Genomic DNA, 56233 nt, shown 5'->3' with positions numbered 1-56233 from the left:
ATGACGAAGTCGTCCCGCCCGGCCGCCGCCCCCTCGCGGTGCTCGGCCAGCGCGGCCAGGTTGACCTCGTTCTCCAGCACGACCGGCGCGGCCAGCCGTGCGCGCAGGTCGCCCAGCAGGCCGGGCCGCCAGCCGGGGAGCATGCTCGCCTCCAGCATGTCGCCGGTCCGCGGGTCCACCACGCCGGGCACGCCGACGGCCACCGCGTCGACGGCCCGGCCGGCCGCCGCCTCGGTGACCGCCGCGGCGACCTGCTCGGCCAGGTCGCCGCCCGCCTCGCGGGTGCGGGTGCCGACGGTCGTGCCCGCCAGGTCAGTGACGACCGCGTGGATGGCGTCGCGGCGCACGCCGACGCCCGCCACGTGCGCGCGTCCGGCGACGATCCGGTAGAGCTTGGCGTTCGGGCCGCGCCGGTCGCCGCCGGTCATGCCGTGCGCCTCGACCAGCCCGCCGGCCTGGAGCCGCTCGATGAGGTCCGACACGGTGGGCCGCGACAGCCCGGTCAGCGTCTTGAGCTGCGGCGCCGTCAGCGGGCCCTGCTCCAGCAGGAGGTCCAGGGCCAGCCGGTCGTTGATCGCGCGAGCGGTGCTCGGGGTCGCCGTACGCATCTTTCCTCTTTTCATCAGGAACCCTACCTGATAATTTACTACCCATGAGACATCCCCATCATCGCGCCATCGCCGCGGCCTTCGCCTTGCACGGAGCGGTCACGGGCAGCCTGGTCACCCGCACGCCGTGGATCCAGGACAACCTCGGCCTGGAGCCCGCCATGCTCGGGCTGGCCCTGCTCTGCCCACCGGTCGGGGCGTTCCTGACGATGCCCACGACCGGCCGGTTAGCCCACCACTTCGGCGCGCGGACCGTGTTGCGGGTGTTGCTCCCGCTCAACTGCGCGGCGCTGGTGCTGCCCGCTTTCGCGCCCGGGTTCGGCTGGCTGTGCCTGGTGATGTTCCTGCTCGGCGCCACCGCCGGCGCCGTCGACGTGGTCATGAACGCGCAGGGCGTCGAGGTGGAGCGGCGGGTCGGCCGTTCGGTGATGGCGGGCCTGCACGGCATGTGGAGCGTCGGCAACTTCGCCGGGGCCGGCGTCGGCGTGGCGGCCGCGCACGCCGGGCTCGACGCCCGCGCCCACCACGTCATGGTGGCCGCACTGCTGATGGCCGCCACCGTACCGGCGCTCCGGGGGGTTCCCGGCGGGCGGCCCGCCTCGGGCGGGCACACGCCGCCGCACTTCGCCCTCCCGTCGAAGGCCGTGTTCGTCATCGGCCTGGTCGGGGTGTGCGCCGCGGTGGTCGAGCTGTCCAGCATGCAGTGGGCCGCCGTCTACACCATCGCGGTCACCGGTTCGAGCGAGGCCGTGGGCGCCGTCGCGTACGCGGTCTTCGCCGGTTTCATGGTGCTCGCCCGGTTCCGCGCGGACGCGGTCATCGGCAGGTTCGGCCCGGTCCGTACCGTGCGGTGGGCCGCCGTGCTGGCCACACTCGGCACAGTGGTGATCGCGGCCGGACGCGTCCCGGCCGTCACCGTCACGGGGTTCGCGCTGTTCGGCGTGGGCATGGCGGTCGTCATCCCGCTCGTGTTCGCCGCCGCCGGCAACGCGGGCAAGGACACGGCCACCGGCGTGGCCGGGGCCGCCACGATGACGTACCTGGCCGGGCTGGCCGCGCCGGGGGCGACCGGCTGGCTGGCGGGCGCCGCGTCCTTCCCCGCCGTGTTCTGGGTGTTCGCCGCGCTCACCGCCGTGATGGGCCTGCTGGCCGGCGCGTTGCGGCCGGCGGCGGCGTCGCGGCCCGTGCCGGTGCCGGCCGGGAAGCGGTGAGCTATGGGCGGCGTGACCTGGCGGTCTCCAGGCCGTCGAGGACCAGCGCGAGCCCCGTCTCGAACGCCTGGCTCGACTTGCGCTCCAGATAGGCGACGGGCTCCTCGCCCGGCCGCGGCGGCCCGGCCTCGACCCGCGACAGCACCGGATAGCGGCCGGCGAAGCCGGGTGCGACCTCCGCCAGGATCGCGCCCCTGGCCCGCCACCACTCCTCGTCGGACACGCCCGTCTCGGCCCCGGCCCGCCGGGTCTCGGCCACGGTGGCGGCCGACCCGCGGACGAAGTCGGTGAGCAGCGACACGGCGCCGCGCAGCACCTCCGGCGGCAGGCCCGTCTCGTGCAGGATCCCCGCCAGCGACTCCAGCAGCGTGAACTCGTTCGGCCCGAGCACCGGCCGGGCCTGCGAGAGCCGCAACGCCCACGGGTGGCGCAGGTAGAAGGCACGCACCTCGCGGGCCCACGCCGACACCGCCGCCCGCCAGCCGTCCGACAGGTCGTAGGCCGCGGGCAACGCGGCCAGCGCCCGGTCGTACATGAGGTCGACGAGTTCGCCCTTGCCCGGTACGTACGTGTAGAGCGCCATGCCGCTGCGGCCCAGCCGCTCGCCGACCCGCCGCATGGACACCGCGGCCATGCCCTCGGCGTCGGCGATGGCGATGGCGGCGTCGACGATCTCGTCGACGCTCAGGCCGGGCTTGGGGCCGGGACGGGCCTCCTGGGCGGGCCCGGCCCGCCACAGCAGCGCCATCGACCGGCGTGGATCACCTTGCCCGGCGTAGACGACCAACGTGCGGCTCCTCGGGGATCTCTCTACGCGTCGAGGATATCCGCGACAAGCGCCGGCGCCGGCACGGAAGATCCGTGCCGGCGCCGGTCGTCATTATCAGGAGCCCGTATCAGTCCTCGCCGAATGGCTCGAAGCCGTGGTCGTGGTGGAAGCCCCAGAACCGCTTGCACACCTCGACGTCACGCGTGCCGAGCGCGACGTCGTCGCCGTGCGTCTTGATCCAGGCGCCGTCGTACTCCGCGTCGAACGTGCACGGCGGGTACGAGACGGTGGCAGCGGCCGGAACGGCCATGGCGGTAGCGAAGGCGGCCGAAGCGAACAGCAGGCCACCCGCGGCGATGAGCGAAGTTTTCATGATCTCCCCTTGATCACGAAGTGGTATCGATCCGTCACTATACGTAGCCAAGTTGGCTTCGGAGGAAACGCCACGCCAGACATGAGAACTCATTACAGGCCGGGCAGATCCCCGCTCGGCGGCCTGAAGCACGCCACGCCGCCGATTCACGGCGAGTGACGGCACCGGACCCCAGGACGTCGTCTTCGGGATCCGTTCAGGTCGCCGGAGTCAGGTGGCCGGCGACCAGCGTGACGAAGTCGTCGGGGGTGATGACGGTGATGCCGAGGGACTCCGCCTTGGCCCGCTTGGAGCCCGCCTTCTCGCCCGCCACCAGCAGGCTGGTCCTGGCCGAGACGCTCGACGACGACTTGCCGCCCGCCCGTTCGATCAGCTCGTTCATCTGGTTGCGCGTCAGGGCTGCCAGCTCGCCCGTCATGGCGCCCGTGACCACCACGGTCTTGCCCGTGAGGGGAAGCTCGGCAGTCTCGCCGGCCGGGGCCGGCCCGGCGGGGTCCGGAGCCTGGCCCGGCTCGGTCATGTTGACCCCCGCGGCGGCCAGCTTGGCGATCAGCGGGCGCAGCTCGGCCAGCTCGGCGACCAGGAGCGTGGCCTTCTCCGGCCCCATGCCCTCCACCTGCTGCACGGCCTCGGCGTCGGCGGCCAGGATCGCGTCCATCGTGCGGAAGTGGCGGGCGATGCGGCGTGACATCGACCGGCCCGTGCCGCGCACGCCCAGCGCGCAGAACACCCTGCTCAGCGGCCTGGCACGGGCCTGGTCGAGGGCGGCCAGCAGCTTGTCGGCGCTGGTCTCGCCCATCCGGTCGAGCCCGAGTATCTGGTCGCGGGTCAGCGTGAACAGGTCGGCGAAGTCGATGATCAAACCCGCGTCGAGCAGCTGGACGATGCGGTTCTCCGCGAGCGTCTCGATGTCGAGCTGGTCGCGCCCCGCCGCGTAGAGGATGGACGCCAGTGCGCGGCAGGCGCGGCCCCGCACGCAGCGCCAGCGCTCCTGCGACCGGTCGATCTCGCCCGCGCAGTTGGGGCACGACTCGGGGAAGACGATCTCCGTCTCCTCTCCCGTGCGCAGGTGGACCACCGGCGCCTCGATCCGGGGGATGACGTCGCCCGCCTTGTGGACCATGACGTGGTCGCCCAGCCTGAGGCCGCGGCGGGCGATGTCGGCGGGGTTGTGGAGGGTGGCGTAGGTGACGGTGCTGCCGTCGAGCTCGACCGGCTCCAGCACGCCCCGGGGCGCGATGACGCCGGTGCGGCCGACGCCCCACTCGACCCCGACCAGCTTGGTGATCTTCTCGGTGGCGGGCAGCTTGTAGGCGGTCGCCCAGCGCGGCGCACGCGTACCGAAACCCGCCGCCGCCTGGTCGGCGGCGCTGTCGGCCTTGATCACGATGCCGTCGATGCCGAACGGCAGCGTCGCCCGCGCCGCCGCCACCTCGCCGATGCGCTCCTGGATGCGCTCCACCGTCGTCGCCACGATGCCTGCCACCGGGGTCGCCGCCGTCGTGGCCACGCCCAGCTCGGCCACCAGCTCCATGATCTCGCTGTGCGGCAGCTCGCGCAGGCTCGCCGCCAGCTCGGAGTCGTCATCGGGCGGCAGCGGCAGCGCGCTGTAGCCGAAGAACGTCAGCTCGCACACATAGGGCCGGTCCTTGGCGCGCAGCGTGCCGGCGGCGGCGCTGCGCGGGTTGGCGAAGGTCGTGCCGTCGTGCGCCTGCCGCTTGGCGCACGCGGCATCGAACTGCTCGGCCGTCATCAGCACCTCGCCGCGGATCTCCACGGTGACCGGCCTCGACAGCCGCCGCGGCAGCCCGGTGACGGCGCCGATGTTGTGGGAGACGTCCTCACCGGCCGCGCCGTCGCCGCGGGTGACGAGCTGCACGAGCCCGCCCCGGTGGTAGCGCGCCGACACGGCCAGGCCGTCGAGCTTGGGCTCCACGCTGAAGGCCGCCACCGGGCGGCCCAGCCGCCGCTCCAGCCCGGCCACCCACTTGGCGAGCTGCTCGGCGGAGAACACGTTGTCGAGGCTGAGCATCGGCACCGTGTGGGGCACGTCGCCGGTCACCGCGCCGCCGGCCACCTTGCCGGTGGGGGAGTGGGGGAGCACCTCGCCGGGGTGGGCGGCCTCGTAGGCCTGGATGCCGCGGAACAACCGGTCGTAGTCGTCGTCGTCGAGCTCCGACTCGCCGGTGCCGTAATAGGCGGCGTTGGCGTCGAGGGCCCGCCGCACGGCCTCGGCGTAGGCGGCCCGGTCGGCCAGGACGGTGTGGGGCGCGGTGTCGGTCATGAGCTTCATCCTCTCAACCGGCACTGACATTTTCGTGTCTCCGACCAGCGGCTCAGCGGACGCGGCGGCCCCTCCCGCCGGAGCCGGCGAGAGGGGCCGCGTCGCCGCCGCTCGCGCGGCGATCTCATCATGCAGGATGAAACGGCCGGAGTTCCGACCCGAAGGGGGCCGCATGGCGGGTGTCAAGGACGTCGGGGATCTCATGCACCGGACCTTCTTCCGGACGCTGTCCCTGCTGGGCTCCCGCGGTCAGGGAGCCCTCCTGCGCCGCTACTTCGACTGGTGGCACCGCAACCCCGACCCCTGGCACATGGGCACGGACGCGTACGAGCAGGCCAAGTACGCGGCCACCCTCGCGCAGATCCCCGACCGCCCCTACGGGCGGATCCTGGAGGTCGGGTGCAGCGAGGGCGTCTTCACGAAACTGCTGACCGAGGCCTACCCCGACGCCGACATCACCGGGCTCGACATCTCGGAGCGGGCGCTGTCCAGGGCGGCCGAGCGGGTGGAGAAGGCGTCCGGCCGCACCAGGCTGCTGGCCGCCGACATCCTCACCTTCACCTCTGAACACCGCTACGACCTGGTGTTCTGCGCGGAGACGCTCTACTACCTGGGCCGCCGCGACCGGCTGAGGCGGGCCAGCGAGCAGCTGGCCGGGCTGCTCGGTCCCGGCGGCGTGCTGGTGCTGGTGCATCCGTGGCCGGAGGCGAGGCGGCTGCACCGGTTCGTGCACGCGAGCCCGCTGTCCCAGGTGAGCGAGCGGGTGGAGACCACGGCGCGCCGGCCGTTCTCGGTGTGCGTCTATCAGGCGCGGCCGACCGGCTCGACCGGCGCCGCCTGAACCTCCGGCGCCCGCGTCACCCGCGCCAGCGCCACCGTGCCCAGGGCAGCGAGGCCGAGGGCCGCGCCGATCCAGCCGATCGACCCGTACCCGAACCCCGCCTCCAGCGCCAGCCCGCCCAGCCAGGGGCCCACGGTGATGCCGGTGTTGAAGGCCGCCACGTTCACCGCCGCCGCCAGCGCCGGCGCGCCCGCGGCCAGCGCGAACACGCGGGTGTTGAGCGCAGGGTTGACGGCGAAACCGAACCCGCCCAGCAGGAACGCCATCGGCACCACCGCCCACGCCGCCTCCGCGCCCAGCGCGATCCCGGCCGACACCAGCGTCACTCCGGAAAGTCCGGTGAACAGCAGGGCGAACGGCCGGGAGTCGGCCACCCGGCCGCCGAGCGTGATCCCGATCAGCGAGCCCAGCCCGTACAGGGCGAGGACGCCCGCGACCCAGGCCGGCGCCAGGCCCGTGGTGTCGACGAGCAGCGCGGCGAGGTAGGCGAAGACGACCAGCAGGGCGGCGGTGGAGACGGCGGTGGTGGCGCAGGCGAGCCACACCTGCGGCCGGGCGAGCGCGCGCACCTGGGCGCGCAGCGGCAGTTCCCCGCCCGCCGGCGGCTCCGGGCGGGCGGCCGGGACGGTGGCGAGCACGCCGGCCGCGGCGAGCGCCGACAGCGCGGCCACGGCCCAGAAGACGGCACGCCAGCCCAGGCTCTGCCCCACGAGGGTGCCCGCCGGCAGGCCGACCAGGGTCGCCACGGTGAGCCCGCCCGCCACCACGCTCATCGCCCGCCCCCGGGCGCTGACCGGCACCAGGCCGATCGCCGTCACGGCCGCCACCGCCCAGAATCCGGCGTACACGAAGGCCCCCGCCACGCGGGTCGCGAGCAGCACCCCATAGGAGGAGGTCAGCGCCCCCACCACGTGGGTGACGGCGAACACCGCCATGAACGCCAGCAGCGCGTCGCGGCGCGGCCAGCGCAGGGTCAGCACGGCCAGCACCGGGGCGCCCACCAGCATCCCCAGCGCGAACCCGGAGATCAGCAGGCCCGCCTCCGGCACGGAGACGCCCAGGTCGGCGGCCATCTCCGGCAGCAGCCCTGCGAGCATCAGCTCCGACGTCCCCTGGGCGAAGATGGCCACGCCCAGGACGTAGACGGCCAGCGGCACAATGATCACTCCAATTTTAGATAGATCAGTACAAAACAAGGGCGGGAAAAGCTCAAAAGGCCCGCAGCGCGGTCGTGGCGATCGCCTCCAGCGCCGCCCGGTCGCCGCCGCCGCGAGCGGCCACCCGCATGCCGCCGACCGTGGCCATGAGGAAGTGCGCGAGCGCGCAGGGATCCCGGTCGGGGCCCAGCTCGCCCTCGGCGCGCGCCGCCGCGAACGCGTCACGCAGCCTGGCCACCCGCTCCTCCTGGTGGCGCCTGGCCGGCTCGGCCAGCTCGGGGTCGCGCGGCCCCAGCTCCACCAGGGTGTTGACCACCATGCAGCCCGGCGGCTCGCCCTCGGGGCTGTCGACCGCGTACCACAGCAGGGTGCGCACCTTCTCCCTGATCGGCAGCTCGCTGTCCAGCAGCTCCGCCAGCTCGGCGTCCTTGCGCTCCATGTAGCGCCGCAGCGCCTTCAGGAAAAGCTCGCGCTTGCTCTCGAACGCGTTGTAGACGCTGCTGCGGCCCAGCCCGGTGGCCGCGCACAGGTCCTGTGTCGAGGTCGCCTCGTAGCCGGACTCCCAGAACGCCCGCATGGCCGCCTCGACGGCCTGCTCCTCCTCGAACGTCCTCGGTCGTGCCATGTTCCGTACGGTAGCGTTTTGGACTGATCTGTGCAATACGGGAATCCGCCATACGAGTCGGCGGGCGGCCCCATGGTCGCGGCACCCGCGCCCGCCTAGCGTGAGAACACATGATCACCCTTGACCGGCTCACCAAGCGGTACGGCGAGCGCACCGCCGTCGACGGCCTCACCCTCCAGGTGAAGCCCGGCGCCGTCACCGGCTTCCTCGGCCCGAACGGCGCGGGCAAGTCCACCACGATGCGCATGATCCTCGGCCTCGACCGGCCCTCCTCCGGCGCCGCGCTCGTCGGCGGCACCCCGTACCACCGGCTGGACAGGCCGCTGCGCACGGTCGGCGCGCTGCTCGACGCCCGCGCCGCGCACCCCGGGCGCAGCGGCAGGGCCCACCTGCTGGCCCTGGCCCGGGCCAACGGCATCCCCGCCGCGCGCGTCACGCGGGTGCTCGAACGGGTCGGGCTGGCCACGGTGGCCGGCAAGCGGGCCGGCACGTACTCGCTGGGCATGAGCCAGCGTCTGGGGATCGCGGCGGCGCTGCTCGGCGACCCCGAGGTGCTGATGTTCGACGAGCCCGTCAACGGGCTGGACCCGGACGGCGTGCGCTGGGTACGCGAGCTGATGCGGTCGCTCGCCGCCGAGGGCCGCACCGTGTTCGTCTCCAGCCACCTGATGAGCGAGATGCAGCTCACCGCCGACCACCTCGTGGTGATCGGCAAAGGGCGGCTGCTCGCGGACGCGCCGCTGTCGCGGCTCCTGGCGGCCACCGAGGTGGTGGTCCGCAGCCCGCACGCGGGCGACCTGGCGGACCGCCTGGCCGCCGCCGGCCTGACGGCCGTCCGGCGCGGCGAGAACGAGCTGGTCGTGACCGGCGCGACCGTGGAACGGGTCGGCGACCTCGCCCACGAGGCGGGCGTGCGGCTGCACGGGCTGAGCCCTCGCGAACCCTCGCTGGAACAGGCCTTCCAGGAGCTCACGGCCGGCAGCGTTGAGTACGGGGTGACCCGATGAGAGACGCGATGGCGGCCGAATGGGTCAAACTCCGGTCGATCCGCTCCACCTGGCTCTGCCTGGCCGCGGGCGTCGTGGTCAGCGTGCTCGGCGCGGTCACGCTGGGCGGCGCGGCGGCGATGGAGAGCGAGCACGTCCAGGCGACCGAGCCCGTCGTGTCGGTGATCCTGTTCTCCCAGTACGCGGCCATCGCGCTGGCCGTGCTGGCCGTCACCACCGAGTACGCCTCCGGCACCATCAGGCCCACCCTGCAGGCCGTGCCGGTGCGCGGGCGGATGCTCGCGGCCAAGGCGCTCGTGGTGGCGCCCGTGCTGTTCGCCGCCGGAGTGCTGACCGGGGCGGCCGCCGCGCTGGCCACCTACCTGGTGCTGCTCGCGCCGGTGTTCCGCTCGGCGCCCGCGCTCGCGCCCGCCGAGACCGCGGCCGACCTGCTGCGGCTCGGCGTCTTCCACGCGCTGGTCGGGGTGCTGGCGGTGGGGGTGAGCGCGGCGCTGCGCGGCTCGGCGGGGTCGCTGGCGGCGCTGTTCATGGCGACGCTCGGGCTGCCGCTGCTGCTGGTGATGACGGGCGTCCCCGCCGCGGTGGAGGTGTCGCTGCGGCTGCCGACGTTCGCCGGGATGGCGTTCCTGGGAAGCACCGACAACCTCACCGGCGGGCCGCTCCCTTACCCGCCGGGCGAGGGCCTGGCCTGGCTCGCCGCCTGGACGGCGCTGGCCGTGGCCGCGGGCTACGCGGTGCTGCGCCGGCGCGACGCCTAGACTGCGCAGCCGTGGACGTCATGCTGCGCAGGCTCGCCGGGGTGCTGGCCGGGGCGGTCACCGGGGGAGCCGAGCTGCTGCTCCTCGCGCTGGCCTGGCCCTCCCGCGCCCGCTGGGCGCCGCGGCTGGTGGCGCTGGAACGCGCCCGGCTGCGGGCCCTGCTCGGGTACGACGCCGAGGCCGGCGCGGCGGGCACCGGCTACCTCGCGGCCCGCGCGGTCACCGGCCTGGCCGGCGGCTACCTGACACTGGCGCTCGGCTTCGTCGGCGCGCTGTTCCTGGCCGGCGCCGGATGGGCCGTGGTGACCGGGTCGGCCACCCCGGTGGTGCTGCGCTTCCCCGGCATCAACCTCACCACCGACAGCCTGATCATCGGCCTGGACTGCGCCGCCGTCCTGCTGGCCCTGGCCGCGCTCTGCTGCTGGGCGACGGTGGCCGCCGAGCGCCGCCTGGCCGCCCGCTTCCTCGGCCCCGGGGTCCAGGAACAGATGAGGCGGCGCATCGCCGAGCTGACCACGACCCGGTCCGGCATCGTCCGCGCCGTCGACGACGAGCGGCGCCGCATCGAGCGCGACCTGCACGACGGCGTGCAGCAACGCGGCGTCGCCCTGGCCATGCTGCTCGGCCGCGCCCGTCACAGCCCCGCCGACGCTCCCGCCCTGGTCGACCAGGCCTACGCCGAGTCCCGTCGATTGCTCGACGAGCTGCGCAGCGTCGCCTGGCGCGTCTACCCGACCGCGCTCGACGAGCTGGGGCTGCGCGCCGCGCTGGCCGGCGTGGCCGAGCGCTCGCCCGTACCCGTGACCGTGCACTACGGGCTCGGCGACCGGCCGGCGCCGCAGGTGGAGACCGCGCTCTACTTCGTCGCCCGGGAGGCGATCACCAACGCGGTCAAGCACGCCCGCGCCCGTGACATCCTGGTCGTGCTCGGCGAGGACGGGAAGGCGGTGCGCGTGGACATCTCCGACGACGGCCAGGGCGGGGCCGACCCCTCCGGCGGCGGTCTGTCCGGGCTGGCCCGCCGGGTGCTCGCCCTCGACGGCGCGTTCGAGGTGGCGAGCCCCGCGGGCGGCGGCACCCGGGTGACCGCGGTTCTGCCCAAGGAGGGGGCGTGCGGCTGATCCTGGCTGACGACGCCGTGCTGCTGCGCGAAGGGCTGGCCCGCCTGCTCCAGGACGCCGGCCACGAGGTCGTGGCCGCGGTCGGCGACGCGCCCGCCCTGGTCGACGCCGTCGCCGCCGACCGGCCCGACGTGGCCGTGGTCGACGTGCGCATGCCGCCGACCCACACCGACGACGGCCTGCGCGCCGCGCTGCGCATCCGCGAGAGCTGGCCCGAGGTGGGCGTGCTGGTGCTGTCGCAGTACGTCGACAAGACCTACGCCGCCCAGCTGCTCGCCGGGTCCGGCGACCGGCTGGGCTACCTGCTCAAGGACCGGGTGTCGGAGGTGGCCGAGTTCCTCGGCTCGCTGGAACGGGTGCACGCCGGCGGCACCGTCATCGACCCCGAGGTGGTCCGCCAGCTCCTGGCCCGCACCAGCCGCGCCGACCCGCTGCGCCGGCTCACCGGCCGCGAGCGCGAGGTCCTGCACCGCCTGGCGCAGGGTTACGCCAACGGGGCGATCGCCGAAGGCCTGCACGTATCATTGAGCACGGTCGAGAAACACATCCAAGCCATCTTCGACAAGCTGGAGCTGCCGGCCACCCCCGCCTACAGCCGGAGGGTGCTGGCCATCCTGCGCTATCTGGACGACTGACCCGGGGGCGACGACGCGCGTGCACGATCTGAAAGCCGACTGCGCGAGCTGCTCCGGGCTGTGCTGCGTGGCGCTGCCCTTCTCCCGCTCCGCCGACTTCGCCGTCGACAAGGCGGCCGGCGAGCCGTGCCGCAACCTCCGCGACGACTTCCGCTGCGGCATCCACCGCGACCTGCGCCGCGAAGGCTTCCCCGGCTGCGTGGCCTACGACTGCTTCGGCGCCGGCCAGAAGGTCACCCAGGTCGTGTACGCGGGTCGCGACTGGCGGCGGCGGCCCGAGTCCGCCCGCGAGATGTTCGCCGTCTTCCCCGTGGTGCGCCAGCTCCACGAGCTGCTGTGGTACCTCACCGAGGCGCTCGCGCTCCCCGCCGCCCGCCCCCTGCACGCCGACCTGCGCGCGCTCCTGGACGAGACCGGGCGGCTCACCCGCGCCACCCCGGAGGAGATCCTCGCCGCCGACGTGGCCGCCTGCCGCGAGCGGGTCAACCCGCTGCTGCTGCGCGCCAGCGAGCTGGCCCGGGCCGGGCTGCGCGGCAAGAAGCGCAGGGGCGCCGACCTCATGGGCGCCAACCTCAAGGGCGCCGACCTGCGTGGCGCCGACCTGCGCGGCGCCTACCTCATCGGCGCCCAGCTCAAGGGCGCCGACCTGCGGCAGGCCGACCTGATCGGGGCCGACCTGCGCGCCGCCGACCTCAGCGGCGCCGACCTCACCGGCAGCCTCTTCCTCACCCGGTCCCAGATCGGCTCCGCCCAGGGCGACACCGCCACCAGGCTGCCGCCCGCCCTCGACCGTCCCGCCCACTGGAGCGGCCGATAACCGGTTGACCCACCGGGTTCCGGCACCCTGTTCGCCCGGGCGCGGGCGGACGAGGTGGAGGCCGAGTTCCTGGCGCGACGGTCAGGCGTCCAGCCGGTAGAAGCGGAAGAAGTCGTGCTCCACCGGCAGCACGGTGCAGCGGCCGAAGCCGGCGGCGGCCGCGTGCTCCCGCACCGCGCCCGCGCGGATCACCGTGCCGGTCGCGGCCGTCGGCCGGTCCACGAGCTGGGTGGGCAGGCAGTGCGTGACGCTCCACCCGTACATCAGGCGCTCCACCTGGTCGCCCGGCGCGGTGAACGTGTCCGCCACCCGCTCGTCGCCGACCAGGACCGCGCCGCCGCCGGCTAGCGCGTCGCGCATCGCGCGCAGCGCCTCCACCGGCTGCGCCATGTCGTGCAGCGCCTCCAGGATGACGACCAGGTCGTACGGACCGGTCTCGGGCAGCCGTGCCACGTCGGCATGCAGCACTCTGATCCGGCCGTCGAGCCCGGCCTCCGCGGCGTTGGCCCGCGCGTCGGCGACGGAGGCGTCGTCCAGGTCCACGCCGTCCACCCGGGCGTTCGGGAACGCGCGGGCCAGCGCGAGCGTGGACCAGCCCTGGCCGCAGCCGACGTCGGCGATGCGCGGGCGGGGCGCCGCGTGCAGCCGCTCGACCACGTCGGGCATGGCCTGAAGCCACTCGCCGGTCAGGTCGTGGGTGAACGCGGGCCGGTTGATGTGGCCCTGCCCGTGCCGGAACGCGCGCCCGTACGAGGAGTAGGGGACGCCCGTGCCGGTGCGGTACGCGTGCGCGACCAGGTCCAGCACGCCGCCGATGCCGGCCAGCAGATGCCCGAACGGGGCCACGTACGCCGGGTCCTCGGCGTGCACCAGCACGCGGGCGTGCTCGGGCGGCAGGGCGAAACGGCGCTCGCCGCCGGGCGGCTCCTCCACGTCGAGCAGCCCGGCCACGGCCTGCTGCTCCAGCCACTCGCGGGCGTACCTGGGCGTGATGCCGGCGCCGTGGGCGAGCTCGACCGGCGTGAGCGGGCCCTGCTCGTGCAGCACCCGGTACAGGCCCAGTTCGGTGCCCAGATAGACCGAGTAGAGCTCCAGGGCGCCGACGGTGCCCTCGAACAACCGGTCCACCAGCCGGTCGGTGCGGTCGGTGTCCAGGCTCAGGTCGGTGGTCATCGCAGGTCTCGCTTTCTCCAGTGAACGATCGCGAGATCAGGATCGGTTCCTCTGATCTGGGAAAACAGGGAAAAGTACGTGTATCAGGCGAGTTCCTTCCCTGACGGCTCCCGCGTTCTCCAGGTAGGACGAGTGCGTTCAGGACTTGCTCGGGGGCGGGCGCCTGCGTCACCGGCCGCATGGAGCTGTTCATGTCTACGTCGTAGGCGGTCGCTCGCTGGAAGCTATGGGATTTGCCGGAAAGACGGCTGATGCTCCAGGATGCTCCGCTTTTGCGGGAGCGTCTCCCGTTATGCTCCCGGCATGGATGTGCTGTCGGACGCGGTCACGGCCGCGCGGGTGGGCCGCCCGCACTCCAGCCGCCTCGTTGGGAAGGTGCCCTTCGCCGAGGACTTCCCGGCAGGGGAGGGCTGCGCCGGGTTCCACGTCGTGCTGCAGGGCTCGTGCCTGCTGCTGCCCCGCGAAGCGGAGCCGGTGCCGCTCGGGGTGGGCGACGTGGTGTTCCTGCCCACGGCCGCCGCGCACGGGCTGGCCTCGGCTCCCGCCGCGCCGCCCGGCGGGACCGTCGTCCTGCTGTGCGGCGGCTACCCGATGGACCAGGACCGGGCGCACCCGCTGCTCACCGAACTGCCCGAGATCGTCCGCCTGCCCGCGAAGGTGGGCCGCGATCCGTCGCTGCAAGCGGTCGTCGAACTGCTCGGCCAGGAACTCGACCGGGCGCCGACTACCGAGGGCGACGCCCTGCCTCTGCTGTCCGGCCAGGCGCGGGGCGTCGACGGTGACGGCCTGCCGGTGCTGTCCGGCCAGGAGGATGGCCGGGTGCCTGCCCTCGGGGGTGGCGCGCCCGGTGGTGATGCCGCTCTGCCTGCGCTGCTCGACCTGTTGCTGCTCTACATCCTGCGGGCCTGGCTGGCCGAGCAGTCCGGCGGGTGGGCGGCGGCCCTGCGTGATCCCGCCGTGGACGCGGCCCTGCGCGCCGTCCACGCCGAACCGGCCAGGCCGTGGACCGTCGAGGCGCTGGGCAGGCAGGGCGGGCTCTCCAGGGCGGCGTTCGCCAGGAGGTTCGCCGCGCTGGTGGGGCGGCCGCCGCTGGCCTATCTCACCTGGTGGCGCCTCACCAGCGCGGCCCGCCTGCTCCGCGACACCGAAGAGCCGCTCACGGCCATCGCCGCCCAGGTCGGCTACGGCTCCGAGCACGCCCTCGCGCACGCGTTCAAGCGCGAGTACGGCCTCGCCCCCGGCGTCTACCGCCGCACGACCGGGCGGACTCCCCTCCCATCAGATCCTCCCGAGGGGTCCGGCGCCTTGAGGCGGCGGGGGAATCGGGAGCGGGAGGGCCGCCAGGGCCCAAACGTGCCCTGACCTGCCAGGTCCGCGCATCACGGATGTCCTTCCAAGTTTTGTCGGCGTCAGCCGATATCGTGGTGTTGTCGTTACCGAACGTGACAGGGGGTGGGGTGTGCGCAGGTCGTTGAAGTTCCTGCTGCGCCCCACCCGCCACCAGGAGATCGCTCTCACCGCGTGTCTGGAGGATCACCGGCAGCTCTACAACGCCGCCCTGGAGCACCGCCGCACCGCCTACGCCAAAGCGGGCGTGAGCGTCCGCTACGGCGACCAGTCCGCCGAGCTGAAACACATCCGCGCCGACGACACCGGCGGGCAGGGCCGCTGGTCCTTCTCCTCCCAGCAGGCCACCCTGCGACGCCTCGACAAGGCGTTCGCCGCGTTCTTCCGCCGGGTCAAGGCCGGACGAACCCCGGGCTTCCCGCGTTTCAAAGGACGCGGCCGGTTCGACACCGTGGAATGGCCGAAGGACGGCGACGGCTGCCGGTGGGACTCCCAGCCCGGACACCCCTCGGCCACCTATGTCCGGCTTCAGGGCGTCGGGCACGTCCGCGTCCACCGGCACCGGCCCGTGAAAGGCCGGGTCAAGACCATCAGCGTCAAGCGCGAGGGCTCCCGCTGGTATCTGGTCCTGTCGTGCGACAACGTGCCCGCCGAACCTCTGCCCGCCACGGGCGCGATGGCTGGGATCGACCTGGGTGTGGCCTCGCTCGTCACCACCTCCGACGGCGTGCGGGTGGCGAACCCGCGTCACCTCGCCGCCGGTGCCGGCCGTCTCGCGGACGCGCAGCGTGACCTGGCCCGCAAGCGGCGGGGCTCCCGGCGGCGGCGCAAGGCGGTGGCCCGCGTCGCCGCCCTGCACGGCAAGGTCCGCCGTCAGCGGCTGGACTACGCGCACAAGGCCGCGCTCGTCCTGGTCCGTGCCTACGACGTGATCGTGCACGAAGACCTGCGGATCGCGAACATGACCCGCAGCGCGTCCGGCACGGTCGAGGCTCCCGGCCGGAACGTCGCGCAGAAGTCGGGCCTGAACCGGAGCATCCTGGATGCGGGTTGGGGGGTGTTCCTGACGACCCTGTCGCACAAGGCTGAAAGCGCCGGTCGAGAGCTGATCGCGGTGAACCCCGCCGGCACCTCCCGCACATGCTCACGTTGCGGGCACTGCGCGAAGGCGAACCGCGTCACCCAGGCCGAGTTCCGGTGCGTGTCGTGCGGGCATGCCGCGCACGCCGACGTGAACGCGGCGGTCAACATCGTGAGGGCAGGGCTTGCCCTTCGCCAGGCTGCGGAAGCGGCTTAGCGAGAAGCCGCTCCCTTCAGGGAGCGGAGGAGTCACAACCTTCCAGGACGGAACGGCCGGTCAGAGCTTGCGGCGGGGCGTGGTGGGTGTCCGGGGTGGAGCCTGGGGCCGGCGCGGGTGATTGTTCGGGCGGGACTGGCCGGTCACTCATCCGCCGGTGGGAGAAGTGCTGTCAGGGGAAGGCGTTCACGCCGGTGAGTTCCGCTGAGAGGCGCCACAGGCGGGCGGCCTCGTCGGGGTCCGTCGCGTGGGGGCGGACGCCCGGGCCCGGGGCGGTCCCGTCCGCCTGGGGGGCGACGTCGCAGTCCTCCAGGTAGAGGCCGCCCAGGCCGTCGAGCCGAGGCGAGGTGGCCGCCCACACCTGGGTGGACGCCCCCTGCTCCGGCGTCTTGAAGCTGTCGGCGACCTGGTTGCCGTCCTCGTCGATCCAGCCCGCTGCCACCATCTCCGCCTTGGGCAGGTGCCGCTGGAGCGGGGTGAGGATGCCGCCCGGGTGCAGGGCGAAGGCGCGCACCCCGTACGGAGCCGCGAGCCTGTCCAGGTGGACGGCGAACAGCACGTTGGCGGTCTTGGCCTGCCCGTACGCCAGCCACTTCTCATAACCGGTGGTGAGATGCACGTCGTCCCAGCGGATGCCGGTCATGCGGTGGGCGTTCGACGACACGGACACCACCCGTCCGCCGCCGCGCCGGATCGCCGGCCAGAGCCGGTTGACCAGCGCGTAGTGGCCCAGGTGGTTGGTGGCGAACTGCAGCTCCCAGCCGGGCCCGACCCGCGTCTCGGGGGCGGCCATCACCGCCGCGCTGTTGATCATGATGTGCACGTCCCGGCCGGAGGCGAGGAAGCGCTCGGCGAAATCGCGTACGCTGCCGAGGTCGGCCAGGTCGAGCGCGTCCACCTCGACCCCGGCGACCCCGGCGACCCCGGCGACCGCCTCCGCGGCGTGCTCGGGCCGCCTGGCGGGCACCACGACCCGGGCGCCCGCCTCCGCGAGCGCCCGCGTGGTCTCCAGGCCGAGCCCCGAGTAGCCGCCCGTGACGATCGCCAGCTTCCCGGTGAGGTCGATGCCGCGCAGCACCTCGCGCGCGGTGCTGCGGGCGCCGAAGCCGGATCCGATGCTCTGTTGCGCTGTGGTCATGTCCGTGACGCTACGGAGTGGAGCGCACTCCAGGTCAAGCCGGGGGCTCGTACGGCCGAGCCGTCCGAAGCCGCGCGCTGGGGGAGGGAAGTGGGTGTACGGGAGGTGCTGGGAAGCGACGAGCCCGCACGACCTGCGGCGGGTGCACCGCGGCGGCGTCACCGATGCCGCCTACGTGGCGGGGGAGGCGCGCACATCACTGGTTCGCGAGCGCAACCGGCCGCGGAAGTCAGGCCGTTCTGGGCACCACTGACTCAGGTCAGCCGGCCCACGTGCGCGAGCGCCTGCTTGAGCAGCACGCCCTGGCCGCCCGTCATCTCCTGCTGCACCATCGGCGAGGCCGCCTCCTCCGGCGTGAACCACACGAGGTCGAGCGCGTCCTGCCGGGGGCGGCAGTCGCCGCGGACCGGCACGATGTAGGCCAGCGAGACGGCGTGCTGGCGCGGGTCGTGGTAGGGCGTCACGCCGGGCGTCGGGAAGTATTCGGCGACCGTGAACGGCACCGGCGACACGGGCAGGCTGGGCAGGGCGACCGGGCCGAGGTCCTTCTCCAGGTGACGCAGGAGGGCGTCGCGGACACGCTCGTGGTAGAGCACCCGCCCGGAGACCAGGGCCCTGCTGACGGTCCCGTCGGCGGCGATGCGGAGCAGCAGCCCGACGCGGGTCACGGCGCCCGTGTCGTCCACCCGCACCGGCACCGCGTCGACGTACAGGATCGGCATGCGGCCGCGCACCGACTCGAGCTCCTCGGGAGCGAGCCAGCCGGGCGAGGTCTCGGTTATCTCGGTCACCAGCTGATCGTACTGTCCGCCGGATCGTCGCCGGTCAGCGGGCGGAGCCGCCAGATGTCGGGCACGACGCCCGCCCGCGCGCCGATCGGCGCATACCCTGGGAATCATGGAGGCACTGGCCGAACGGCTGTCGCAGCTGGACACGCAGGTCGAAGGCGCGCTCCGGGTCGTCATGTTCTACGACACGCTGATGCGCCGCCGGGTGGACCTGCCCGCGCTGGCCCGGGCCTCGGCCGGCCTGGCCGGGTGCGTGGCGGGCATCCGGCTCCACGGCACGGGACGGGTCATCCGCGTCGCGGACGACGGCATGCCGGCGCGCGGCCCGGTCGCCCCGGCGTCCAGTTCGGCGCCGATCACCCTCGACGACGAGGAGATCGGCACGGTCTGGCTGGAGCGCCCCGGCCCGCCGAAGTCGCTCGACGAGGTGGTGCTGGACCGGCTGGCCATCGCCGCCGCGACGGTCGTCGAGAAGTACGGCCCGGCCCGCACCACCATGGCCGATCCCGCGCTCGTCGAGCTGGTGATCAGCTCCGACAGCGACGAGGCGGCCAGGGCGCGGGCGCTGCGCCTGCTGGGCTTCGCCGCCGACCTGCCCGTCCGCGCCGTCGCCGTGCGGTCGCGGCTTCCGCTCGACCAGGTCGGCGGGCTGATCTGCCCGGCCCGCCCGGTGAAGGCCGCGCCCCTCGCCGACGTGGGCGTCATCCTGGCCACCACCGTCGACCTGGCCCGCTTCCCGGCGGGCGTGCGGGCGGGCGTCGGCACGGCCGAAAGCCCCGACCGGTCCTGGGCGCACGCCCGCACCGCCCTGCGCTTCGCCACGCCGCGCCGGCCGGTCGTCCACCACGACGACCTGGGCGCGCTGGCGCTCCTGGCCGAGATCCCCGCGGACTCCCTGCGCGGCAACCCCGACGTGGCCGCGATCACCCTCCTGGCCGGCAGTCCCGAGGACCTGGAGACGCTCGACGCCTACTGCGCCACCGGCTCCCTGCGCCAGGCCGCCGACCTTCTCCACCTGCACCACAGCAGCGTCGCGCGCCGCCTCGAAGCGCTCGGCAGGACTCTGGGCATCGAGCTCGGCGACCCCGCCGGGCTGACCCGGGCCAGGCTCGCCCTCACCGCGTGGCGGCTGCTCGACGGCTGAGTAGCGGGCGGCGACGCGGGAAGGACCGTTCAGTCATGGTGAGAGACGGTGTCTGGTGGCACGTGTACCCGCTCGGATTCACCGGCGCGGAGCCCGCGGCTCCGCCGCCCGGCACGCCGGTGCGCCATCGCCTGCGGCGGCTGGAGGGGTGGCTCGACTACGCCGCCGAGCTGGGCTGCTCGGTCCTGCAGCTCGGGCCGATCTTCGCGTCCGAGACGCACGGGTACGACACGCTGGACCATTTCCGCGTGGACCCGAGACTCGGCGACGAGGCGGACTTCGACCGGCTGGTGCGCGCGGCCCGCGAGCGCGGCCTGCTGATCGTCCTGGACGGGGTGTTCAACCACGTGGGCCGGGGCCATCCGAAGTTCGGCGACCCGCGCTTCGCGCACTGGTTCGTGCCCGAAGGCGGCGGTCACGCCACGTTCGAGGGCCACTCCGGGCTCGTCACCCTCAACCACGACCACCCCGAGGTCCTCGACCACGTGGTCCGCGTCATGGACCACTGGCTGAGCCGCGGCGCGTCCGGATGGCGGCTGGACGCCGCGTACGCGATGCCCGCCGCGTTCTGGCGCGAGGCGCTCGCCCGGGTGCGCCCGCGCCACCCCGGCGCCTGGTTCGTCGGCGAGGTGATCCACGGCGACTACGCGGGCTACGTGGCGGAGAGCGGGCTGGACTCGGTCACCCAGTACGAGCTGTGGAAGGCGATCTGGAGCTCGCTGAACGACGGCAACTTCTACGAGCTGGCCTGGGCGCTGGACCGGCACGACGCCCTGCTGGAGTCGTTCGAGCCGCTCACGTTCGTCGGCAACCACGACGTGACCAGGCTGGCCACCCGCCTGGCCGACGAGCGCCACCTGGGCCACGCGCTCGCCGTGCTCTTCACCGTGGGCGGGGTCCCGAGCGTCTACTACGGCGACGAGCAGGGCTTCCGCGGGCTGAAGGAGGACCGGCCGGGCGGCGACGACGCCGTCAGGCCCGCCTTCCCCGCCGGTCCCGCGGAGCTCGATCCGGCGGGGTGGCCGGTCTACCGGCTGCACCAGCGGCTCATCGGGCTGCGACGCCGCCACCCGTGGCTGGCCCGGGCCCGCACGGCCGTGCCCCATCTGACCAACACGGCCGTGGCCCTGGAGAGCACGGGTGCAGGCAGGCTGCTCACCCTGCTGAACACCGGCCCGGAGCCGTACCGGTTCCCCCTGGACATCTCGGGCCTCGCGGTCGCCGAGAGCTCGCACCCCGACGGCGCCGATCCCCTTCTCGTGCCCGCGCACGGCTGGACCGTCCTCACGGGGGCCCTGCTCCCGGAGTAGCCGCGGCCGGCTGAAGGACCCTAGCCCCGCCGGAACGTTTCGGCGTAGCCGTGCAGCGCCTCGACCGCGGCCGCCACGCTCGCGCCCGGCGGCCGCACCACGAACGAGGTGACGCCCGCCTCCGCCAGGCGGCCCAGGTGGTCGCGGTGCTCCTCGGCGGAACCGCCGTCGATCAGGTATCGGTGCGCCGGGGTGCGCACCTGCACCTCGACGGCCCTGCCGGCCAGCTCACGAACCTCCTCGACGTGCCGGGCGAGCTGCTCCACCGTGGTGATCGCCGCGGTGCGGGCGGTACGGGCGAGCTCCCCGTCCGTCATGAACGGGCTCCAGCCCTGGTTGCGAGCCGCCCGGCGGCGGGCCAGCGCGCTGTTGCCGCCGATCCAGATGGGCGGCCCGCCCGGCGTGAGCGGAGCCGGAAGGGCGGCCACGTCACGGCCTTCGAACAGCGGCCCCCTGTGGTCGAACGGCACGTTCCCCCACACGCCCCGCAGCACCTCGATCGACTCGTCGAAGCGGGCGTTGCGCCCGGCCATGTCCACGCCCATCGCCAGGAACTCCGAGCGCAGGTAACCGGCCCCGGCGACCACGGTCAGCCGCCCCTCGGACAGCAGGTCGACCGTGGTCAGGCTCTTGGCCAGCAGGAACGGGTTGTGGTACGGGAGCACGAGCAGATGGGTCATCAGCCGGATCCGCTCCGACACGGCGGCGCAGTAGCTCAGCGCGGCGATCGGGTCGAGGGCCTCGTGCCCGCCTGCGTCGAGCCACTTCTTCGACGGCGCCGGGTGCTCGGTGAACCCGACGGCGGCGAAACCCGCCTCCTCCGCCGCCCGCACGAGGCGGCGCATCCCGCCGGGGCGGACGAGGGCGGGGTCGTAGCCGGGCGCGCTGATCGGGTACTCGACGGTGAACTTCACGGGGGCTCCTACGGGCTCCTGGTGGGGAGCTTGGCGCTCTGGTCAATCATTACATTGATACACCAAACAGTGGCGACATGTCGCGCCCCGGGATGGCGACCCTGTCGTGATCTACTTTGTAAAGACGCTGGGCTGGAAGCAACCCCGATATCACAAACGTCAGAACAACACCATCCGCGACCAGCGCGCGAAGTTATTGAGAATTCTAGGTTTCCGCGACTTAGGGCATCAATTGCCGCACAGAACGTCATTGGGCCTCCCTGGTGCCGATGATTCTTCTTACGATCACATCGGCCAACACGATCTATGAAGGGATCGCGCATGACGATCGAGATCAGGAAGGTCGAAGAAGTCGAGACCACAGGTAACAGCAACAGCTGCTGAACTGTCGCGGGGCCCTCTTTGCGAGGGCCCCGCCTTCGTGCTTACGGGAGTCTTCTTCATGCCCAGGATTCAGGTGAATCCGGCTTTTCCCCTTTTCATTGATGATTTGCGTGAGCGGGTGCGGCTGGGGGATTTCCCGCCGACGGGCCTGGTCCTCGACCCGGCGGCGGCGCCGTTGCGCCGGCTGATCCGGCTGTGCGCCCGTGAGCCGGTGGAGCGGGCCGATCTGTACGCGCTGCTCGGCGAGGTGCCTCCGGCCGAGATCGACGCGGCCGTGGCGCGGCTGCTGGAGGCGCGCATCCTGGTCACCGCCGACGATCTCGACGCGCTGGCGGCCGACGCGGGGCTCTCCAGGTTCGCGCTGTTCCTGTCGATGTTCCGGCCGGCCGCCGAGGTGACGGCCGTGCTCGGCGAGCTGCGGCGTACGCATGTGGCGGTGCTCGGCGCGGGGGCGATCGGGGGCGCCGTCGCGCTGCAACTGGCGACCAGCGGGGTGGGGCGGTTGACGCTGGTCGACGACGACCGGGTGGAGGCGAGTAACCTGCATCGCCAGTACCTGTACACGGCCGGGGACGTGGGTGAGCTCAAGACGGTGGCGGCGGCGCGGCGGCTGCGGGCGCACCGTCCCGGTGTGCGGGTGGACACCGTCGAGCGGCGCATCGGCGGGCCGCGCGACGTGGTGGTGGCCGCCGATCTGGTGGTCAGCACGGTGGACACGCCGCAGCCGCACATCGCGCGCTGGGTGAACCGGGCGTGTGTGGAGGCGGGGGTGCCGTTCGTGACGGGCGGGTTCAACCAGCACGTGGGGCTGGTGGGGCCGCTCGTCGTGCCCGGCAAGACGGGTTGCCTGTCGTGTCAGGAGCGTTCGCTGGCCGCCCGTTACGGCCGGACGGAGTTGCCCACCGGGGACAACCCGGGGCGGGTGATCCCGTCGTTCGGGCCGTTGTGCCAGATCGTGGCCGGGATGCTGGCCTCGGAGGTGCTCCGCTATCTGACGGGTGCGGGCACGCCGGCGGTGGAGGGCCGGAGCGTGTGGCTCGATCTGCTGACGTTGACGACCACGACGAGGGAGTTCCACCGGTACGACCGGTGCGGGGTCTGCGGGTGAACACCGATCTGTCGTTCCTGACGGTGGTGGCTGACGGGCCGGACGACTACGTGATCGGCAACGGGGAGACGTTCGTGCACGTGCCGGCGGTGGCGGCGGCGGTGGTGTCGGCGCTCGACGGCACGCGGACGGTGGCGCAGGCGCGCGAGCGGGTGCGGGCCGAGCGGGGGGTGGACGTGGACGTGGCCGCCTTCGTCGGCGGCTTGGCGGACGCGGGGTTGACGACGCGGCCGGAGCGGCGGCCGAACGTGTGGGACAGGATCCGGCCGCGGCAGGTGGCCTGGTTCTTCTCCCGTCCGGCCGACGTCGTGCTGGTGCTGCTCACGGGGTGTGCGGTGGCCGCCGCGGTGGCCGAGCCGAGGGTGCGGCCGGGGGTGTCGTCGCTGGTGTGGCCGGGCAGTCTGTCGTTCACGCTGGCGTTCGCGGCGGGGTCGTGGGCGCTGGTGCTGCTGCACGAGCTGGGGCATGTGGCCGCCGCGCGGTCGCTGGGCGTGCGGGCGGAGTTGTCGCTGGGTACGCGGTTGCAGTTCCTGGTGGTGCAGACGCGGATCACCGGGGTGTGGGGGGTGCCGCGGCGGGCGCGCTATCGCGCTCATCTGGCGGGGATGCGGGTGGACTGGGTGCTGATCTGCGGGTCGGCGTGCGTGCTGTACGTGACCGAGTCGGCGCCGGCGCGGCTGGTGATGGTGATCTGTCTGGCGCAGGTGGTCTGGCAGTTCCTGTTCTTCATGCGTACGGATGTGTACTACGTCTTCGCGAACGCGACGGGGAACAAGAATTTGATGGCGGACGCGCAGGCGTATCTGCGTGGGCGGGGTGGTGGGGCGCGGCGGAGTGTGCGGGTGTACGCGTGGTTCGTGGTTGTGGGGCGGGTGCTGGGGTTGGCGTTTTTCGCCCTTTATACGGTGCCGATCACGGTGGCGGTGGTTCGCCGGGCGATGGGGGAGTTGGCTTCGGGGGCATTGTGGGAACCGGTGGCCGCGCTCGTGGTGATCGCTGCGGGTTGGGTGCTTTATCTGGTGATTCTGGTCCGCCGTTTCTTGGGGTGGGTGCGGAATTCGTCCTGACAGACTGTGAAAAGCACAGTTTTCAACTATGTCAGGAAAAATCGGGACGCCCGCTGTCGGCCGGCGCCCCGCGTGCGGCCCCCCGCCCCCCGCCCCGCGGATCCCGCACGCGCCGGGGGACGGGTCACGAAGATGATCGTTGTTTGATCCTTATTGATGGGACTAAAGACCCTTAAGTGGGCATGGTGCAGTCCAGAAGACTGGGGTGGCCCTAGCGTCCGACCGGAGGTGGTCCCCGCCATGCCTGCCGCACCGTCCCCCGCCGCGGTCACGTCCACGGCGAGCCGTGTGACCGCGCTGATCCTGGCCACGATCGCGTTCGCGGTGAACTTCTGGGCCTGGGCGCTGCTGAGCCCGCTCGGCCCCGTCTACCAGCGGTCCCTGGGGCTGAGCGCCACCGCGGTGTCGGTGCTGGTGGCCGTCCCGGTGATCGTCGGGTCGCTGGGCCGCATCGTGCTCGGCGCGCTGACCGACCGTTACGGCGGCCGGCTGGTGTTCGGCGTGACGACGCTGATCGGCGTGATCCCCGTCGTCTTCCTCGCCTTCGTGGAGACGTACTCGCTGCTGCTGGTGGGCGGGTTGCTGCTGGGCCTGACCGGTGCGACGTTCGCGATCGGCGTCCCGTTCGTCAACGCCTGGTTCCCTCCGGAGCGGCGTGGCCTGGCGCTGGGCGTCTTCGGCATGGGCAACATCGGCACCGCCATCTCCGGGTTCGCCACCCCGTGGCTGGCCGACGAGTTCGGCCGGCGCGCCCCCTTCTACGTGGTCGCGGCGGCGCTCGCGGTGACGGGCGTGGTCTTCCTGCTGGCAGGGCGGGACGCCCCCGGCGTGAAGCCGGCCGCGGAGCCGTTCCTCAAGAGGTTCACCGCCGCCGCCCGGATGCGGGTCACGGTGGAGCTGGCCGGGATGTACGCGCTCACCTTCGGTGGTTTCGTCGCGTTCGGTGTCTACCTGCCGCTGTATCTGCAGAGCGTGTACGGGCTGACGGTGGCGGACGCGGCGGCCCGCGCGGCGGGGTTCGTGGTGCTGGCCACGCTCGCCCGCCCGGTGGGCGGCTGGCTGTCGGACCGGGTCGGCGGCGAGTCCGTGCTGGCGTACGTGCTGGCGGTGGTGTTCGCGTGCGCGATCGTGGTCTCGTTCGCACCCGGGATGCCGGTCGCCACGGTCGGCTTCCTGGCGATGGCGGCGGCGCTCGGGCTGGGCAACGGCGCGGTGTTCGCCATCCTGGGCCGGGCCGTCCCGGTCGCGATGGTCGGCAGCGCCACCGGTGTGGTGGGCGCGGCCGGCGGCCTCGGCGGGTTCCTGCCGCCGATCGTGATGGGGCTGATCTTTCAGGCGACGGGCTCGTACTCGATCGGGTTGATGCTGCTGGCCGCCATGGCTTTCGGCGCCTTCGTCTACTGCTGGTTCATCCTGCGCCCCCGCGCGCACCCCTAACAGAAAGAGAGCCACATGTCGGGCATGGACGGGCCTCTCACCGATGCCCTGCTCCGGCTGGGACGTTATCTGCACCCCGGCACGATGTCCCCTGACCTGCGAACACTGCACCAGATCGGCGGCCGTCAGGCCGACGCGTTCTACCGTGACCGGTGGAGTCACGACAAGGTCGTGCGGTCGACGCACGGCGTGAACTGCACCGGTTCCTGCTCGTGGAAGGTGTACGTCAAGGACGGCGTGATCACCTGGGAGGCGCAGCAGACCGACTACCCGAGCGTGGGCGGGGACCGGCCGGAGTACGAGCCGCGCGGCTGCCCGCGCGGGGCCGCCTTCTCCTGGTACACCTACTCGCCGACCCGGGTGCGTTTCCCGTACGCGCGCGGCGTGCTGGTGTCGATGTACCGGGAGGCGAAGGCGCGGCTGGGCGACCCGGTCGCGGCCTGGGCGGAGATCACCACCGATCCGGGCAAGCGCCACCGCTACCAGTCGGCGCGCGGCAAGGGCGGGCTGGTGCGGGTCTCCTGGGACGAGGCGACCGAGATGATCGCGGCCGCGCACGTGCACACGATCAAGACGTACGGGCCGGACCGGGTGGCCGGGTTCTCCCCGATCCCGGCCATGTCGATGGCCTCGCACGCGGTCGGTTCCCGGTTCGTCTCGCTGATCGGCGGGGCGATGCTGTCGTTCTACGACTGGTACGCCGACCTGCCGGTGGCCTCGCCGCAGGTGTTCGGCGACCAGACGGACGTGCCGGAGTCGGCCGACTGGTGGGACGCGTCGTACCTGATGCTGTGGGGCTCGAACGTGCCCGTCACCCGGACCCCGGACGCGCACTACATGACCGAGGCGCGCTACCGCGGGCAGAAGGTCGTGGTGATGTCGCCGGACTTCAGCGACGCCGCGAAGTTCGCCGACGAGTGGCTGGCCCCGCATCCGGGCACCGACGGGGCGCTGGCGATGGCGATGGGGCACGTGATCCTCAAGGAGTTCTTCGTCGACTCCGCCACTCCGTACTTCGCCGACTACGTGCGCCGCTACACGGATCTGCCGTTCCTGGTGCGGCTGCGCGAGCGCGAGCCCGGCCAGTACGTGCCGGACAAGTTCCTCACGGCCGCCGATCTCGGGCAGGAAGGTAAGGAGGCGGCGTTCAGCACGGCGGTGTGGGACGCGGACGCGGGTGAGGTCGCCGTCCCGAACGGCTCGCTCGGGTTCCGCTTCTCCGAGCAGGGCCAGGGCCGGTGGAACCTGGACCTGGGCGAGGTGTCGCCGGCGCTGACGATGCTCGACACGGGCGAGTCGGTCCCGGTGGGCCTGCCCCGTTTCGACGGGGCCGAGAGCGGCGTGCTGGAGCGCGGCGTGCCGGTGCGGCGCGTCGGCGACCACCTGGTGACCACGGTGTTCGACCTGCTGCTGGCCCAGTACGGGGTGCGCCGCGGCGGGCTGCCGGGCCGCTGGCCCCAGGGGTACGACGACGCGGGCGAGCCGTACACGCCGGCCTGGCAGGAGGCGATCACGTCGGTGCCGGCGGCGAAGGCGACGCGGATCGCCCGCGAGTTCGCCCGCAACGCCGAGGAGTCCGGCGGCCGGTCGATGATCATCATGGGGGCCGGGGCGAACCACTGGTTCCATTCCGACACGATCTACCGGGCGTTCCTGGCGCTGGTGACGCTCACCGGCTGCCAGGGCGTCAACGGCGGCGGCTGGGCCCACTACGTCGGCCAGGAGAAGTGCCGGCCGGTCACCGGGTGGGCGCATCTGGCCTCGGGCGGCGACTGGTCGAGGCCGCCGCGCCAGATGATCGGCACCGCGTACTGGTACCTGCACACCGACCAGTGGCGTTACGACACCTACAAGGCGGACGTGGTGTCCTCGCCGCTGGGCGACGGCGTGTTCGCCGGCAAGACCACGGCGGACCTGCTGTCGCAGTCGGCGCGGCTGGGCTGGATGCCGTCGTACCCGACGTTCGGCCGCAACCCGCTCGACCTGGCGGACGAGGCGCGGGCCGCGGGGCAGGAGCCGGGCCCGTACATCGCGGAGAAGGTGGCCTCCGGTGAGCTGGGGTTCGCCTGCGAGGACCCGGACGCGCCGGAGAACTGGCCGCGGGTGCTGACCGTGTGGCGGGCCAACCTGCTGGGCTCCTCGGCGAAGGGCGACGAGTACTTCCTGCGCCACCTGCTCGGCACCGACGCCTCGCTGCGCGCGCGGGAGGCGGGGCCCGGCCAGCGGCCCGAGGGCGTCGCCTGGCGGGAGGAGGCGCCGCGGGGCAAGCTCGACCTGCTGCTGTCGCTCGACTTCCGGATGACCTCCACCACGCTGTTCTCCGACATCGTGCTGCCGGCCGCGACCTGGTACGAGAAGCACGACCTGTCCTCGACGGACATGCATCCGTTCGTGCACTCGTTCAACCCGGCGATCGACCCGCCGTGGCAGACCCGCAGCGACTTCACCGCCTTCCACACGATCGCCCGCGCCTTCAGCACGCTGGCCGCCGAGCACCTGGGCACGCGGACCGACCTGGTGGCGATGCCGCTGATTCACGACACCCCCGACGAACTGGCCACCCCGCACGGGCGGGTGCGCGACTGGCGGCGGACCGGCGAGACGCCGACGCCGGGCCTGGACTTCCCGAAGATCGTCGAAGTGGAGCGGGACTACGCGGCCATCGCCGCGAAGATGGCCTCCCTCGGCCCGCTCGCCGAGCGGCTGGGCGCCACCACCAAGGGCATCACCTACGACCTGAGCGGCGAGATCGACCGGCTGCGGCGGATCAACGGGTCCACCGCGGACGGCCGGCCGTCGCTGGCGCGGGACGTGGACCTGTGCGAGGCCATCCTGGCCTTGTCGGGCACCACCAACGGGCGGCTGGCCGCGCAGGGGTTCGCCACGCTGTCGCGGCGCACCGGCACCTCCTTCGACGGGCTGGCCGAGGAGCACCGGCACATCACGTTCGCCGACACGCAGGCGCGCCCCGTCCCGGTGATCACCTCGCCGGAGTGGTCGGGCAGCGAGAGCGGCGGCCGCCGCTACTCGGCGTTCACGATCAACGTCGAGCATCGCAAGCCCTGGCACACCCTCACCGGGCGGCAGCACTTCTACCTGGACCACGACTGGATGCAGGAGGCGGGTGAGGCGCTGCCGGTCTACCGGCCGCCGCTGAACATGACGGCCATGTTCGGCGAGCCCGGGATCGGCGACTCGACGGCGGAGGGGATCACGGTGCGGTATCTGACGCCGCACTCCAAGTGGTCCATCCACTCCGAGTATCAGGACAACCTGCTCATGCTGACGCTGTCGCGCGGCGGGCCGAACATCTGGATGAGCCCCGCCGACGCGGCCAAGGCCGGCATCGCGGACAACGACTGGATCGAGGCGGTCAACCGCAACGGCGTGGTCGTGGCGCGCGCCGTCGTCTCCCACCGGATGCCCGAGGGGACCGTGTACATGTACCACGCGCAGGAGCGGGTGGTGGACGTGCCCAAGAGCGAGACGTCCGGCCGGCGCGGCGGCATCCACAACTCGCTCACCCGGCTGCTGGTCAAACCCACCCACCTCATCGGCGGCTACGCCCAGCTGTCGTTCGCGTTCAACTACCTCGGCCCCACCGGCAACCAGCGCGACGAGGTGACCGTGATCCGGCGGCGCTCCCAGGAGGTGGACTACTGATGAAGGTCATGGGCCAGCTGGCCATGGTGATGAACCTGGACAAGTGCATCGGCTGCCATACCTGTTCGGTCACGTGCAAGCAGGCGTGGACGAACCGGGCCGGCACCGAGTACGTCTGGTTCAACAACGTCGAGACCCGGCCCGGACAGGGCTACCCCCGCACCTACCAGGACCAGAAGAAATGGCAGGGCGGGTGGGAGCTGAACTCCCGCGGCCGGCTCAAGCTGAAGGCCGGCGGGCGGCTGCGCAAGCTGCTGACGATCTTCGCGAACCCGCTGATGCCGTCCATCCAGGACTACTACGAGCCCTGGACGTACGACTACGACCGGCTGTTCTCCGCCCCCGCGACGGAGGACACTCCGGTCGCCCGTCCCAGGTCGCTCATCTCCGGCGAGCCCACCAAGATCACGTGGTCCGCGAACTGGGACGACGACCTGGGCGGCGGCCCCGAGCTGACCAAGGCCGACCCGGTGCTGCGCAAGGTGTCGGACCAGGTCAAGCTGGAGTTCGAGCGGGCGTTCATGTTCTACCTGCCGCGCATCTGCGAGCACTGCCTGAACCCCTCCTGCGTGGCCTCGTGCCCGTCGGGCGCGATGTACAAGCGCTCCGAGGACGGGATCGTCCTGGTCGACCAGGACCGCTGCCGCGGCTGGCGGATGTGCGTGACCGGCTGCCCGTACAAGAAGGTGTACTTCAACCACCGCACCGGCAAGGCGGAGAAGTGCACGTTCTGCTTCCCCCGGGTCGAGGTCGGCATCCCGACCGTCTGCTCCGAGACGTGCGTGGGGCGGCTGCGTTACATCGGGCTCATCCTGTACGACGCCGACCGGGTCGCCGAGGCGGCTCGGACGCCGGACGAGAAGGATCTGTACGAGGCGCAGAAGAGCGTGCTGCTCGACCCGAACGACCCGGAGGTGATCGCCGGCGCCCGCGCCTCGGGCATCCCGGAGGACTGGCTGGAGGCGGCCCGGCGCTCGCCCATCCACCAGCTCATCTTCGAGTACGGGGTCGCGCTGCCGCTGCATCCCGAGTACCGCACGATGCCGATGGTCTGGTATATCCCGCCGCTGTCGCCGGTCGTCGACGTGCTGTCCGAGACGGGGCACGACGGCGAGGAGGCCGGCAACCTGTTCGGCGCGATCGAGTCGCTGCGCATCCCCATCGGCTACCTGGCCGAGCTGTTCACCGCGGGCGATCCCGCGCCGGTCAGGCTGGTGCTGCGCCGCCTGGCGGCGATGCGCTCGTACATGCGCCGGCTCAACCTCGGCCAGGAGCCCGACGAGAGCATCGCCGAGGCGGTCGGCATGACCGGCGCCCAGATCGAGTCCATGCACCGGCTGCTGGCCCTGGCCCCCTACGGCGAGCGGTACGTCATCCCCAAGGCGCACGCCGAGCAGGCCGCCGACCTGGAGGAGCTCGCCACCGGGTGCAGCCTCGACTACGAGGGCGGCCCCGGCATGGGCGGGCCGTTCGGCGAGGCGTCCGGCACGCCCGCGCCGATCGCGGTCGAGAACTTCCACGCGCTGCGCGAGCGGCAGAGCGGGGACGAGCTGGAGCGGAGCGAGGACCTGCGCGGCCGGGTCAATCTCCTGAACTGGGACGGCAAGGGCACCCCCGAGGGCCTGTTCCCCCGGCGCGACAAGGAGGGCCAGTGATGGACCGCGCCGTCCACCTCACCGCGTCGGTGCTGCTCAGCTACCCCGACGAGCGGCTGGCCGAGGCGCTGCCGCTGCTGACGGAAACGGTCGGGACGCTGCCCGCGGGCGAGCCGGCGCGGCGGCTGCGCGCCTTCCTCGACCACGCCGCCGCCACACCGCAGCAGGACCTGGCCGAGCACTACGTGGCCACCTTCGACCTGAAGCGCCGCTGCTGCCCGTATCTGACCTACTACACCTACGGCGACACCAGGAAGCGCGGGATGGCGCTGCTGCGGTTCAAGCACGCCTTCCGCGAGGCCGGGTTCGAGCCCGCCGAGGGGGAGCTGCCCGACCATCTGGCGGTGGTGTGCGAGCTGTCCGCGCGCGGCGGCACCGCCCAGGCCTCCCGGCTGCTGCGCGAGCACCGGCCGGGCCTGGACCTGCTGTTGCGGGCGCTGGAGTCGGAGCGTTCCCCGTACGCGCACGTGGTCGCCGCGGTGCTGGCCACGCTGCCGCCCGCCACCGCCCGCGAGCGCGCCGCCGCCGCCAAGCTGGCCGCCGAGGGGCCGCCGGCCGAGGAGGTCGGCCTGCCGCCCTACCCGGTGAACGGGTCCGGTCCCGAGGCGGGGCCGACACCGTCGTTCCCGACCGATGGAGGATCCCGATGAACGCGCTCGACCTGCTGCTGTGGGTCGTGGCCCCGTACGTGGCGCTGACCGTCTTCGTGCTCGGCCACGTCTGGCGCTACCGCTACGACAAGTTCGGCTGGACCACGCGCTCCTCACAGCTGTACGAGTCGCGGCTGCTGCGCATCGGCAGCCCGATGTTCCACTTCGGCATCCTGGTCGTCATCCTCGGGCACGTGGGCGGGCTGGTGATCCCCAAGTCGTGGACCGAGGCGGTGGGCGTCACCGAGAGCATGTACCACGTGGTCGCGGTCGTGCTCGGCACCATCGCGGGCGTGTGCACGCTCGCCGGCCTGGCCATCCTCATCTACCGGCGGCGCACCGTCGGGCCCGTGTTCACCGCGACGACCCGCAACGACAAGCTCATGTACGCCGTCCTGGCCCTGGTGATCGTGCTCGGGCTGGCCGCCACCGTGGCCGCGAACGTGCTGGGCGGCGGCTACGACTACCGGGTCACGGTCTCGCCGTGGTTCCGCTCGGTCTTCGCCCTCCAGCCGCGGGCGGAGCTGATGGCCGGGGCGCCGCCGCTGTTCCAGCTGCACGCCTTCAGCGCGCTGGTGCTCTTCGCCATCTGGCCGTTCACCCGGCTGGTGCACATGCTCACCGCGCCCATCGGCTACCTGACCCGCCCGTACATCGTCTACCGCAGCCGCGAACCGGTCACCCGCACCCCCGGCTGGACGCCCACCACCAGAAGGTGAACGCAGCACAAATTCGGGACTAAAGGCCATCCGATCGGGGTCCTCCTCCCCGGGCACCGCCGCCCCCGATCGGAAAAACTGGAGGTGAGAACGGCAGAACGGGTGAAGGAGGCGTCGTGATGGCTCGGCAGATCGTGGTGGGCATCGACGGATCGGCACCGGCGACCGCGGCGGTGGAATGGGCCGCCGCCGACGCCCGGCGCAGAGGGGTGAACCTGCGCATCGTCCACATCTGCGAGCAGTGGCGGCACGGCCATGGCGAGTCCGAATACTGCGCGGGCACCCTGGAGGCCGCCGCGGACCGGGCCCGCGCCCTCGCGGGCGGCGTCGAGGTGACGACCGAGCTGCTCACCGGGGAGGTCGCCCCGGCGCTCATCGCCGAGTCGGCCTCCGCCGACAGCGTCGTCATCGGCAGCCGGGGGCTCGGCGGGTTCCAGGGCCTGGTCATGGGCTCGGTCAGCATCGCCGTCGCCGGTCACGCCGCCGGGCCCGTGGTCGTCGTCCGCGGCACCTCCCCGATCACGCACGGGCGGATCGTCGTCGGCTACGACGGCTCCGAGCACGCGGAGGCCGCCATGGAGTACGCCATCGAGCAGGCCCGCCGCCGCGACGCCGAACTGTACGTCGCCTACGGCTGGACCATGCCGGCGTACTCCCCGTACGCGGTCGCCTACAACTCGCTCATCGAGGACGTCATGCAGGAGGAGGCCCGCGCGGCGCGCGAGCGCGTCGTTCCGTGGCGGGAGAAGAACCTCGACGTGCGGATCACCGACGGGCACGCCTGCGAGCACCCCGTCTCGCTGCTGATCGAGGCCTCCAAGCAGGCGGACCTGGTCGTCGTCGGCTCGCGCGGGCGCGGCGGGCTGGCCGCGGCCGTCCTCGGCTCCGTCAGCCACGGCGTGCTGCACCACGTCATCTGCCCCGTCGCCGTCGTCCGTCCCCGAACGGAGGAGACATCATGACCGCTCCGACCGCCATCCGTGCCACCACTACCGCCCCGCGTGCCGTGCCGAAGGAAGGCGCGCGTCCCGCCGGCGAGCCTGCCGCGCAGGCGAGGCCGGTCGCGGAGCTGACCGCCGAACAGGTGATGAGCCGCGTGCTGGTCGCCGTCGAGCCGGGGGAGTCGCCTCTCATGGCGTGGGAGCTGATGCGCCGCGCCGGCGTCCGCCACCTGCCGGTCGTCGAGGGGCGGCACGTGCTCGGCGTCCTGACCCGCGAGGAACTCGCGGCGACCTGGTCCTGCGGGCCTCAGGAGCAGTCCGGCCGCCAGGTCGGCTCGCTGCTGACCGGCCGCCGCCGGCCGCGGGTCGAACCCGGGGACCCGCTGCACCGGGTCGCCGCCGTCATGCTGGACGCCGGGTGCGACGCGGTGCCCGTGGTCCACGCCGGCGGGATCGTCGGGCTGATCACCGCCGGTGACGTGCTCGCCGCCGTCGCCGGGCGCGTCAAGCCGTCCGGCGAGCCGGGCGAGCTCGTCACCGGCATGTTCCACCTCGAACCCATCCTTCCCTGATCAGGAGGCGCGGCATGCGCGCGCTCGTCGTCTACGAGTCGATGTACGGAAACACCCGGCGGATCGCCGAGGCCGTCGCGGAAGGACTGGCCGGGCGGATGCGGGCCGACGTGGTCGAGGTCGGCTCCGCGCCCGCCGCCGTCGGCGAGGACGTGACTCTCCTCGTGGTCGGCGGGCCCACACACGCCTTCGCCATGAGCCGCGCCACCACCCGCCAGTCCGCCGCCCAGGACGCCCCGGACGGGCTGGTGTCCCGGGGCGACGGCATCCGCGAATGGCTGTCCGGCCTGCGTACCGGCTCCGCCCGGCTGGCCGCGGCCGCCTTCGACACCCGCGTCGCCAAGCCCCGCCTGCCGGGGTCGGCCGCCCGCGGCGCCGCCAGACGGCTGCGCCGCCTCGGCGTCAGGAGCGCCGCGCCCGCCCACAGCTTCTACGTCATCGGGACGAAGGGGCCTCTCGTGGACGGCGAGCTGGACCGGGCCCGCGAGTGGGGCGAAACCCTCGCGGCCTCCTTCCCCGTCCCGGCCTCCTGAGGTCCCGGGGGCATCCTGCCCGTGTACGCGACAGGCGGTTGGATAGGTTGGGGCCGTGTCGCAGATCGATCACTCCGTCTCCACGTGGCAGCAGCCCTGCCCCGGCCCGGCGTCCCCCGAACGAGCCGCCCTGGTCGGCGAGATCGCCCGGCGGGTGCTGGCCCTGGGCGACGGCCGTCTCCTGGTGGGGATCGACGGCCTGACCGCCTCGGGCAAGACCAGTTTCGGCCACGAGCTGGCCGCCTCCGTCGCCGCCGCCGGACGCCCGGCGCTGCGCGCCACGCTGGACGACTTCAAGCAGCCGTGGAAGGACCGCCACCTCTACGACAGGGAGTCCGGCGAGGGCTACTACCGCAACGCCTACGACTACGAGTCCGCCAGACGCCTGCTGCTGGACCCGTGCCGCTCCCCGCGGGCCGAAGCCTGCGCCCTGTGCTCGATCGACCCCCTCACCCAGGTGGACCACTCGGCGGTCGTCACGCCGCTCTCCCCGGACAGCGTGCTCATCGTGGACGGCGTGTTCGCCTTCCGCCCGGAGATCGACGCGTACTGGGACTACCGCGTCTGGATGCACATCGATGAGGAGCTGTCGGTCGCCCGCGGCGCCGCCCGCGACCAGGACTGGGCAGGCTCCGGCGCCGAGGCGATCCACCGTGACCGTTACCTGGTCGCCCAGCGCGTCTACCAGCGCGAGGCGGACCCGATCGCCCGCGCCGACGTCGTGATCGACAACACCGACTTCGCTCACCCGCTGACCAAAGACCCATGAAGTCGGGAGGAACGGCCCTGCCGGCACCACCGTGGGGTCGCCGACCATGGAGGCATGGAACAGATCGTGGTGGGCGTTGACGGCAGGGGCGGCGGCGACGCGGCCCTGATGTGGGCCGCGGGCGAGGCCCGGCGAGCGGGGGCGCGGCTGGTCGTCGTGCACACCTGGGAACCACGAGCCCGCGCGTTCGCCCCCTACGCGCGCCCCACGGGCGGGCACGGCACCGGCGAACACGCGGAAGCGGTCCTGGAGCGGGCCGTCCTGCGGGCGCGTGCCGCCTATCCGGACGTGGCCGTGACCGGGCGGACCATCAGGGGCCGCCCGGAGGTGGTCCTGCGCCACGAGGCCCGGGCGGCGGCCCTCCTGGTGCTCGGCTCGGCCGCGCACCACGCGGGCGACGGCCGGCTGGGCGCGGTACTGCTCGCCTGCCTACGCTGGCCGCCCTGCCCCGTGGCCGTCATCGGCACCCCGCAACCGACGACCCCACAGCCCACCGCGCGTCAGCCGGTGGCGGCGGGCGCGGCGGCCCCCTGCTGAACCCGGCACGACAGCGCCGCTCGCACAGGCGTACGCGCAGGACGAACCGGTCAACCTCCAGCGGTCGCGTGCCGCTCAGGCTGTTCGTCGTCGGCCTCGTACGTTCCCCGCACTGGGTGAAACGTTTGCCCGGTTGAAGGTCGAAGGTCCTGGCGGCGGGGTGACGTGCGGCCCTGCCCGGGTAGCTGCCGTCGGGTGAGCATGGAAGCGGACACCCCGGCGGGAAGCGGGCGGGAGGAGTCACGGGTGCTCACCCGCGCTCCCGTACTCGAGGAGGCTGGACATGGGCAGACACGTCGTCGCGGGCGTGGACGGATCCGACAGCGCTGCCCTGGCGCTGGACTGGGCGGCGGCGGACGCCGGGCGGCGCGGGCTGGCGCTGCGCGTGGTGTACGTGCGCGAGCCGTGGGCCGGCGAGTGGGTGACGTCCGAGGGGTACGATTCGCTGACCGTGCAGGTCGAGCGGCTGCTGGAACGCTCGGCGGCGCGCGCCCGCGAGCGGGCGCGCGACCTGGAGGTGAGCACCGCGATGGTGACCGGCGCGGTCGTGGAGCGGCTGCGGACCGAGACCGAGACCGCCGACACCGTGGTCATCGGCAGCCGCGGACTCGGCGGGTTCGCCGGGCTGGTGCTCGGCTCGACGGGGCTCGGCCTGGCCAACCAGGCGCACGGTCCCGTCGTCGTCGTCAGAGGTCACTACCGCGTCTCCCATGACGAGGTGGTGGTCGGCTACGACGGTTCCGTGGACGCCGAGTGCGCCGTCGAGTACGCGATGGAACAGGCCCAGGCGCGCGGGGCGAGGCTGCGCGTCCTCCACGCCAAGCACCAGCCGGTCTCCTACCCGCACCCGGCCGGGTTCGGGCCGGTGCCGCCGCCCGGCATCGAGGACGAGATCCCGCAGCGGCTGCGGCCCTGGCTGGACAAGTACCCGAGAGTGCGGTCCGTGCAGACCGTGGTCTCCAAACACCCGGTGCCCGCGCTGGCCGCCGCGTCCCGTACGGCCGACCTGGTCGTGGTGGGCACGCGCGGGATGAGCGGGTTCACCTCCACGATGCTCGGCTCCGTCAGCCACGGGGTGCTGCACCACGCCCACTGCCCCGTCGCGGTGGTACGTCCCCGCGAAGCCCGGTCATGACCGTCATCGTCTCGCCGCCGCACCTGAGCGCCCAGGCCAGGCGAGACTGGGACACCCTGCAGGCCGTGACCGCCGGGGCGCCGCGGTTCGACCCGGAGCAGGCGGACCCGCTGCCCGACGCGGCACGGCGCTGGGTGCTGCACGCCATCGCCCCCGGCACCCCGCTGCTGCGCTCGGTCGTGCTGCGCTCGCGCGGCGAGATCAAGCTCGGCACCTGGCGGCGCTTCCACGCCACCCAGGCGCTGGAGCCGATGGAGGGCTTCGTCTGGGCTGCCACCGCGTGGGTGGGGCTGCTACCGGTGCACGGCTTCGACCGCTACCACGGCGGCGTGGGGGAGATGCGCTGGCGGATGCTGGACGCGCTGCCCGTGATGTCCGGCTCCGACCACGACATCAGCCGCAGCGCCGCGGGGCGGCTGGCGAGCGAGTTCGTGCTGGTCCCCGCCGCCGCGCTGGACCCGCGCGTCCGCTGGAAGCACGTCGACAGGTACGAGGCCGTCGCGAGCATGCCGGTCGGCGACGAGGACTTCGACGTCAGGCTGGCCGTGGACGACGACGGCCGGTTGGCCGGCGTCACCGTCTCGCGCTGGGGCGACCCGGACGGCGGCGGCTACCGCCGGCACCCGTTCGGGGTGGAATGCGGGCGGGAGGCCACCTTCGACGGGTTCACCATCCCGGTGTGGCTGCGCGGCGGCTGGTGGCCGGGCACCGAGCGGCGGGCCGAAGGCGAGTTCATCCGCTTCACCGTCGAGGACGCCGTCTACCGTTAGCCGCCCCCGGCCGCCCGGCCGGCGGCTCGGGCAGCCTCGCGGGTCTCCCGCAGGTAGCGGCGCAGGACGTCCTTGTCGTTCACAGGCCGTGGATCCGGCGGCCGGTGATCTGCTGCGGGATGATGCGGATGTAGAGCAGGCGCTCGCCGCCCGCCCACGGGGTCACGTCCGCGCCGATCACCTCGGCCACCTCCTCCTCGGGGACATGGTGGAACGGCCCCTGGACCAGCACACTCCAGCCCTCGCGCTGCGCCTCGTCGATCTGGTCGATCTCGAAGCCGACGACGATCTCCACGCCTTCCATGCCGGTGCGCAGGTCGCGGTCCATCGCCCCGCCGTAGGAGGTGCGGAAGATGATCGCGCCCTGGTGGAGCTTGTAGTTGACGGGCAGGACCGTCGGGCCGTGGGAGCCGTTGAACGCCACCCGGCCGATGCCGCCCGGCGCGATCAGCCGCAGGCACTCCTCGCGGTCCAGCTTCTCCAGCGAGGGGGACGCCGCCGCCGGGCCACGGCCGGGAGGCCGCTCCCGGCCGCCGCCCAGCAGGTCGTCGGCCGTGGTGCCGAGGGCCTCAGCCAGCCGATGGATGGTCTCGGACGTCGGGCTTGCCGGGGTCTCCTCCAGATACTCCAGGTAGCCGGCGGACACCTTCGCCCGCTCGGCGACCTGTTCGCGAGTCAGCCCGAGGCGCTCGCGGTGATGCGCGATGCGGCGTCCGAGGTCGCCGGTGCCTGCCATGATCGTTCCCCCTTGGTCGAAGGTGAAGGTGCGGCCGGTGCCGCGGCCGGCCGTCTCGCCGTTGACCCGCACCATGCCGTCGCGGGCCTCGATCTCGAACCGTGTGCCGCGCACCAGGATGGGCAGGGACAACGTGCCGAGCCGGTCGGGCAGGAGCGGGTCGAGACGCAGCCCGTCGTCACGCACCTCCAGCCCCAGATAGCACCGCTGCAACAGATCGAGCGTACCGGCCATCGCGCCGAGGTGGATGCCCTCCTCGGTCGTGCCGCCCTGCACGTCCTTGATGTCGCTCATCAGCGCCTCGACGAGCAGGTTCCACGACGTGGCCCGGTCGGTCGAGGCCAGCACCCACGCGTGCACCAGCGCGCTGAGCGTGGAGCCGTGGCTGGTCCGCTCCAGGTAGTAGGCGACCGTGCGCCGGATCAGGCCGGGATCGGCCGGATAGCCGAGCCGGTCCAGGATGCCGAGCAGCTCGTCACCGCTCAGCAGGTAGAACAGCATCAGCGTGTCGGCCTGCTTGGCCGCCTTGTAGCGGTTGACGTCGTCGCCCTCGGCCTCCAGCGCCCGGTCCAGGCGGCGCACCCCGCGGTGGCGTTCCCAGTCGAGCTCGGGCAGGTCGGCGTAGCCGGTGAACTGGCTGATCACCCCGTCGTGGAAGTCGACCCGCATGCGGCGGGTGATGTCGGCCCAGCGGGCCGGCTCCCGGGAGCCCACGGCCGGCACCGAGGGGGCGATCTCCAGCGCCCGCAGGAGCAGCCACACCGTCATGACGTTGGTGTAGGCGTTGTTGTCCAGCCCGGGGGAGCCGGCGTCCGGATAGCCCGTCTGGTACTCGTCGGGGCCCATCACGCCGCGGATCTCGTACCGGCCGGAGGCGGGGTCGAGCACGGCGAGCGAGGCGAAGAACCGGGCGATCTCGATGAACAGCTCGGCGCACCAGTCCGGCATCGAGCCGGTGACCAGGTGGTACTGCCACACGTTGTAGGCGATGGCCAGGCCGACGTGCCGCTGCAGATGGGAGGCGTCGGGCAGCCAGCGGCCCGACTCGGGGTTGAGGTGCAGCGTCTGGGTCTCCTCGCGCCCGTCGCTGCCGCTCTGCCAGGGGAACATGGCGCCGTCGTACCCCTCGGCGCGGGCGGCCGCGCGCGCCTCGTCCAGCCGCCGCCACCGGTAGCGCAGCGCGCCGCGGGAGACGTCGGGGAAGCGCAGGTTGAGCCACGGCAGGACGAACAGCTCGTCCCAGAAGACGTGCCCCCGGTACGCCTCGCCGTGCAGGCCGCGCGCGGGCACCCCGGCGTCGAGGTCGGCGGTGTGCGGCGACATCGTCTGCAGCACGTGGAACACGTGCAGGTGGATGGCCTGGGCGATCTCCGGCTCGGTGACGTCCATGCGGGCGCGGTCCCACAGGCGGTCCCAGGCGGTGGTGTGGCGGGCCAGCAGCTCGTCGAAGCGGGGCGCCAGCCGGGCCCGCCGGACCGCGGCCGAGCGGGGGTCGTGGATGGCGGGGTCGCGCGAGGTCAGCAGCGCCACCACCTTCGTCACGGCGGCCGTCTCGCCCTCGACCAGGTCGAGCACGTGGCAGGAGGTCACCCGGGCCGGCTCCGCGGTGAGCTCCTGCTTCGCGGGCGCGTCCACCCGGGCGGCCAGCGCGACCGTGACGCCCGAACCGCGGGTGGTGACGGTCAGCCAGCCCAGGTCGTCCTCGACGCCGGTCGCGTGCCCGGTCAGGTGGTCGCCGCGCAGGTCGCGATAGCGGGCCACGCCGTCGTTGCGGACGTCGCCGTCGACGGCGGACAGGACACGCAGCGGGCCCGACCAGTTCTCCGCCGTGAACGTGGTCTCCAGCGCCGCGAGCGCGCTGTCGGCCATCGACACGACGCGCCGCTGCCGCACCCGGGTGATCCGGCCCTGCGGGTCGCGCCAGCGCAGGTCGCGCGTCAGGACACCGGCATGCATGTCGAGCGCGTGGTGGTACTCCAGCAGGTCGGAGTCCTCCGGGTGGAAGTAGTCGCAGCCCGGGGTGGCGAACGTCAGCGGCAGCCAGTCGGGCAGGTTGACCAGGTCCTCGTTGGTCACGGTCTTCCCGGCGACGGGGGAGGTGAGCCGGTTGTAGACGCCGGCCGCGTACGTGCCGGGCGTGCGGCGCAGGCCGTCGGGGGTGGCGCCGCGGGTGGCGAACCGCCCGTTGCCGAGCGTGCACAGCGCCTCGCGCAGTCTTTCACCGTCCGGGTCGAAGCCCTCGTAGGCCAGGATCCACGGCGTCATCGGCGGCCCACCGGCACGCGCCCGGCCACGGTCACCTCGGCCAGGTCGTGCACGACGACGTCCGCGCCCGCCCGGATCATCGCCTCCGCCTGCGCCTTGGCCCGGTCGACGGCCACCACCAGCTCGAAGCCGCCCCTGCGGCCGGCCTCCACGCCCGGCAGCGCGTCCTCCACGATCGCCACCTCGGCGGCGGGCAGCCCGAGCCGGTGCGCGGCCTCCCGGAACAGCGCCGGGTCCGGCTTGCCGGGAAAGCCCAGCCGGGCCGCGTCGTTGCCGTCGACCAGCACGTCGAACAGGTGGAGCAGGCCCGAGGACGAGATGACCGCCCGGCAGTGCCGGCTCGCCGAGACCACCGCCGTGCGGCAGCCCCGGTTGCGCAGCTCGTGCAGCAGCGCCACGGTGGACGGGAAGGCGGCCACGCCGTGCTCGGCGATCTGCCGTACGAACAGCTCGTCCTTGGCCATGCCCAGCCCGTGCACGGTCGGGGCGCCCGGCTCGTCCTCAGGGCCACCCTCCGGAAGCGTGATGCCGCGCGAGGCCAGGAAGGTGCGCACGCCGTCCAGGCGTGGTCGCCCGTCGACGTAGCGCAGGTAGTCGTCGCGGATGTCGAACGGCGCGGAACGGCCGCGGAGGAAGCGGTCGAAGACGTGCTTCCACGCGGCGGCGTGCACTCTCGCGGTGTCGGTGACCACGCCGTCGGTGTCGAAGACCACGGCGCGCAGCGTGTTGAGATCGATCGCGGCCATGGCAAGACGCTACCCCCGAGCAGGCAGGACATCCATGGCCGTTCGCCTCGCCCTGATGTGACCTCCGGCCCTGCCGGGGAGGCCCCGGCACGCGGTGTCATGAAAGGGACACGAGGAGGCACATCATGATCGTTGTAGGTGTCGACGGCTCCGTGACCTCGCGGGCCGCTGTGGAGTGGGCGGCCGGCGACGCGTTCCGGATGCGCGAGCCGCTCCGGGTCGTGTACGCCGTCGACCGCGCCCCGTACCAGATCACCAGGTTCCCCGCCGGCGTCGCGCCCGACACGCTGCAGAAGGCCGGGCAGAAGGCGCTGGCCGAGGCGGTGGCGCTGGTGCACGAGCGCCAGCCGACCGTCGAGGTGACCGCCGAGACCGTCGAGGGGTCGCCCGCCGGGGTGCTGCGCGGACTCGACGGGTCGGCGGTCGAGATCGTCGTCGGCAGCCGCGGGCTGGGCGGCCTGTCCGGCGCGCTGCTCGGCTCCGTCAGCACGCACGTCGCCGGGCACGCGCACCGGCCCGTGGTGGTCGTGCGCGGCGAGCGGTTCGCGCCGCGCGGGGAGGTCGTGGTCGGGGTGGACGACTCGCACGAGTGCGAAGCGGCGCTCGGTTACGCCTTCGAGCAGGCCAGGCTCCGGGGCGCCCGGCTGCGCGCTTTGCACGCCTGGCAGCTCCCGGTGCACGCCTTCGCGCCCGAGGTCTCGTACGACCTGGACGAGATCGGCGAGGCCAGGCGGCAGGCCGTCAGCGACCGGCTGGCGGCGTTCAGGGAGAAGTACCCGCAGGTGGACGTCGTCGAGGACGTGCGGTCAGGGCGGCCGGTCGAGGAGCTCGCCGACGCCTCCGCCGGCGCGGACCTGGTCGTCGTCGGCTCGCACGGCCGCGGCGCGGTGGCCTCGGCGCTGCTCGGCTCCGTCAGCCGGGGCGTGCTGCACCAGGCCCGCTGCCCCGTCGCGGTGGTCCGGTCCTAGGTCCCGGCGGGATGGGACCTTCGCCGCTGCCGGTGGCCGGCCCCATGACCGATCGTGGAAGTGGAAGGAGAGGCATCATGACCATTCACGTCAGGGACGTCATGGGGCGGGTCGCCATCGCGGTGCTCGAGGACGCGTCCTTCAGCGACATCATCGGCGCCATGAAACGCTACGCCGTGGGCGCCGTCACCGTCATCGACGCCGACCGCCGCCCCGTCGGCGTGGTGTCGGAGGATGACCTGCTGCTCAAGGAGATCGACCCGGTACGGCACAGCGTGTCCATCTTCGAGGGCCCGCGGCAGCGGCTGGAGCACCAGAAGGCCGCCGGGGTCAGGGCCCGCCAGCTGATGACCTCCCCGGCCATCACCGTCACCCCCGGCATGACCGTCAGGGACGCCGCCCGGGTCATGCACGACCGGCGCATCAAGCAGGTGCCGGTGATCGACCCGGTCACCGGCCGCATCGCCGGCACCCTGCACCAGCGCGACGTGCTGCGGGTCTTCACCCGCCCGGCCGCCGACGTCGAGGCCGACGTACGCGCCCGGCTGCCGGAGGGCGACTTCACCGTCCGCGTCGAGCAGGGTGTCGTCACCCTCGGCGGCCGGGTGCGGTGGACCTCCGAGGCCGTCGCGCTCGTGGCGGCCGTCCGGGCCGTGGAGGGCGTCGTGGACGTCGTCTCCGAGCTCGAACACGACAAGGGAGACCTGATGGCCGTCCCGCCGCTGATGTGAGAGAGAACGCGGAAGGGGGGCCGCCCGGCCGGGCGGCCCCCCTTCCGGCGTGTCAGCGCATGCGGCGCAGCAGTGGCGACGGCGGCGCCTGGGCCGGGGCGACCCGGATCCGCACGTCCACCGCCGCCGCGTCGTCCGGCGTCACGATGACCGGGTTCAGGTCCAGCTCGGCGACCTGGGGCAGATCCTCCAGCAGGCGGCTGATCCGGGCGATCTGCCCCGACAGCGCCTCCACGTCGGCCGGCGCGGAGCCGCGGTAGCCGTACAGCAGCGGCGCGCACCGCAGCTCCCCGATCAGCTCCCTGGCCGCGGCCGCGCCCACCGGCGGCACCCGGAACGCGCGGTCGGCCAGCAGGTCGGCCGTCACGCCGCCCATCCCGACCATGACCAGCGGCCCGAACGTCGGATAGTTGACCCCGCCGACGATGATCTCCACCCCGGCGGGGAGCATCCTCTGCACGATCGCGCCGTTCATCTCCGCCCCGATGCGGGCGGACATGTCCTGGTAGGCGTCGCGTACGTCCGCGGCCGTCTTCAGGCCCAGCCGGACGCCGCCGACGTCGCTCTTGTGCACCGGCCCCGTCACCTTGAGCACCGCGGGCAGCCCGACGCGGCCGGCGGCCTCGGCCGCGGCGTCGGCGTCGTGCACCGGAACCGCCTCGGCCACGTCGACGCCGTAGCAGGCGAGCAGCCGGTTGGCCGCGGCGGGGGAGAGCCACCCGCCGTCGGGGTTCTCGTGCAGATGCGCCCGGACGATCTCCTCGGCGGACTCCACGTCGGCGGCGGGCGGCTCCTCGTGCTCGGGCAGGGGGCGCTCGCGCCACTCGGCGTACCGCGCGGCCTGGGTCAGCGCCTTGATGGCCTGCTCGGGGAAGGCGTAGCTGGGCACCCTGCCGTCGATGACGCCGTCGTGACCGACCACGCAGGCCAGCACGGGCTTGGCGGAGCCGGCCGCGGCGGCCGCGATGGCCTCGCGCGTCTTCTCCAGCCCGGAGCCGAACGGCGGCGTGTAGACCACCAGGACCGCGTCCACCGCGTCCGAGCCCGCGGCCGCCTCGATGGCCGCGCCGAGCTCCGCCGCGCTCGCGTCGGCGGTGAGGTCGACGGGGTTGCCGACGGCGGCGTTGCCGCGCGCCTCGATCAGCCCGGCCGGCAGCTCCGGCACCGACAGCCCGGCCGCCTCGCACGCGTCGGCGGCCATCGCCTCCGGCCCGCCGGAGTTGCCGACGATGGCCACCCGCCGCCCGGCGGGCAGCGGCTGCGTGGACAGCAGCCGGGCGGTGTCGATCAGCTCGTGCACGCTGTCGAGCCGGATCACGCCGGAGGCGCGCACCAGCGCGTCCACGGCCACGTCCGGGGTGGCGGCGGCCGCCGTGTGGGAGCGGACCGCCCGGTCGCCGGCGCCCGTGCGGCCGCTCTTGACCAGCAGGATCGGCTTCTTGCGGCCGACCCGCCCGGCGATGCGGGCGAACTTGCGCGGGTTGCCGAACGACTCCAGGTACAGCGCGACGACGTCGGTGTTCGGGTCGTCCTCCCAGTACTCCAGCAGGTCGTTGCCGCTCACGTCGGCCTTGTTGCCGACGGACACGAACATGGACACGTCCAGCCGCTCCAGCAGCGCGGCCGCCACCGCGCCCGACTGCGACACCAGCCCGACCCGGCCCTCGGTCGGGGTGACGGGCAGGAAGCTGGCGTTGAGCCGGGCGTGGCTGTTGACCACGCCCAGGCAGTTCGGGCCGATCAGCCGGATGCCGGCGCCCCGGCACACGCGCAGGATCTCCACCTCGGCGCCCGGCCGGCCCGCCTCGGCGAACCCGGAGGTCAGCACGATGAGCCCGGCCACCCCCGCCTCGGCGCAGTCGCGGGTCACGCGCAGCACGTGCTGGGCGGGCACCGCCACGATGGCCAGGTCGACGGGGCCCGGCGCGTCCAGCACGCTCGGGTAGGCGGTCAGGCCGGCGATCTCGCCGGCGCTCGGGTTGACCGGGTAGACGGGGCCGGCGAAGCCGCCGTCGACGAGGTTGCGCAGCGCCGTGTGCCCGACGGACGACGGGTCGCGGGAGGCGCCGATCACCGCGACGGAGCGCGGCCGCAGCACCCGGTCCAGCGAGGCGCGCTCCGCCGCGTGGTCGCGGGCCTCGATCTCGGCCCGCAGCCGCGGCGTGACGCGCGCGTCGACGACCATGTGCAGGCTGCCGCCGGCGAACTCGTGGGTGGTGTCGAGCCCCAGGTCGCGCAGCACGTTGATCATCTGGCGGTTCTCGGCCAGCACGTCGGCGACGAGCGTGCGCACCCCGTTGGCGGCGGCGTTCACCGCCAGGTGCTCCAGCATGAGCGTGCCGAGGCCGTTGCCGTGCACCGCGTCGTCCAGCAGGATCGCCAGGTCGGCGCTGCCGTCACCGGCCGGGATGTACTCGGCGACCGCGACCAGCCGATCCCGGACGGTCGCCACCAGCGCGTGCCCGGCCCATTCCGGGCCGGTGACGCGGTCCATGTAGGCGTGCGCGGTGGCCCGGCCCCCGGTGAAGAAACGCAGGTACGCCGAGCGCTCGGACGAGCGGTCCACCAGCTCGTGCAGCGCCTCCCGGTCGCCGGGACGCAGCCGGCGCAGGTGGGCGATGCCGCCGTCGCGGAGCAGGACGTCGTATCCGTCAAGCATCTTGCCTCTCCAGTTCGCTTGCTGGGCGGCGCGGGCTACCCGGCACCTGAGGTCCGTAACCCAGCCTAATGATCATCTGGGCGTGGCCCCGACGGTGGTGCGGGTCCCTGCGCCGGCGCATGTCGCGCAGGTCGAGCGGCTGGTTCAGGAACGAGGCGGACAGCCCGTGCCTGGTCGCGGTCAGCAGCACTCTCTGCAGTGCCTGCCCGGCGCGCAGCCAGTCGATCGGCCGGTCGCCCTGCGTGGTCAGCACCACCAGCTGCGGGTGCTCCTCGAACCGCGCGTCCCGCTCGTGCCGGCCGAAGTCGCGCACCGGCGCCGGGTCCCTGACCGGGCGCGGGCCGTGCGCGTAGGCGGGCACCCCGTCGAAGCGGGCCCCCGGCATGGTCCACGCCGCCAGCTCCGCCTGATAGTCGTGGTCGCGGGACAGCTCGTCCTCGGCCAGCGCCACGTGGTCCAGCATCTCGGCCACGCCCTCGGCGTCCAGCGGCACCAGGCTCGCGCCCTCGCGTGAGGCGGCGATGCGCAGGTCGCCGAGCACCGACGGCGGCACCGGCCGGTCCGAGAACGGCTCACGGCTGGTGCGGCGCACCGGGATCAGCTCGTACAGCTCGCGGTTCTCGCCCCGGACCGGGCGGCCGTCGGCGGTGCGCACGGCGGCCATGAGCAGCGGGTGCTCCGCCGGATCCGGCAGCAGCCACACGATGGGACGGCGGCCCACGTAGCGCACCGCCAGCCGCAGGTTGAACAGCGCGGCCCCGCAGCTCACCATCATGGAACGGCCGCGCGGGTCGGCGACCCGCAGCCTGCGGTCGGGGTCGGCCAGCAGCTCGATGCGCCGGCCGGGCACGACGTGGAAGCGCCACGGCTGGGTGTTGTAGACCGAAGGCGCCTGACCGGCCGCGAAGAGCAGCCGCCGGACGCCGAGGTCGGCGCTGACGAGGGTAGGGGACATGACGCACCTCCTGCCTCCGAATCTGGCGGAGCCCCCGTGCCGTCAGGCAGAGCCGGAGGACCTTCGCGCGGGTGTCCAAAGTCCCTGCCCCCGGCGAGGGCCGTTCGGCCTGGCCGAAGGTCCTCGCGGACGAGGCCGGCGGACCCTACACAGCGCCTCTGACCTGCCGCGATGCTGGCCCGCATGGATGTGCTTGATCTTTCCCGGTGGCAGTTCGGCATCACGACCGTCTACCACTTCCTGTTCGTGCCGCTCACCATCGGTCTGTCGATCCTCGTGGCGGGATGGCAGACCGCGTGGTACCGCACGAAGAAGCCGGAGTATCTGTGCCTCACCAAGTTCTTCGGGCGCCTCTTTCTCATCAACTTCGCCATGGGCGTGGTCACCGGCATCGTGCAGGAGTTCCAGTTCGGCATGAACTGGAGTGACTACTCCAGGTTTGTCGGGGACGTCTTCGGGGCGCCGCTGGCGATGGAAGGGCTCATGGCGTTCTTCCTGGAGTCGACCTTCCTCGGGCTGTGGATCTTCGGCTGGGACAAGCTGCCGCCGAAGGTCCACCTGGCCACGATCTGGACGGCCGCCATCGGCACCAACATCTCCGCCTACTTCATCCTGGCGGCCAACTCCTGGATGCAGCACCCGGTCGGCTACACGATCAACAACGGCCGCGCCGAGCTCACCGACATCTGGGCCGTGCTCACCAACCCGACCACGCTGGTGACGTTCCCGCACGTGATCTTCGGCGCGTTCCTCACCGCCGCCGCGTTCGTGCTCGGCGTCAGCGCCTGGTTCCTGCTCCGCAAGAGGGAGACCTCCCTGTTCCGTCCGGCCATGCGCCTGGGGATGGCCGTCGCCCTGGTCTCGGCCGCCGGCGTGTCCTTCACCGGACACTGGCAGGCCCAGCTGATGACCGAGCAGCAGCCGATGAAGATGGCCGCCGCCGAGGCGCTGTGGGAGGACGAGAAGGCCGCCGGCTTCTCCCTGTTCGCCGTCGGCGACGTGGAGAACGGCCGCAACCACGTCAACCTGCAGATCCCGTACGGGCTGAGCATCCTGGCCACCAACACCCCCGACGGCGAGGTCGAGGGCATCAACGACATCCAGAAGCGCTACGAGGCCATGTACGGGCCCGGCGACTACGTGCCCGCGGTCGGGATCGCGTACTGGTCCTTCAGGCTCATGATCGGGTTCGGCATGCTGGCCGCCGGGCTCGCCCTGCTCGGGCTCTGGCTGACCAGGAAGGGACGGCTGCCCGAACGGCCGTGGTTGTACCGGCTGGCCGTCCTCGGCATCGGGCTGCCGTTCCTGGCCAACACCATGGGCTGGATCTTCACCGAGATGGGCCGCCAGCCGTGGACGGTGTTCGGCCTCATGCGCACCGCCGCCGCCGTCTCGCCCGGCGTCGACGTCACCTCCGTCGCCATCACGCTGGTCGGCTTCACCCTGGTGTACGCGGTCCTCGCCGTCATCGAGGTCCGGCTGCTGGTCAAGTACATCAAGCTCGGCGCCGAGGAACAGCCGGAAGCCGAGCCCGCGGCCCCCGCCCTGAGCTACTGAGGATCACACCATGGAAACGTTCTGGTTCCTGCTCATCGCCGTTCTGTGGACGGGCTACTTCGTCCTGGAGGGCTTCGACTTCGGGGTCGGCATCCTGATGCCGTTCGTGGCCCGCGGCGAGGCTCAGCGGCGCACCGTCGTGCGGACCATCGGGCCCGTCTGGGACGGCAACGAGGTGTGGCTGCTCGTGGCCGGCGGCGCCACCTTCGCCGCCTTCCCGGAGTGGTACGCCACCCTGTTCTCCGGTTTCTACCTGCCGCTGTTCCTCATCCTGCTGGCGCTGATCGTGCGCGGTGTGGCGCTGGAGTACCGGAACAAGAGCGACAGCCAGAAAGGGTGGGACCGGGCCTTCTTCTGGGGCTCGCTCGGCCCGGCCGTGCTGTGGGGCGTGGCGTTCGCCAACATCGCCGCCGGGGTGCCGCTGGACGCCGACCACGAGTACACCGGCACCCTGTTCACCCTGCTGAACCCGTTCGCGCTGCTCGGCGGGCTGGCCACGCTGCTGCTGTTCGCCCAGCACGGCGCCGTGTTCCTGGCCCTGCGCACCACGGGCGAGCTGCGCGAGCGGGCCAGGAGGATCGCCCGTGTGCTCGGCCCGCTCACCGTCGTGGCCGCGGCCGCGTTCCTGGTGCTGCTCGGCAGCGACAAGCCGGCCTACTGGGTGATCACCGGCGTGGCCGCGGCCGCGCTCGTCGCGTCGCTCCTGGCCACCGTGCGCGGCCGGGACGGCTGGGCGTTCACCGGCAGCGCGCTGGCCATCGCCGCCCTGGTGGCGGCCCTGTTCACCGCGCTGTTCCCGAACGTCATGCCCGCGCTCGACCCGGCCAACAGCCTCACCATCACCAACGCCGCCTCCAGCCCCTACACCCTCACCGTGATGACCTGGGTGGCGGTCATCTTCACCCCGGTGGTGCTCGTCTACCAGGGCTGGACGTACTGGGTCTTCCGCCGCAGGCTGACCGGGGCGTGAGACGGTGCGCAACGGCGGGACCTCAGGCCCTGCCCGGCCGCCTCCCGGTGTGATGCGCTGGGTTATCGTCAGTTGGAGGTGGAGTCATGAACCGTCCGGCCAGCCGCTCGCCCAAGGCGGCCGTGGAAGCCGCGGTCGAGGCCGCCCGCTGGGCGCCGTCGGTGCACAACACCCAGCCGTGGACCTTCGCCGTCACCGGTGAGGAGATCAGCCTGCGCGCCGACGCCGAGCGCCGGCTGCGCTTCGGCGACGCCGAGGGCCGCGAGATGATCGTCAGCTGCGGCGCGGCCCTGTTCACCATGCGGACCGCGATGCGCCGGGCCGGGTACGAGCCGGACGTGCGGGTCATGCCCGACCCCGACCGGCCCGCGCTGCTGGCCGTGGTCCGGGTCGGCGCCGAGTCCGACCCCGACGAGCGCACCTCGGTCCTCGCCGCCGAGATCGAGCGGCGGCGCACCCACCGGGCCGGGTTCACCGGCCTGCCGGTGCCCGACCGGCTGGTCGAGGCGCTGGTCAAGAGCGCCGCCGCGGAGGGCGCCCGGCTCACCCCCGTGGTCGCGCCCGACGCGGTCACCGTGGTCGCCGCGCTCACCCAGGCCGCGCAGGGCGTGCAGGCGCAGGACCGGCGCTTCACCCTGGAGCTGATCCGCTGGGCCCGCCCGCCGGGCAGCACCCGCACGGACGGCGTGCCCGCGGGCGCCTACCCCCGCGATCCGGTCCGCACGCAGCCGCACTTCGCCCAGCGCGACTACTCCTGGCGCCACCAGTGGGGCAGCGAGACCGGCGACCCCGGCGCCACCGGCACCGGCGTCGTGGCCCTGCTGACCACGCCGGGCGACACCCGCGAGGACTGGTTGGCCGCGGGCCAGTCGCTGCAGCGCGTCCTCCTGCACGCCTCCGCGTACGGGGTCAGCGCCGCCTTCCACACGCAGGTGCTGGAGATGCGCCATCTGCGCGAGTTCCTGCGCGAGGAGCTGTGCTCCGGCGAGTACCCGCAGATGATCATGCGGCTGGGCATCACCTTCGACGACAAGGACGCCGTACGGCGCCCGGTCGAGGACCTGCTGGGCTGAAGTGCCCGCCGGGCGGGGGACCAAGGTCACCACGCGGGAGGCCGTCCGGCACTGCCTGGGAAAGGGTTCGAAACGGTGTGATGGGGATGTGAGGGAAAGACCCAGCCCGACCTGAAAGGGGCCCGTCATGGCCACCACCACCCCCGTCAAGCCCGTCCACACGACCCTGACCGCCGACGGCAGACGCCCCGTCGACTACGTCTGGGCCATCGCCAGGATCGCGCTGGGCTGGACCTTCCTGTGGGCGTTCCTCGACAAGACCTTCGGCCTCGGCTTCGCCACCACCGCCGAGAAGGCGTGGCTGGCGGGCGGCAGCCCCACCACCGGCTTCCTGAAGGGCACCGAGGAGAACGCGCTCGGCGGCTTCTTCACCGCACTCGCCGGTCAGCCCTGGGTCGACTGGCTGTTCATGGCCGGACTGCTCGGCGTCGGCGCCGCGCTCATGCTGGGCGTGGGCCTGCGAGTGGCCGCCGTCGCCGGCGGCCTGATGCTGATGCTCATGTGGGCGGCCGCGCTGCCCCTGACCACCAACCCGTTCATGGACGACCACATCATCTACACGATCGTCCTCGCCGGTCTGGCCCTGGCCAACGCCGGCACCACCCTCGGCCTGGGCAACCTGCCGATCATCCAGCGGAACCCGTACCTGCGCTGACCTCCCGCCTCATCAGCACCGCCGCGCCCGCCCCCACCGGGGGTGGGCGCCCGTCGTGTGCGGGTGCGAGACTGACCCTTATGAGGGAGAGTGAGCAGAGCCCGTTGCTGCCCAGCATGCGTCTCGACGACCTCCTGGCGGAGCTGCAGGTGCGCCTGCAGGCGGTGCTGGCCACCCGCGACCGGGTGCACGCCCTGATGGAAGCTGTCGTCTCGGTGGGCAGCGACCTCGACCTGGAGACCGTGCTGCGGCGCATCGTGGAGACCGCCACCAGGCTCGTCGACGCCACCTACGGGGCGCTGGGCGTGGTCGGCCAGGAGAGCACCCTCATCCAGTTCATCCCGGTCGGGCTGAGCGAGGAGGAGATCGCCAAGATCGAGCACTGGCCCCACGGGCTCGGCCTGCTCGGCCTGCTCATCAAGGACGCCAGGCCGCTGCGGCTGGGCCGCATCTCCGACCATCCCGAGTCCTACGGCTTCCCGCCCGGCCACCCGCCCATGGGCACCTTCCTGGGCGTGCCCGTACGGGTGCGCGACGAGGTGTTCGGCAACCTCTACCTGACGGAGAAGCGCGGCGGCGGCGAGTTCGACGAGGAGGACGAGGCCATCGTCATCGCGCTGGCCACCGCGGCCGGCGTCGCCGTCGAGAACGCCCGCCTGTACGAGGAGACGCGCCGGCGCGAGACCTGGCTGCAGGCCTCCTCCGAGATCACCACCCGCCTGCTGTCCGGCGCCGCCCCGCACGAGGTGCTCAGCATGATGGCGACCCGCGCCCATCAGATGACCGGCGCCGACCTCGTCCAGGTCCTGCTGCCGGGTCCCGACGGGAAGCGGCTGCACGTCGAGTACGCCGAGGGCGACGGCGGCCAGGAGACCACCGGCATCACCTTCGGCCTCGACGACAGCCCGGCCGGCCAGGTGTTCCGCACCGGCCACGCCGCCACCGCCGACGACCTGCACGACCGCGACTCCGAGCTGCGCGAGCTGGGCTACGGCCCCGAGCTGCTGATCCCGCTCGGCTCCGGCCAGACGGTGCGCGGCGTGCTGGCCCTGGCCAAGTGGAGCGGGCGGCTGCCCTTCAGCGCCGCAGACCTGCGCATGCTGGAGGCGTTCGCCGGCCAGGCCGCCATCGCGCTGGAGCTGGCCGAGACGCGACGCCACGCCGAGCGGCTCGGCCTGCTCGAAGACCGCGACCGCATCGCCAAGGACCTGCACGACGTCGTCATCCAGCGGCTGTTCGCGATCGCGATGACGCTCATGAGCACCGTCCGCCTGGTCGACCGGCCCGAGGCGTCCAACCGGCTCCAGCAGGCCGTCAACGAGCTGGACGAGACCATCCGCCAGATCCGCTCCACCATCTTCGCCCTCCAGGCCACCCCCGAGACCACCGGGCCCACCCTGCGCGGCCGGATCGTCGACCTGGTCGAGTCGGCCCGCGGCCACCTCGGCTTCATGCCCGGCCTGCGGATGGAGGGCCAGATCGACAACCAGGTGCCGGAGGAGGTCGCCGAGCAGGTGCTCGCCGTGCTGCGCGAGATGCTCTCCAACATCGTCAGGCACGCCAAGGCCAGCAGGGCAGGCGTGGCGGTGGAGGTCACGGGCGACGGGCTGACGCTGACCGTGCACGACAACGGGGTCGGCATCCCCGCCGAGGGCCGCCGCAGCGGCCTGCGCAACCTGGAGGAGCGCGCCACCCGGCTGGGCGGCACGTTCGAGATCAGCTCTCCGGACGAGGGAGGGTCGTCGCTGCGCTGGCGTGTCCCCCTATGATGCGCCGGCCGCTGATCCGCTCGGCCTCGACCACGATGTAGTGGTCCTTGCTGCCGGGCGCCCACGGGGTCAGCGGCAGCGAGGCCAGGCGCGACATCTCGCCGGGATCGGTCACGGCGCGCGCGTGCCCGACGGCGGTCACGGACCAGCCGGTGCGCAGCTCCGGGTCGAACTCGTCGACCTCGAAGGCCACGACGGCCTGCCGGGTGGCGGCGGCCAGCTTGGAGCCGATGCCGGTACGGATGACGATCCGCTCGCCGTCCAGCAGGAACGCCACGGGCTGCACCGCGGGAAGGGCGCGATCGGTGAAGACGATCCGCCCGATGGGCGTCGACGACATCAAACGCAGGCACTCCTCCCGGGAGAGCACCTGCAGGCCGGACGAATCGAGTTGCATGGGATCCAGCATTCCCCATCGGGAACGCACGTCATTAGGGGCGAAGGTCCCTTCATTCGCCCCGACCGGCACGAAGGCGTGCCGCCAGCGCCGCGGCTTGGGTGCGCCGCTGCATGTTGAGCTTGGACAGCAGGTTGGACACGTAGTTCTTGACCGTCTTCTCGGCCAGGAACAGGCGCTCGCCGATCTGCCGGTTGGTCATCCCCTCGCCGATCAGGTCGAGGATGTGGCGTTCCTGCTCCGACAGGGCGGCCAGCGGGTCCTGCTTGGCGGCCTGGTCGCGCAGCCGCTGCAGCATCGCCGCGGTGGTCTGCGGGTCCAGCAGCGACTGGCCGGAGGCCACCGTGCGCACCGCGCCCACCAGGTCGGAGCCGTGGATCTGCTTGAGCACGTAACCGGCGGCTCCCGCCATGACCGCGTTGAACAGCGCCTCGTCGTCGGCGTACGACGTCAGCATCAGGCACGCCAGGCCCGGCACCTTGGAGCGGACCTCACGGCACACGTCGACGCCGTTGCCGTCGGGCAGGCGCACGTCGAGCACGGCCACGTCAGGCCGGAGCGCCGGGATCCTGGCCACCGCCGACTCGGCGGTGCCCGCCTCGCCGATGACCTCGATGTCGTCCTCCGAATCGAGCAGGGCGGCGACACCGCGCCGGACCACCTCGTGATCGTCGACGAGGAACACGCGAATCATGCCTCCGACGTTAGCACCATCACCCTGGACCGAAAGAGGCTTAGGTCCCCTTCGACCCAGGCAGTACGGCCCTGTCCATCGCTCCGGACCCCATCGGATCATGAAAGCAAGGGCCCGCGTCCCGGCTGAGGATCTTGCCGGGGATAAGGTCGGGACCAGGGGAGAGGAAGGACACGTACATGATCATCGTGGGGGTCGACGGGTCGAGGGCCGGGCTGGAAGCCACGGCGTGGGCCGCCAGGGAGGCGGCGCTGCGGGAGGTGCCGCTGACGATCGGGCACGCCATCGCCGGCTGGGCGGTCGAGACCGGCGCCGGCGGCCGCTACGCCGAGGTCGCGGCGTGGATGCGGCAGGGCGGTGAGTCCGTGCTGGCCACGGCCGCCGAGCGGGCCCGGCGCGAACGGCCGGGCATCTCCGTGAAGACCGTCCTGCTGCCCGGCGACCCGCGCGGCGCCCTCATCGACGCCGCGCGCGAGGCCCAGCTGCTCGTCGTCGGCAGCCACGGGCTCGGCGCCGTGCGCGGCCTGCTGGTCGGCTCGGTCGCGCACGGCGTGGCCGGCCAGGCCACCTGCGACGTCGTCGTCGTCCGCGAGCTGCCCGCGCAGCCGCGCGACGAGGTCGTGGCCGGCGTCGACGGCTCGCCCGCCTCCAGCCGCGTGCTCGGTTTCGCCTTCGCCGAGGCGGAGCTGCGCGGCCACGCCCTGCGCGTCGTGCACGCCTGGTCCTGGACCGGCCTAGAGCCGTCCGACGGCGAGGGACCCGAACGGGCCGTGCTGCGCGACGCGCTCGCCGGCCACCGTGAGAACCACCCCGGCGTGCACGTCATCGAGGAGATCGTCCAGGGACACCCCGTCGAGGTGCTCAGGGAGGCCGCGACCGGCGCCGGACTGCTCGTCGTCGGCACCCACGGCTACGGCACGTTCGCCGGCATGGTGCTCGGCTCGGTCAGCCAGGCGATGCTCCAGCACTCCCCGGCACCCCTCGCCGTGGTCCGGTGCCGCACCGAGGCCCAAGGTCCCCGCCCCTGAGGACCTTGGCCACCACCGCCGGAGGCCGCCGCCCGTCAAGGTGGAGGTGATCTCAGGACTCCGAGGACGGGGGAGCGGCGGTGTCAGCGCAGGCGAAGGCCGGGCCGGACCATCACGACCAGCTCAGCGGCTACCTGGCCGGGATCGGCGGCACCCCGCTGCTGACCGCCTCGGAGGAGGTCGAGCTGGCCAGACGGATGGAGGCGGGCGCCTACGCCGCCCACCTGGTCGCCGAGCGCGGCCCCGACCCCGAGCTCGCGGCCGTGGCCGCCGACGGCTGGGCCGCCCGCGACCACATGATCCGCGCCAACCTGCGGCTGGTCGTCGCCATCGCCAAACGGTACGCCCACCGCGGGTTGTCGTTCGCCGACGTCATCCAGGACGGCAACCTGGGCCTGATCCGCGCCGTCGAACGGTACGACCACACCAAGGGCTACCGGTTCTCCACCATCGCCGCCTGGTGGATCCGCAAGGCCATCCAGCAGGGCATCGAGCACGCCCACACGGTGCGGCTGCCCATCGGCCTGCAGGACCGCCTGATCGCCGTCACCCGGGCCGAGATCGAGGCCACCCACCAGCTGGGCCGCCTGCCCACCGAGGCCGAGGTGGCCGCCAGGGCCGGCGAGGAGACCGCCAGGCTGGCGGCCCTGCGGCGCACCCCGCAGGACTGCGTCAGCCTCGACCTGGTCGTCCAGGACGGCCAGCACGCGATGACCCTCGGCGACATGATCGAGGACCCCGACGGCGAGCGGGCCGAGCAGGCGGTCGAGCGCGCGGAACTCAAGCGGGTGCTCGCCGCCGCCCTCGGCGGGCTCGCGCCCCGCCAGCAGCTGATCCTCAGGCTCCGGTACGGGCTCGACGGGTACGAGGAGCACACCACCCGGCAGATCGCCGCGCGGATGGGGCTCACCTCTCACTGGGTGCGCCGGCTGGAGAAGGAGTCGCTCACCAGGCTGCGCCGCTCCATGCGGCACCGCTGGACGCACTGAGGAAGGGCCGGCTCAGTCGTCCTCGTCAGATCGTTCGATCTTGATGGTCCACTGGGCGGCGAGCGCGCCCATCGCGCTCAGCGCGGTCACGACGGGAGCGAGGACCAGCGCCCCCACGCCGACCGTCACCGGCACCTGCATGACGGTGTGACCGCGCGTGTCCCTGACGATGATCATGCGGGCGTTGCCCTCGTGGATCACGTTCTTGATCCGGTCGGTCAGCTCCGGCTTCTCCTCGGTGACGCTCATGCGCCGTGGCTCCTCCCACTCACGGTACGGCGATCGCCGCACGGTGAGGCTTCCCCTCGGCGAGAGCCTTGACCGTGGCGAGCTGTCCGCGGACGGCCAAGAAGTCCGATGTATCGGACAGCAGCAGGTAGATCAGCCCGAGCACCCCCGGACGGCACAGGATCCGCTGCCGCAGGACCAGCCGCGTGTGGCCGTCCTGTTCCCGCAGCTCCACGGCCCAGGTCACGGTGACGTGGAAGGCGTGCACGGCCATCACCAGGGTCCGGCCGGGCTCCTCCTCCACGACCTCGGCGCCCCGCCCGGCCAGCTCCGGCAGCAGGGGCCAGACGTCCTCGGGCGCGGCGGCGATGGTGACGGCCCGGGTGGCGATGACGTGCGGGCGCGGGATGACGGCGTCGCCCGGCATCGGGGCGCGCGCCTCTCCGGCGGTGGCCCCCCAGCGCAGCAGCCGCGGACGGACCAGCAGCCGGAAGGCCGCCAGCCCGGCGAGCGTCAGAACCGTCCACCTCATGGCATTCGTCCTCATGCCTCCACT

Annotated in this window: 52 protein-coding genes (1 of these 52 only partly in view); 34 read left to right on the top strand and 18 right to left on the bottom strand. The window is 72.9% G+C overall.

From position 1 onward, the window contains the following. Positions 1-608, bottom strand: the 5' portion of a protein-coding gene (locus tag FR742_RS17355) for an ROK family transcriptional regulator (RefSeq protein WP_222708963.1). Its footprint begins 415 nt before the window's first position; the window shows 608 of its 1023 coding nt (coding positions 1-608); it begins with the start codon at positions 606-608; its stop codon lies off the left edge, out of view. A 44-nt stretch (positions 609-652) separates the two neighbouring features. Here FR742_RS17355 and FR742_RS17350 point away from each other — a divergent pair, with 44 nt between their 5' ends. After that, complete coding sequence (locus tag FR742_RS17350; protein WP_148031906.1) at positions 653-1819, top strand: MFS transporter; 1167 nt, start codon at positions 653-655, stop codon at positions 1817-1819. Position 1820: 1 nt separating this feature from the next. On the opposite strand, the gene FR742_RS17345 is transcribed toward FR742_RS17350, so the two are convergent. The 3 genes from FR742_RS17345 to ligA form a co-directional block, all read right to left on the bottom strand. Next, the gene (locus FR742_RS17345) at positions 1821-2567 is read right to left on the bottom strand and encodes a TetR/AcrR family transcriptional regulator C-terminal domain-containing protein (RefSeq protein WP_315970618.1); all 747 of its coding nucleotides are present in this window, start codon (positions 2565-2567) and stop codon (positions 1821-1823) included. A 148-nt stretch (positions 2568-2715) separates the two neighbouring features. Further along, positions 2716-2961 (bottom strand): hypothetical protein, encoded by a 246-nt coding sequence (locus FR742_RS17340; protein ID WP_148031904.1) that lies wholly within the window; start codon positions 2959-2961, stop codon positions 2716-2718. A gap of 196 nt (positions 2962-3157) precedes the next feature. Further along, positions 3158-5245, bottom strand: a complete 2088-nt coding sequence (gene ligA / locus FR742_RS17335; RefSeq protein WP_148031903.1) for an NAD-dependent DNA ligase LigA — start codon at positions 5243-5245, stop codon at positions 3158-3160. Between the two features lie 172 nt (positions 5246-5417). On the opposite strand from ligA, the gene FR742_RS17330 reads away from it, so the two are divergent. Then, a complete protein-coding gene (locus FR742_RS17330; RefSeq protein ID WP_187281185.1) occupies positions 5418-6086 on the top strand; it encodes a trans-aconitate 2-methyltransferase in 669 nt (222 codons plus the stop codon). On the opposite strand, the gene FR742_RS17325 is transcribed toward FR742_RS17330, so the two are convergent. Further along, entirely contained in the window at positions 6050-7252 is a 1203-nt protein-coding gene (locus FR742_RS17325; RefSeq protein ID WP_261808581.1) for a Cmx/CmrA family chloramphenicol efflux MFS transporter, read from the bottom strand. The two genes, FR742_RS17330 and FR742_RS17325, sit on opposite strands and share 37 nt — an antisense overlap. A 43-nt stretch (positions 7253-7295) precedes the next feature. Then, positions 7296-7868: a TetR/AcrR family transcriptional regulator gene (locus FR742_RS17320; RefSeq protein WP_148031901.1), complete on the bottom strand. Its 573-nt coding sequence runs from the start codon at positions 7866-7868 to the stop codon at positions 7296-7298. Between the two features lie 110 nt (positions 7869-7978). Between FR742_RS17320 and FR742_RS17315 the strand changes: the two genes are divergently transcribed. The 5 genes from FR742_RS17315 to FR742_RS17295 are packed head-to-tail and all read left to right on the top strand — an operon-like array spanning position 7979 to position 12206. Then, on the top strand, positions 7979-8875 hold the full coding sequence (locus tag FR742_RS17315) for an ABC transporter ATP-binding protein (RefSeq protein WP_148031900.1): 897 nt from the start codon (positions 7979-7981) through the stop codon (positions 8873-8875). Beyond that, positions 8872-9633, top strand: coding sequence for an ABC transporter permease (locus FR742_RS17310; RefSeq protein ID WP_148031899.1), 762 nt, complete (start codon positions 8872-8874; stop codon positions 9631-9633). Before FR742_RS17315 ends, FR742_RS17310 begins: the two co-directional genes overlap by 4 nt. A 20-nt stretch (positions 9634-9653) precedes the next feature. Next, positions 9654-10754 (top strand): sensor histidine kinase, encoded by a 1101-nt coding sequence (locus FR742_RS17305; RefSeq protein WP_148034622.1) that lies wholly within the window; start codon positions 9654-9656, stop codon positions 10752-10754. Beyond that, entirely contained in the window at positions 10745-11389 is a 645-nt protein-coding gene (locus FR742_RS17300; RefSeq protein ID WP_148031898.1) for a response regulator transcription factor, read from the top strand. Before FR742_RS17305 ends, FR742_RS17300 begins: the two co-directional genes overlap by 10 nt. Positions 11390-11408: 19 nt before the next feature. Next, positions 11409-12206, top strand: coding sequence for a pentapeptide repeat-containing protein (locus FR742_RS17295; RefSeq protein ID WP_148031897.1), 798 nt, complete (start codon positions 11409-11411; stop codon positions 12204-12206). Between the two features lie 81 nt (positions 12207-12287). On the opposite strand, the gene FR742_RS17290 is transcribed toward FR742_RS17295, so the two are convergent. Further along, positions 12288-13379: a trans-aconitate 2-methyltransferase gene (locus FR742_RS17290; RefSeq protein WP_148031896.1), complete on the bottom strand. Its 1092-nt coding sequence runs from the start codon at positions 13377-13379 to the stop codon at positions 12288-12290. A 303-nt stretch (positions 13380-13682) separates the two neighbouring features. On the opposite strand from FR742_RS17290, the gene FR742_RS17285 reads away from it, so the two are divergent. Continuing rightward, a complete protein-coding gene (locus FR742_RS17285) occupies positions 13683-14741 on the top strand; it encodes an AraC family transcriptional regulator (RefSeq protein ID WP_148031895.1) in 1059 nt (352 codons plus the stop codon). 97 nt (positions 14742-14838) lie between these two features. Next, positions 14839-16023 carry an RNA-guided endonuclease TnpB family protein gene (locus FR742_RS17280; protein WP_148031894.1) on the top strand — a complete coding sequence of 395 codons (1185 nt, stop codon included), beginning with the start codon at positions 14839-14841 and terminating at the stop codon, positions 16021-16023. Positions 16024-16195: 172 nt separating this feature from the next. Here FR742_RS17280 and FR742_RS17275 read toward each other — a convergent pair whose 3' ends face one another. Continuing rightward, the gene (locus tag FR742_RS17275) at positions 16196-17161 is read right to left on the bottom strand and encodes an SDR family NAD(P)-dependent oxidoreductase (protein WP_148031893.1); all 966 of its coding nucleotides are present in this window, start codon (positions 17159-17161) and stop codon (positions 16196-16198) included. Between the two features lie 254 nt (positions 17162-17415). After that, positions 17416-17952, bottom strand: a complete 537-nt coding sequence (locus FR742_RS17270; RefSeq protein WP_219545796.1) for an NUDIX hydrolase family protein — start codon at positions 17950-17952, stop codon at positions 17416-17418. 106 nt (positions 17953-18058) lie between these two features. On the opposite strand from FR742_RS17270, the gene FR742_RS17265 reads away from it, so the two are divergent. Then, a complete protein-coding gene (locus tag FR742_RS17265) occupies positions 18059-19093 on the top strand; it encodes a helix-turn-helix domain-containing protein (RefSeq protein WP_148031892.1) in 1035 nt (344 codons plus the stop codon). Between the two features lie 35 nt (positions 19094-19128). Beyond that, entirely contained in the window at positions 19129-20403 is a 1275-nt protein-coding gene (locus FR742_RS17260; RefSeq protein ID WP_148031891.1) for an alpha-amylase family protein, read from the top strand. A gap of 20 nt (positions 20404-20423) precedes the next feature. On the opposite strand, the gene FR742_RS17255 is transcribed toward FR742_RS17260, so the two are convergent. After that, the gene (locus tag FR742_RS17255) at positions 20424-21317 is read right to left on the bottom strand and encodes a TIGR03619 family F420-dependent LLM class oxidoreductase (protein ID WP_148031890.1); all 894 of its coding nucleotides are present in this window, start codon (positions 21315-21317) and stop codon (positions 20424-20426) included. Between the two features lie 490 nt (positions 21318-21807). Between FR742_RS17255 and FR742_RS17250 the strand changes: the two genes are divergently transcribed. From FR742_RS17250 to FR742_RS17185, 14 genes are all read left to right on the top strand, one after another. Further along, positions 21808-22809 carry a TOMM precursor leader peptide-binding protein gene (locus FR742_RS17250; RefSeq protein ID WP_148031889.1) on the top strand — a complete coding sequence of 334 codons (1002 nt, stop codon included), beginning with the start codon at positions 21808-21810 and terminating at the stop codon, positions 22807-22809. Continuing rightward, complete coding sequence (locus FR742_RS17245; protein WP_148031888.1) at positions 22806-23876, top strand: hypothetical protein; 1071 nt, start codon at positions 22806-22808, stop codon at positions 23874-23876. The genes FR742_RS17250 and FR742_RS17245 overlap by 4 nt, the downstream gene beginning before the upstream one ends. A 240-nt stretch (positions 23877-24116) precedes the next feature. Continuing rightward, positions 24117-25313: an MFS transporter gene (locus tag FR742_RS17240; protein ID WP_148031887.1), complete on the top strand. Its 1197-nt coding sequence runs from the start codon at positions 24117-24119 to the stop codon at positions 25311-25313. A 15-nt stretch (positions 25314-25328) separates the two neighbouring features. Beyond that, complete coding sequence (locus FR742_RS17235) at positions 25329-28976, top strand: nitrate reductase subunit alpha (protein WP_148031886.1); 3648 nt, start codon at positions 25329-25331, stop codon at positions 28974-28976. Continuing rightward, positions 28976-30631 carry a nitrate reductase subunit beta gene (gene narH / locus FR742_RS17230; protein WP_148031885.1) on the top strand — a complete coding sequence of 552 codons (1656 nt, stop codon included), beginning with the start codon at positions 28976-28978 and terminating at the stop codon, positions 30629-30631. The genes FR742_RS17235 and narH overlap by 1 nt, the downstream gene beginning before the upstream one ends. Further along, positions 30631-31281 (top strand): nitrate reductase molybdenum cofactor assembly chaperone, encoded by a 651-nt coding sequence (gene narJ / locus FR742_RS17225; RefSeq protein WP_148031884.1) that lies wholly within the window; start codon positions 30631-30633, stop codon positions 31279-31281. The genes narH and narJ overlap by 1 nt, the downstream gene beginning before the upstream one ends. After that, positions 31278-32000 carry a respiratory nitrate reductase subunit gamma gene (narI, locus tag FR742_RS17220; RefSeq protein ID WP_148031883.1) on the top strand — a complete coding sequence of 241 codons (723 nt, stop codon included), beginning with the start codon at positions 31278-31280 and terminating at the stop codon, positions 31998-32000. Before narJ ends, narI begins: the two co-directional genes overlap by 4 nt. 119 nt (positions 32001-32119) lie before the next feature. Then, positions 32120-32962 (top strand): universal stress protein, encoded by an 843-nt coding sequence (locus FR742_RS17215; protein WP_148031882.1) that lies wholly within the window; start codon positions 32120-32122, stop codon positions 32960-32962. Beyond that, positions 32959-33513, top strand: coding sequence for an HPP family protein (locus FR742_RS17210; protein WP_148031881.1), 555 nt, complete (start codon positions 32959-32961; stop codon positions 33511-33513). Before FR742_RS17215 ends, FR742_RS17210 begins: the two co-directional genes overlap by 4 nt. A 14-nt stretch (positions 33514-33527) precedes the next feature. Continuing rightward, positions 33528-34046 (top strand): flavodoxin domain-containing protein, encoded by a 519-nt coding sequence (locus FR742_RS17205; RefSeq protein WP_148031880.1) that lies wholly within the window; start codon positions 33528-33530, stop codon positions 34044-34046. Between the two features lie 55 nt (positions 34047-34101). Next, the gene (locus FR742_RS17200) at positions 34102-34815 is read left to right on the top strand and encodes a uridine kinase (protein ID WP_148031879.1); all 714 of its coding nucleotides are present in this window, start codon (positions 34102-34104) and stop codon (positions 34813-34815) included. Between the two features lie 54 nt (positions 34816-34869). After that, positions 34870-35352, top strand: coding sequence for a universal stress protein (locus FR742_RS17195; RefSeq protein WP_148031878.1), 483 nt, complete (start codon positions 34870-34872; stop codon positions 35350-35352). 283 nt (positions 35353-35635) lie between these two features. Then, positions 35636-36487 (top strand): universal stress protein, encoded by an 852-nt coding sequence (locus tag FR742_RS17190; RefSeq protein WP_148031877.1) that lies wholly within the window; start codon positions 35636-35638, stop codon positions 36485-36487. Next, positions 36484-37257, top strand: coding sequence for a DUF6544 family protein (locus FR742_RS17185; RefSeq protein ID WP_148031876.1), 774 nt, complete (start codon positions 36484-36486; stop codon positions 37255-37257). The genes FR742_RS17190 and FR742_RS17185 overlap by 4 nt, the downstream gene beginning before the upstream one ends. 79 nt (positions 37258-37336) lie before the next feature. Here FR742_RS17185 and FR742_RS17180 read toward each other — a convergent pair whose 3' ends face one another. Together FR742_RS17180 and FR742_RS17175 are read right to left on the bottom strand one after the other, a co-directional pair. Further along, on the bottom strand, positions 37337-40258 hold the full coding sequence (locus FR742_RS17180; RefSeq protein ID WP_148031875.1) for a pyridoxamine 5'-phosphate oxidase family protein: 2922 nt from the start codon (positions 40256-40258) through the stop codon (positions 37337-37339). After that, the gene (locus FR742_RS17175; protein WP_148031874.1) at positions 40255-41004 is read right to left on the bottom strand and encodes an HAD family phosphatase; all 750 of its coding nucleotides are present in this window, start codon (positions 41002-41004) and stop codon (positions 40255-40257) included. Before FR742_RS17175 ends, FR742_RS17180 begins: the two co-directional genes overlap by 4 nt. 125 nt (positions 41005-41129) lie before the next feature. On the opposite strand from FR742_RS17175, the gene FR742_RS17170 reads away from it, so the two are divergent. Together FR742_RS17170 and FR742_RS17165 are read left to right on the top strand one after the other, a co-directional pair. Further along, the gene (locus tag FR742_RS17170; RefSeq protein WP_148031873.1) at positions 41130-41972 is read left to right on the top strand and encodes a universal stress protein; all 843 of its coding nucleotides are present in this window, start codon (positions 41130-41132) and stop codon (positions 41970-41972) included. A gap of 77 nt (positions 41973-42049) precedes the next feature. Then, the gene (locus FR742_RS17165) at positions 42050-42703 is read left to right on the top strand and encodes a CBS domain-containing protein (protein WP_148031872.1); all 654 of its coding nucleotides are present in this window, start codon (positions 42050-42052) and stop codon (positions 42701-42703) included. A 52-nt stretch (positions 42704-42755) separates the two neighbouring features. On the opposite strand, the gene FR742_RS17160 is transcribed toward FR742_RS17165, so the two are convergent. Then, a complete protein-coding gene (locus FR742_RS17160) occupies positions 42756-45362 on the bottom strand; it encodes a GNAT family N-acetyltransferase (protein WP_148031871.1) in 2607 nt (868 codons plus the stop codon). Further along, positions 45355-46317, bottom strand: coding sequence for an Acg family FMN-binding oxidoreductase (locus FR742_RS17155; RefSeq protein WP_148031870.1), 963 nt, complete (start codon positions 46315-46317; stop codon positions 45355-45357). The genes FR742_RS17160 and FR742_RS17155 overlap by 8 nt, the downstream gene beginning before the upstream one ends. Before the next feature lie 183 nt (positions 46318-46500). Between FR742_RS17155 and FR742_RS17150 the strand changes: the two genes are divergently transcribed. The 5 genes from FR742_RS17150 (at position 46501) to FR742_RS17130 (ending at position 52341) form a co-directional block, all read left to right on the top strand. Continuing rightward, positions 46501-47874 (top strand): cytochrome ubiquinol oxidase subunit I, encoded by a 1374-nt coding sequence (locus FR742_RS17150; RefSeq protein WP_148031869.1) that lies wholly within the window; start codon positions 46501-46503, stop codon positions 47872-47874. Positions 47875-47884: 10 nt separating this feature from the next. Then, positions 47885-48844, top strand: a complete 960-nt coding sequence (cydB, locus tag FR742_RS17145; protein WP_148031868.1) for a cytochrome d ubiquinol oxidase subunit II — start codon at positions 47885-47887, stop codon at positions 48842-48844. Between the two features lie 86 nt (positions 48845-48930). Continuing rightward, positions 48931-49917, top strand: coding sequence for an Acg family FMN-binding oxidoreductase (locus FR742_RS17140; protein ID WP_148031867.1), 987 nt, complete (start codon positions 48931-48933; stop codon positions 49915-49917). A gap of 127 nt (positions 49918-50044) precedes the next feature. Beyond that, on the top strand, positions 50045-50572 hold the full coding sequence (locus tag FR742_RS17135) for a hypothetical protein (RefSeq protein ID WP_148031866.1): 528 nt from the start codon (positions 50045-50047) through the stop codon (positions 50570-50572). Between the two features lie 80 nt (positions 50573-50652). Beyond that, positions 50653-52341 (top strand): GAF domain-containing sensor histidine kinase, encoded by a 1689-nt coding sequence (locus tag FR742_RS17130; RefSeq protein WP_148031865.1) that lies wholly within the window; start codon positions 50653-50655, stop codon positions 52339-52341. Here the strand turns inward: FR742_RS17130 and FR742_RS17125 are convergent. Continuing rightward, entirely contained in the window at positions 52289-52738 is a 450-nt protein-coding gene (locus FR742_RS17125) for a pyridoxamine 5'-phosphate oxidase family protein (protein ID WP_148031864.1), read from the bottom strand. The two genes, FR742_RS17130 and FR742_RS17125, sit on opposite strands and share 53 nt — an antisense overlap. A 52-nt stretch (positions 52739-52790) precedes the next feature. Next, entirely contained in the window at positions 52791-53432 is a 642-nt protein-coding gene (locus tag FR742_RS17120) for a response regulator transcription factor (RefSeq protein WP_148031863.1), read from the bottom strand. A 179-nt stretch (positions 53433-53611) separates the two neighbouring features. On the opposite strand from FR742_RS17120, the gene FR742_RS17115 reads away from it, so the two are divergent. Beyond that, positions 53612-54460, top strand: coding sequence for a universal stress protein (locus FR742_RS17115; RefSeq protein WP_148031862.1), 849 nt, complete (start codon positions 53612-53614; stop codon positions 54458-54460). An 80-nt stretch (positions 54461-54540) separates the two neighbouring features. After that, positions 54541-55449, top strand: coding sequence for an RNA polymerase sigma factor RpoD/SigA (locus tag FR742_RS17110; protein ID WP_222708962.1), 909 nt, complete (start codon positions 54541-54543; stop codon positions 55447-55449). 12 nt (positions 55450-55461) lie between these two features. Here the strand turns inward: FR742_RS17110 and FR742_RS17105 are convergent, their stop codons facing one another. Then, on the bottom strand, positions 55462-55698 hold the full coding sequence (locus FR742_RS17105; protein WP_148031861.1) for a DUF4342 domain-containing protein: 237 nt from the start codon (positions 55696-55698) through the stop codon (positions 55462-55464). A gap of 19 nt (positions 55699-55717) precedes the next feature. Further along, entirely contained in the window at positions 55718-56209 is a 492-nt protein-coding gene (locus FR742_RS17100) for a hypothetical protein (RefSeq protein ID WP_148031860.1), read from the bottom strand. Between the last annotated feature and the right edge of the window lie 24 nt (positions 56210-56233).

It is taken from the genome of Nonomuraea sp. C10 (assembly GCF_008017515.1).
Classification (GTDB): domain Bacteria; phylum Actinomycetota; class Actinomycetes; order Streptosporangiales; family Streptosporangiaceae; genus Nonomuraea; species Nonomuraea ferruginea.
Note: the sequence above shows the minus strand (reverse complement) of the source record. Positions and strands in the feature narration are given on the sequence as shown.

Bases quoted from the DNA above. Each gene is read 5' to 3' on its own strand.
- FR742_RS17160 (WP_148031871.1), bottom strand. From the start codon at position 45,362: ATGCTTGACGGATACGACGTCCTGCTCCGCGACGGCGGCATCGCCCAC.
- FR742_RS17175 (WP_148031874.1), bottom strand. From the start codon at position 41,004: ATGGCCGCGATCGATCTCAACACGCTGCGCGCCGTGGTCTTCGACACC.
- cydB (WP_148031868.1), top strand. From the start codon at position 47,885: ATGGAAACGTTCTGGTTCCTGCTCATCGCCGTTCTGTGGACGGGCTAC.
- FR742_RS17235 (WP_148031886.1), top strand. From the start codon at position 25,329: ATGTCGGGCATGGACGGGCCTCTCACCGATGCCCTGCTCCGGCTGGGA.
- narI (WP_148031883.1), top strand. From the start codon at position 31,278: ATGAACGCGCTCGACCTGCTGCTGTGGGTCGTGGCCCCGTACGTGGCG.
- FR742_RS17105 (WP_148031861.1), bottom strand. From the start codon at position 55,698: ATGAGCGTCACCGAGGAGAAGCCGGAGCTGACCGACCGGATCAAGAAC.
- FR742_RS17345 (WP_315970618.1), bottom strand. From the start codon at position 2,567: ATGGCGCTGCTGTGGCGGGCCGGGCCCGCCCAGGAGGCCCGTCCCGGC.
- FR742_RS17260 (WP_148031891.1), top strand. From the start codon at position 19,129: ATGGTGAGAGACGGTGTCTGGTGGCACGTGTACCCGCTCGGATTCACC.
- FR742_RS17185 (WP_148031876.1), top strand. From the start codon at position 36,484: ATGACCGTCATCGTCTCGCCGCCGCACCTGAGCGCCCAGGCCAGGCGA.
- FR742_RS17305 (WP_148034622.1), top strand. From the start codon at position 9,654: ATGCTGCGCAGGCTCGCCGGGGTGCTGGCCGGGGCGGTCACCGGGGGA.
- ligA (WP_148031903.1), bottom strand. From the start codon at position 5,245: ATGACCGACACCGCGCCCCACACCGTCCTGGCCGACCGGGCCGCCTAC.
- FR742_RS17275 (WP_148031893.1), bottom strand. From the start codon at position 17,161: ATGACCACAGCGCAACAGAGCATCGGATCCGGCTTCGGCGCCCGCAGC.
- FR742_RS17320 (WP_148031901.1), bottom strand. From the start codon at position 7,868: ATGGCACGACCGAGGACGTTCGAGGAGGAGCAGGCCGTCGAGGCGGCC.
- FR742_RS17215 (WP_148031882.1), top strand. From the start codon at position 32,120: ATGGCTCGGCAGATCGTGGTGGGCATCGACGGATCGGCACCGGCGACC.
- FR742_RS17315 (WP_148031900.1), top strand. From the start codon at position 7,979: ATGATCACCCTTGACCGGCTCACCAAGCGGTACGGCGAGCGCACCGCC.
- FR742_RS17165 (WP_148031872.1), top strand. From the start codon at position 42,050: ATGACCATTCACGTCAGGGACGTCATGGGGCGGGTCGCCATCGCGGTG.
- FR742_RS17210 (WP_148031881.1), top strand. From the start codon at position 32,959: ATGACCGCTCCGACCGCCATCCGTGCCACCACTACCGCCCCGCGTGCC.
- FR742_RS17130 (WP_148031865.1), top strand. From the start codon at position 50,653: ATGAGGGAGAGTGAGCAGAGCCCGTTGCTGCCCAGCATGCGTCTCGAC.
- FR742_RS17350 (WP_148031906.1), top strand. From the start codon at position 653: ATGAGACATCCCCATCATCGCGCCATCGCCGCGGCCTTCGCCTTGCAC.
- FR742_RS17120 (WP_148031863.1), bottom strand. From the start codon at position 53,432: ATGATTCGCGTGTTCCTCGTCGACGATCACGAGGTGGTCCGGCGCGGT.
- FR742_RS17240 (WP_148031887.1), top strand. From the start codon at position 24,117: ATGCCTGCCGCACCGTCCCCCGCCGCGGTCACGTCCACGGCGAGCCGT.
- FR742_RS17100 (WP_148031860.1), bottom strand. From the start codon at position 56,209: ATGAGGTGGACGGTTCTGACGCTCGCCGGGCTGGCGGCCTTCCGGCTG.
- FR742_RS17180 (WP_148031875.1), bottom strand. From the start codon at position 40,258: ATGACGCCGTGGATCCTGGCCTACGAGGGCTTCGACCCGGACGGTGAA.
- FR742_RS17310 (WP_148031899.1), top strand. From the start codon at position 8,872: ATGAGAGACGCGATGGCGGCCGAATGGGTCAAACTCCGGTCGATCCGC.
- FR742_RS17290 (WP_148031896.1), bottom strand. From the start codon at position 13,379: ATGACCACCGACCTGAGCCTGGACACCGACCGCACCGACCGGCTGGTG.
- FR742_RS17195 (WP_148031878.1), top strand. From the start codon at position 34,870: ATGGAACAGATCGTGGTGGGCGTTGACGGCAGGGGCGGCGGCGACGCG.
- FR742_RS17115 (WP_148031862.1), top strand. From the start codon at position 53,612: ATGATCATCGTGGGGGTCGACGGGTCGAGGGCCGGGCTGGAAGCCACG.
- narH (WP_148031885.1), top strand. From the start codon at position 28,976: ATGAAGGTCATGGGCCAGCTGGCCATGGTGATGAACCTGGACAAGTGC.
- FR742_RS17190 (WP_148031877.1), top strand. From the start codon at position 35,636: ATGGGCAGACACGTCGTCGCGGGCGTGGACGGATCCGACAGCGCTGCC.
- FR742_RS17170 (WP_148031873.1), top strand. From the start codon at position 41,130: ATGATCGTTGTAGGTGTCGACGGCTCCGTGACCTCGCGGGCCGCTGTG.
- FR742_RS17205 (WP_148031880.1), top strand. From the start codon at position 33,528: ATGCGCGCGCTCGTCGTCTACGAGTCGATGTACGGAAACACCCGGCGG.
- FR742_RS17135 (WP_148031866.1), top strand. From the start codon at position 50,045: ATGGCCACCACCACCCCCGTCAAGCCCGTCCACACGACCCTGACCGCC.
- FR742_RS17330 (WP_187281185.1), top strand. From the start codon at position 5,418: ATGGCGGGTGTCAAGGACGTCGGGGATCTCATGCACCGGACCTTCTTC.
- FR742_RS17150 (WP_148031869.1), top strand. From the start codon at position 46,501: ATGGATGTGCTTGATCTTTCCCGGTGGCAGTTCGGCATCACGACCGTC.
- FR742_RS17140 (WP_148031867.1), top strand. From the start codon at position 48,931: ATGAACCGTCCGGCCAGCCGCTCGCCCAAGGCGGCCGTGGAAGCCGCG.
- FR742_RS17285 (WP_148031895.1), top strand. From the start codon at position 13,683: ATGGATGTGCTGTCGGACGCGGTCACGGCCGCGCGGGTGGGCCGCCCG.
- FR742_RS17340 (WP_148031904.1), bottom strand. From the start codon at position 2,961: ATGAAAACTTCGCTCATCGCCGCGGGTGGCCTGCTGTTCGCTTCGGCC.
- FR742_RS17125 (WP_148031864.1), bottom strand. From the start codon at position 52,738: ATGCAACTCGATTCGTCCGGCCTGCAGGTGCTCTCCCGGGAGGAGTGC.
- narJ (WP_148031884.1), top strand. From the start codon at position 30,631: ATGGACCGCGCCGTCCACCTCACCGCGTCGGTGCTGCTCAGCTACCCC.
- FR742_RS17265 (WP_148031892.1), top strand. From the start codon at position 18,059: ATGGAGGCACTGGCCGAACGGCTGTCGCAGCTGGACACGCAGGTCGAA.
- FR742_RS17155 (WP_148031870.1), bottom strand. From the start codon at position 46,317: ATGTCCCCTACCCTCGTCAGCGCCGACCTCGGCGTCCGGCGGCTGCTC.